The 51,793-nt window shown below is 61.0% G+C and carries 47 protein-coding genes, 2 pseudogenes and 1 other annotated feature; of the genes and pseudogenes, 23 read left to right on the forward strand and 26 right to left on the reverse strand.

Going from position 1 to position 51,793, the window contains the following annotated elements; all coding sequences use genetic code 11:
- Positions 1-807 precede the first annotated feature (807 nt).
- On the reverse strand, positions 808-984 hold the full coding sequence (locus tag I6F28_RS34710) for a hypothetical protein (protein WP_346656762.1): 177 nt from the start codon (positions 982-984) through the stop codon (positions 808-810).
- A gap of 150 nt (positions 985-1,134) precedes the next feature.
- On the reverse strand, positions 1,135-1,311 hold the full coding sequence (locus I6F28_RS34715) for a hypothetical protein (RefSeq protein ID WP_225143369.1): 177 nt from the start codon (positions 1,309-1,311) through the stop codon (positions 1,135-1,137).
- A gap of 279 nt (positions 1,312-1,590) precedes the next feature.
- On the opposite strand from I6F28_RS34715, the gene I6F28_RS34720 reads away from it, so the two are divergent.
- From I6F28_RS34720 to I6F28_RS34735, 4 genes are all read left to right on the forward strand, one after another.
- Positions 1,591-1,815, forward strand: coding sequence for a hypothetical protein (locus tag I6F28_RS34720; protein WP_225143371.1), 225 nt, complete (start codon positions 1,591-1,593; stop codon positions 1,813-1,815).
- 705 nt (positions 1,816-2,520) lie between these two features.
- Positions 2,521-3,150: a hypothetical protein gene (locus I6F28_RS34725; RefSeq protein ID WP_225143374.1), complete on the forward strand. Its 630-nt coding sequence runs from the start codon at positions 2,521-2,523 to the stop codon at positions 3,148-3,150.
- Between the two features lie 79 nt (positions 3,151-3,229).
- Positions 3,230-3,409, forward strand: coding sequence for a hypothetical protein (locus I6F28_RS34730; RefSeq protein ID WP_109143084.1), 180 nt, complete (start codon positions 3,230-3,232; stop codon positions 3,407-3,409).
- A gap of 445 nt (positions 3,410-3,854) precedes the next feature.
- A complete protein-coding gene (locus I6F28_RS34735) occupies positions 3,855-4,061 on the forward strand; it encodes a hypothetical protein (RefSeq protein WP_109143083.1) in 207 nt (68 codons plus the stop codon).
- 547 nt (positions 4,062-4,608) lie between these two features.
- Here the strand turns inward: I6F28_RS34735 and I6F28_RS34740 are convergent.
- Together I6F28_RS34740 and I6F28_RS37680 are read right to left on the reverse strand one after the other, a co-directional pair.
- Positions 4,609-5,216, reverse strand: a pseudogene (locus I6F28_RS34740) (IS3 family transposase); the annotation flags it as partial.
- Positions 4,874-4,990: a sequence feature (AL1L pseudoknot), on the reverse strand. (Overlaps the previous pseudogene by 117 nt.)
- Before the next feature lie 144 nt (positions 5,217-5,360).
- Positions 5,361-5,723, reverse strand: coding sequence for an HAD-IIIA family hydrolase (locus I6F28_RS37680; RefSeq protein ID WP_346656763.1), 363 nt, complete (start codon positions 5,721-5,723; stop codon positions 5,361-5,363).
- 821 nt (positions 5,724-6,544) lie between these two features.
- Here I6F28_RS37680 and I6F28_RS34750 point away from each other — a divergent pair.
- Complete coding sequence (locus I6F28_RS34750) at positions 6,545-7,144, forward strand: TVP38/TMEM64 family protein (RefSeq protein WP_225143375.1); 600 nt, start codon at positions 6,545-6,547, stop codon at positions 7,142-7,144.
- A 248-nt stretch (positions 7,145-7,392) separates the two neighbouring features.
- On the opposite strand, the gene I6F28_RS34755 is transcribed toward I6F28_RS34750, so the two are convergent.
- The 10 genes from I6F28_RS34755 to I6F28_RS34800 all read right to left on the reverse strand — a co-directional run bounded on the left by I6F28_RS34755 (position 7,393) and on the right by I6F28_RS34800 (position 19,123).
- Positions 7,393-8,178, reverse strand: coding sequence for a class I SAM-dependent methyltransferase (locus I6F28_RS34755; RefSeq protein WP_225143376.1), 786 nt, complete (start codon positions 8,176-8,178; stop codon positions 7,393-7,395).
- On the reverse strand, positions 8,178-8,939 hold the full coding sequence (locus tag I6F28_RS34760) for a methyltransferase domain-containing protein (RefSeq protein WP_225143377.1): 762 nt from the start codon (positions 8,937-8,939) through the stop codon (positions 8,178-8,180). The genes I6F28_RS34755 and I6F28_RS34760 overlap by 1 nt, the downstream gene beginning before the upstream one ends.
- A complete protein-coding gene (locus I6F28_RS34765) occupies positions 8,936-9,538 on the reverse strand; it encodes a class I SAM-dependent methyltransferase (protein ID WP_225143378.1) in 603 nt (200 codons plus the stop codon). Before I6F28_RS34765 ends, I6F28_RS34760 begins: the two co-directional genes overlap by 4 nt.
- Positions 9,539-9,544: 6 nt before the next feature.
- A complete protein-coding gene (gene asnB / locus I6F28_RS34770) occupies positions 9,545-11,410 on the reverse strand; it encodes an asparagine synthase (glutamine-hydrolyzing) (protein WP_225143379.1) in 1,866 nt (621 codons plus the stop codon).
- 4 nt (positions 11,411-11,414) lie between these two features.
- Positions 11,415-12,410, reverse strand: a complete 996-nt coding sequence (locus I6F28_RS34775; RefSeq protein WP_225143380.1) for a glycosyltransferase family 2 protein — start codon at positions 12,408-12,410, stop codon at positions 11,415-11,417.
- A 57-nt stretch (positions 12,411-12,467) separates the two neighbouring features.
- A complete protein-coding gene (locus I6F28_RS34780; RefSeq protein WP_225143381.1) occupies positions 12,468-13,979 on the reverse strand; it encodes a hypothetical protein in 1,512 nt (503 codons plus the stop codon).
- Between the two features lie 688 nt (positions 13,980-14,667).
- Positions 14,668-15,900 carry a Gfo/Idh/MocA family oxidoreductase gene (locus I6F28_RS34785; protein WP_225143390.1) on the reverse strand — a complete coding sequence of 411 codons (1,233 nt, stop codon included), beginning with the start codon at positions 15,898-15,900 and terminating at the stop codon, positions 14,668-14,670.
- Positions 15,901-15,946: 46 nt separating this feature from the next.
- Positions 15,947-17,044 (reverse strand): CDP-glucose 4,6-dehydratase, encoded by a 1,098-nt coding sequence (rfbG, locus tag I6F28_RS34790; protein WP_225143392.1) that lies wholly within the window; start codon positions 17,042-17,044, stop codon positions 15,947-15,949.
- A complete protein-coding gene (rfbF, locus tag I6F28_RS34795) occupies positions 17,026-17,799 on the reverse strand; it encodes a glucose-1-phosphate cytidylyltransferase (RefSeq protein ID WP_225143394.1) in 774 nt (257 codons plus the stop codon). The genes rfbG and rfbF overlap by 19 nt, the downstream gene beginning before the upstream one ends.
- Before the next feature lie 58 nt (positions 17,800-17,857).
- Complete coding sequence (locus I6F28_RS34800; protein WP_225143396.1) at positions 17,858-19,123, reverse strand: class I SAM-dependent methyltransferase; 1,266 nt, start codon at positions 19,121-19,123, stop codon at positions 17,858-17,860.
- 261 nt (positions 19,124-19,384) lie between these two features.
- On the opposite strand from I6F28_RS34800, the gene I6F28_RS34805 reads away from it, so the two are divergent.
- The 5 genes from I6F28_RS34805 to I6F28_RS34825 all read left to right on the forward strand — a co-directional run bounded on the left by I6F28_RS34805 (position 19,385) and on the right by I6F28_RS34825 (position 23,436).
- Positions 19,385-20,449 (forward strand): glycosyltransferase family 2 protein, encoded by a 1,065-nt coding sequence (locus I6F28_RS34805; RefSeq protein WP_225143398.1) that lies wholly within the window; start codon positions 19,385-19,387, stop codon positions 20,447-20,449.
- Entirely contained in the window at positions 20,446-21,156 is a 711-nt protein-coding gene (locus tag I6F28_RS34810) for a class I SAM-dependent methyltransferase (protein WP_225143405.1), read from the forward strand. Before I6F28_RS34805 ends, I6F28_RS34810 begins: the two co-directional genes overlap by 4 nt.
- A gap of 72 nt (positions 21,157-21,228) precedes the next feature.
- Positions 21,229-22,242, forward strand: a complete 1,014-nt coding sequence (locus tag I6F28_RS34815; RefSeq protein WP_225143408.1) for a hypothetical protein — start codon at positions 21,229-21,231, stop codon at positions 22,240-22,242.
- Between the two features lie 41 nt (positions 22,243-22,283).
- Positions 22,284-23,066 (forward strand): hypothetical protein, encoded by a 783-nt coding sequence (locus I6F28_RS34820; RefSeq protein WP_225143410.1) that lies wholly within the window; start codon positions 22,284-22,286, stop codon positions 23,064-23,066.
- Positions 23,056-23,436, forward strand: coding sequence for a hypothetical protein (locus I6F28_RS34825; protein ID WP_225143412.1), 381 nt, complete (start codon positions 23,056-23,058; stop codon positions 23,434-23,436). The genes I6F28_RS34820 and I6F28_RS34825 overlap by 11 nt, the downstream gene beginning before the upstream one ends.
- 430 nt (positions 23,437-23,866) lie before the next feature.
- On the opposite strand, the gene I6F28_RS34830 is transcribed toward I6F28_RS34825, so the two are convergent.
- The gene (locus tag I6F28_RS34830) at positions 23,867-25,744 is read right to left on the reverse strand and encodes a hypothetical protein (RefSeq protein WP_225143415.1); all 1,878 of its coding nucleotides are present in this window, start codon (positions 25,742-25,744) and stop codon (positions 23,867-23,869) included.
- A 487-nt stretch (positions 25,745-26,231) separates the two neighbouring features.
- On the opposite strand from I6F28_RS34830, the gene I6F28_RS34835 reads away from it, so the two are divergent.
- The 10 genes from I6F28_RS34835 to pseF are packed head-to-tail and all read left to right on the forward strand — an operon-like array spanning position 26,232 to position 36,364.
- Positions 26,232-27,608, forward strand: coding sequence for a GHMP family kinase ATP-binding protein (locus I6F28_RS34835; protein WP_225143428.1), 1,377 nt, complete (start codon positions 26,232-26,234; stop codon positions 27,606-27,608).
- Between the two features lie 22 nt (positions 27,609-27,630).
- Complete coding sequence (locus I6F28_RS34840) at positions 27,631-29,550, forward strand: N-acetylneuraminate synthase family protein (RefSeq protein WP_225143429.1); 1,920 nt, start codon at positions 27,631-27,633, stop codon at positions 29,548-29,550.
- A complete protein-coding gene (locus tag I6F28_RS34845) occupies positions 29,550-30,239 on the forward strand; it encodes an acylneuraminate cytidylyltransferase family protein (RefSeq protein WP_036007390.1) in 690 nt (229 codons plus the stop codon). Before I6F28_RS34840 ends, I6F28_RS34845 begins: the two co-directional genes overlap by 1 nt.
- Complete coding sequence (locus I6F28_RS34850; protein ID WP_225143431.1) at positions 30,232-30,996, forward strand: SDR family oxidoreductase; 765 nt, start codon at positions 30,232-30,234, stop codon at positions 30,994-30,996. Before I6F28_RS34845 ends, I6F28_RS34850 begins: the two co-directional genes overlap by 8 nt.
- Positions 30,993-31,841, forward strand: a complete 849-nt coding sequence (locus I6F28_RS34855; protein ID WP_225143433.1) for a sugar phosphate isomerase/epimerase family protein — start codon at positions 30,993-30,995, stop codon at positions 31,839-31,841. The genes I6F28_RS34850 and I6F28_RS34855 overlap by 4 nt, the downstream gene beginning before the upstream one ends.
- Positions 31,838-32,599, forward strand: coding sequence for an SDR family NAD(P)-dependent oxidoreductase (locus I6F28_RS34860; protein ID WP_225143445.1), 762 nt, complete (start codon positions 31,838-31,840; stop codon positions 32,597-32,599). The genes I6F28_RS34855 and I6F28_RS34860 overlap by 4 nt, the downstream gene beginning before the upstream one ends.
- Positions 32,600-32,612: 13 nt before the next feature.
- Complete coding sequence (locus I6F28_RS34865) at positions 32,613-33,452, forward strand: SDR family oxidoreductase (protein WP_036029858.1); 840 nt, start codon at positions 32,613-32,615, stop codon at positions 33,450-33,452.
- Between the two features lie 49 nt (positions 33,453-33,501).
- The gene (pseB, locus tag I6F28_RS34870) at positions 33,502-34,503 is read left to right on the forward strand and encodes a UDP-N-acetylglucosamine 4,6-dehydratase (inverting) (RefSeq protein WP_225143458.1); all 1,002 of its coding nucleotides are present in this window, start codon (positions 33,502-33,504) and stop codon (positions 34,501-34,503) included.
- Positions 34,500-35,678: a UDP-4-amino-4,6-dideoxy-N-acetyl-beta-L-altrosamine transaminase gene (gene pseC, locus I6F28_RS34875; protein ID WP_225143461.1), complete on the forward strand. Its 1,179-nt coding sequence runs from the start codon at positions 34,500-34,502 to the stop codon at positions 35,676-35,678. The genes pseB and pseC overlap by 4 nt, the downstream gene beginning before the upstream one ends.
- On the forward strand, positions 35,675-36,364 hold the full coding sequence (gene pseF / locus I6F28_RS34880; RefSeq protein ID WP_225143463.1) for a pseudaminic acid cytidylyltransferase: 690 nt from the start codon (positions 35,675-35,677) through the stop codon (positions 36,362-36,364). Before pseC ends, pseF begins: the two co-directional genes overlap by 4 nt.
- A gap of 37 nt (positions 36,365-36,401) precedes the next feature.
- On the opposite strand, the gene I6F28_RS34885 is transcribed toward pseF, so the two are convergent.
- The 10 genes from I6F28_RS34885 to pseG form a co-directional block, all read right to left on the reverse strand.
- Positions 36,402-37,610: an HAD-IIIA family hydrolase gene (locus I6F28_RS34885; RefSeq protein WP_225143466.1), complete on the reverse strand. Its 1,209-nt coding sequence runs from the start codon at positions 37,608-37,610 to the stop codon at positions 36,402-36,404.
- A gap of 16 nt (positions 37,611-37,626) precedes the next feature.
- On the reverse strand, positions 37,627-38,475 hold the full coding sequence (locus I6F28_RS34890; protein WP_225143468.1) for a GumC domain-containing protein: 849 nt from the start codon (positions 38,473-38,475) through the stop codon (positions 37,627-37,629).
- Positions 38,476-38,494: 19 nt separating this feature from the next.
- Positions 38,495-39,982, reverse strand: coding sequence for a DUF6418 domain-containing protein (locus tag I6F28_RS34895; RefSeq protein ID WP_225143471.1), 1,488 nt, complete (start codon positions 39,980-39,982; stop codon positions 38,495-38,497).
- On the reverse strand, positions 39,955-40,521 hold the full coding sequence (locus I6F28_RS34900; protein ID WP_225143473.1) for a class I SAM-dependent methyltransferase: 567 nt from the start codon (positions 40,519-40,521) through the stop codon (positions 39,955-39,957). Before I6F28_RS34900 ends, I6F28_RS34895 begins: the two co-directional genes overlap by 28 nt.
- A 358-nt stretch (positions 40,522-40,879) precedes the next feature.
- Positions 40,880-41,755, reverse strand: coding sequence for a hypothetical protein (locus tag I6F28_RS34905; protein ID WP_225143474.1), 876 nt, complete (start codon positions 41,753-41,755; stop codon positions 40,880-40,882).
- A 153-nt stretch (positions 41,756-41,908) separates the two neighbouring features.
- Entirely contained in the window at positions 41,909-43,417 is a 1,509-nt protein-coding gene (locus I6F28_RS34910; RefSeq protein WP_225143476.1) for a lipopolysaccharide biosynthesis protein, read from the reverse strand.
- A 3-nt stretch (positions 43,418-43,420) separates the two neighbouring features.
- Complete coding sequence (locus I6F28_RS34915) at positions 43,421-44,815, reverse strand: surface carbohydrate biosynthesis protein (RefSeq protein ID WP_225143478.1); 1,395 nt, start codon at positions 44,813-44,815, stop codon at positions 43,421-43,423.
- Positions 44,808-45,917 carry a pseudaminic acid synthase gene (pseI, locus tag I6F28_RS34920; RefSeq protein WP_225143480.1) on the reverse strand — a complete coding sequence of 370 codons (1,110 nt, stop codon included), beginning with the start codon at positions 45,915-45,917 and terminating at the stop codon, positions 44,808-44,810. Before pseI ends, I6F28_RS34915 begins: the two co-directional genes overlap by 8 nt.
- The gene (locus I6F28_RS34925; protein WP_225143491.1) at positions 45,910-46,560 is read right to left on the reverse strand and encodes a formyltransferase family protein; all 651 of its coding nucleotides are present in this window, start codon (positions 46,558-46,560) and stop codon (positions 45,910-45,912) included. Before I6F28_RS34925 ends, pseI begins: the two co-directional genes overlap by 8 nt.
- Positions 46,561-46,698: 138 nt before the next feature.
- Positions 46,699-47,790: a UDP-2,4-diacetamido-2,4,6-trideoxy-beta-L-altropyranose hydrolase gene (pseG, locus tag I6F28_RS34930; RefSeq protein WP_225143482.1), complete on the reverse strand. Its 1,092-nt coding sequence runs from the start codon at positions 47,788-47,790 to the stop codon at positions 46,699-46,701.
- 159 nt (positions 47,791-47,949) lie between these two features.
- Between pseG and I6F28_RS34935 the strand changes: the two genes are divergently transcribed.
- The 3 genes from I6F28_RS34935 to I6F28_RS34945 all read left to right on the forward strand — a co-directional run bounded on the left by I6F28_RS34935 (position 47,950) and on the right by I6F28_RS34945 (position 51,230).
- The gene (locus I6F28_RS34935; protein ID WP_225143484.1) at positions 47,950-49,350 is read left to right on the forward strand and encodes a capsular polysaccharide export protein, LipB/KpsS family; all 1,401 of its coding nucleotides are present in this window, start codon (positions 47,950-47,952) and stop codon (positions 49,348-49,350) included.
- A gap of 11 nt (positions 49,351-49,361) precedes the next feature.
- Positions 49,362-50,111 carry a glycosyltransferase family 2 protein gene (locus I6F28_RS34940; RefSeq protein ID WP_225143487.1) on the forward strand — a complete coding sequence of 250 codons (750 nt, stop codon included), beginning with the start codon at positions 49,362-49,364 and terminating at the stop codon, positions 50,109-50,111.
- Positions 50,112-50,267: 156 nt separating this feature from the next.
- Positions 50,268-51,230, forward strand: a complete 963-nt coding sequence (locus I6F28_RS34945) for a UDP-glucuronic acid decarboxylase family protein (protein WP_036007439.1) — start codon at positions 50,268-50,270, stop codon at positions 51,228-51,230.
- A 132-nt stretch (positions 51,231-51,362) separates the two neighbouring features.
- On the opposite strand, the pseudogene I6F28_RS34950 reads toward I6F28_RS34945, so the two are convergent.
- A pseudogene (locus tag I6F28_RS34950) lies at positions 51,363-51,793 on the reverse strand (hypothetical protein); the annotation flags it as partial.

Below are 51,793 nucleotides of genomic sequence, written 5' to 3' on the forward strand. Positions count from 1 at the left end.
CGTTTGAGGAGCGCGGCCGCCACATTCTCAAAGGCGTGCCCGACAAATGGCGTCTGTTCCGTGCGGTAACGACCTAGCACGTCTTCACCCGCCATGCGGTCAACGCACCGATGACCGCTTTTGGCCCTTCGCTTCCGTTAGGTCGTTGCGGCGAGATGTCCGGGGTGGGCGTAAAGCGGAAGCTCCCCACCGCTGGTCAAATCGGCGCTGTTGACCCCCAGCGGACGTTATGCGGGTACGGTTCCTTTTACTCCCCACGCAGTCGCCGCGTATGATCGAGGTCCATCACGTTCGCCATCAAGATAGGCCGCGCGAACTACGTCCCGTAGACGTTCCTTTTGCCCGGTATCGAGACTTGCCATGTACTGAGCACCAGGACCGTCTTTGCCCTCATAGGGTGTCCGATAATCGTCAAACGATGCGAAATCCATTCTAATCGTCAGCATCGTGTCACGCACGTCCAGGAGGCCGGCCGCTCGCCATGCTTCCGCCAATTCGCCGGGCCGTGTCATCGGCCTCGTATTGCTGCGCGCTCGCATGTGATTGCCGCTCGGATAAAGTGCCGCAGCCGAATCCATGAAGATGCGAGCGGCTACAAAGCCACCGCGAGCATCCCAAACGGCAGCCCCGACGGTCGCACCAGGACGAGCAACGCGACGCAACTCGGCAACAGCCTTGGAAGTACAGGGCCACCAGCTCCCCCCTTTTGCAGCATCTCGTGCCACGATAACAGTCCGGCCTAGCAGGACAAGTGGGGCGGCGCCCAACCCCGCTTTCCCAGCTCAATTGCTGAATTCAGACGGCTCTTCACTTAGCCAATGCGTTTGTTTGCCCCGGTAGCCGCAAATACGTGCCGCTCTCATGCAGCTCCAGCCAGCCGCGCTCCTGCGCCAACGCAACTGCGACGCTGAATTGTTCGCCCGTGCCGCCCTGTTTCAGGAAAGGCACATTGATCAGCTCGATGAAGACGCGTCCGTCCTGCACGGGTTGAATGCCGCTGGCGATCTCGACCAGCTTGCGGGCGGCGGTCTCAGGGTCGACTAGGGGCGAGCAGATGTGTATTTCATAGTGGCGAGAGATACATTGAGTCGCCGTAGGTGACCAACGAATGGGTGCCTTGGCTTCATTATGAGGCTACTTCGGCTCTTGCCTGCCATCCAATTCGCGAGCGGCCAAGCTAAGCTCCAACTCTCTGAGCTGTCCGACCAATTGTTCTACGATCTCGTCGTAGTCAGATGGTGTCAGTGAATGCACGCCGCGCAACGCCAGCTGTTTCTGAAGGATCGTGGCCATCATGGCTTTAACGCTCATGAACCCTCGTCTGAAAAGCTAATCGTCATAAAAAACAATCTGGAGGAGATGCCAAACACTCGTATGTACAATGACCGTAGAATTACGGGCACTAGCCCGATCATTGAGGGCGAATGAAAGGCATCGGGTGGCGCCTACTATGATTGAAGCGCGACTGAAGCCACAACGAAAGCCGAATCGCGCCTTGGAAGTAAAATTTGGTTCTGCGTTATAACTATAATGACTCCGACGCAAAAATAGAAAATAGGGTGTGAAAAACAAAAATAATGGGAGGAGTAGATGGATACTGTGAGTCGCTTGCGCGCGGTGGCATCGCTGTGCCGCCAGACTGCCGCGCATCATCCCGATAGAAGTTGGAAACTGCTCGCCGAAGCTGAGTATTGGGATCATCTAGCCAACGATGCGCTGCGCGATCATTTCAAACCGTGCACATCTGGCTTCTCTCTCCCAGCAATCGGGGATGATGCGGATACCACGCAATCGGCCGACAGTATGGCGGCATGAGAGCTTTCGGTACCAAAGTCCCCTCGACGGCCAGAGGCAGCTCTCATTCTTTGCGGAGCGTTCTGTTCTGGGCGAAGGACGTCTCGAATTTCCTCACGGGGTACGAGCGAGTCAGGGGCTGGAATAGCGGTACATCACGAAAAAGCTGAACTAAAGTTTCTTAGCAGGGGTTGCGTTCATGGATAGCGTAGAGCGGTGCTTCGCCGCAGTGACGGCAATCGGTTTTTTTGTGACCGTCGTCGGAATGATATTGTTGCAAACGATCTAAGTTCCAGCTCTGCGCGAATTGCAGGCCCGCTCGCGGCGGGAGGCCGGGGGCTTTGGGCTGCAGGTCTGCCGCGCTGCGCTTAAGATTGCTCGGGGGCTACTTCTTCAACAGCAGTCCCAACGTTCGCGCCATGCGCCTCACCGATCCGGCGTGGCGACCGAGTTCGGCGGCTATCCTCGATGCGCCAACTCCCTGCCGAGCCAGCGTGATCAATCGTCGGACCTCCTGCGCGGCCCACTGCTTCGGCTTCGGTGTTTTCATAATGCGGCGCTCGATCCGCACCAGTTAACCAGCGAGCGAAAATGCCGACACTTGGGAAATTTACGGCTGGGCTTCCTGCCTGCGGCCCGCCCTCGCCGTAGAACGGCAATTCCGATGCTTGTCGGCTATTGCCTGTAACCGGGCGGTTGCGCAAAACTCTTCTCGAGGAAGGCCGCTTGACACCGACCATTATCGATCGAACGCCGGGATTGCCCTGCGCTGCGACCTGCCAGACTCATTTTGGCAATTTTCGGAATCTGTATCGGCTGCTCGGCTACACCCCAAAGCGGAATTACGAATTTCTCGACGCCCGTCCTTTCTGGTCCGAGCTCAGGGCAAAGCTCATCGAACAGGCCGCGGCTGCGATCAAGGCGGCCGGCGGACGCGTCAGTTCAGGCGGCTGGAGTCATTGCCTGCGCGTGAGCGGGTCGGTCTGTGTTTCCGTTAGGGCTGCTCGTTGGTCCCCTGGCCAAAAGCCGACCCATGCACCGTACTGGAGCATCGAGCGCGAGGCGTGCCTCCCCGATGGCTGGATCGCAGCTATCCGCCTCGCCGAGCACAATCAGACGGTGCTCGACTACGTATTGTTGCCGACCGATGGCAAAGTGAAACGCACGATCCGCTTTTCGGAGGCAGCGCGAGCGCGCCGAGGAATTGCGCGCTTCAAGACGGCCAATGGCCTCGTTCAAGCCATCACGAGGCGATTGACAAAAGCTGATCCTACTACCCACACGCTCCGAACGCGGGGGCGCCGGCGACCGAAAGCGATGCAATCTAGAACTAGAAAGATTCACCGACGACGCTGATACCCGACAGACCGTTATTTTGAGACCTTGTGCTCACCCCCGGCGTGAGCTTTGATGCGCGCATTTAGGATGTGCTATTATGAGCGTTAAGGCGATTGTCGCGAAAATCCTAAGAGACGAACTCACGTCCCTGGGCATCCGGTCTCTGACGGTCCAGGAGTCTGAGAGGATCGCGGCTCACATCTTCGAGCGGATCATTGACCTTGAATTGGAGCTTGAAGCTCGTGACTTCGCCTCCATGAGCCGCGATCGCGACTAGCCTTCTCGTGCTTTCGCGAGGTGCTACTGCCAGCCTGGCAAGAGCCACGAGCAGCCTGGCAAGAATTGAGGCGACTTGAGCCGGCCCGACCCCTCGTTGGTCAGTCGGCATGGAGATCACGCCAGAGACCAAAGAACGGCGTTGCAGGGGCTGGCTGCTGCTGGTCTCGAGCCGTAGACGGGGCACGGGCAAGCTAAAAAACGGGCAAGTACTCCCGTTAACGTCGGCTATCGCTGTGCTATGCTGAGGGGCGACTACGAATGTGGTCGCAATCTCAGTTAACTCCCGTCGGCTCCCTAGCCGGCGGGGGTTTTTCTATGGGCCTTAAGGGCGACGAGAGACGCCAGTTCAGATTGCGACATTAACCTGGTTTTAATACCCGTTGTACAGGGGCGCCGGGTCATGTAGACACGGCCTGTGTCCGCGTCAGTTGCGTTTGAGAGTCATGATTACGTACAAGCAGTACCACATCCAGCGATTTGAGCACGGCAACGCGCGTTGGATTGCCCGCGTTAGCCGGGCAGATGGTCAGAACATCCGCACCATCTTACCGGCCGCTGAGCACCCGTACCTTGATACGAAGCCGACCGCCTCCGCCGAGGAAGCCGAGGAACTTGCCAAGGAGGGCATCGACTTTGGCGGTATGGTTTAGGCACTCCTTGAAGGTTTAAGCCTCTGCTATCGCAGCGAGATACCGCCACAACGCGCGAAGAAATGTCGCATCAGCATCCATTCGCTATCCGCAGCCCGGAGCAGTGAGAGCCCCTCGCTTCCGGCGGGCACCAGGCTTGTGTAGGAAGCATGTTAGCTTACAGCAGCAATCCCCTCTTCCCGAGCCACGCCAGAGCCGTCGAGCAAGCGGCCGAAAGCAACGCGGTCCAAAACCAGGAACGCCCACGGGCAGCGCTGACTGAGCGCAGGTACAGAAAGGCTCCGAGGACCTTTCCATAATTTTCTCGGAATTCTCCATTAAGTTTGGCTACTTCCGGCAGATCGGATCGAACTTTGCATTCGTTGGCCATAGGGCTGGGGCTCCATGTCTGGGCTGGACCAGCACTTTATGAACCACTGTTTTGCCCGACGACGCAAGCTCTATTTCGGATTTTCAATAGGCGCTGGGAGGACAAAAGTCCGCGACTTCAATTGGAACAGGTCGCCCTGTGCCCGACAAATCGGCCGTGGAGCCGCTACCGACTTGGCGCAGCCTTGTCGCTGATCGTGGTATTTGACGGGCTTACCGCGGATAACCCTTTCAAACCCATCTCCAGCATCAATCGCGATACCGTGCAGCGGGCAACATCGAAGCCTTCGCGCTTAAACTGTCGTCAGACCTTCCGTACGCCGTAGGCCGAGGTTCTCGTCGAACACGCGCCGAACCTCGATCTTCAAGGCAGCATCCTGCCTGGCGCGCGCCGACAGCTTGGCCGGATCGCGCCGCTTGGCGACATGGGCGTGGTAGGTCGAGGGGGCGATCGGCAAGACCTTGCAGATCGGCTCGACCCCATGCGCCCCACGATGATCGTCGATGAAGGCGATCATGGCTTGGACCGGCGGTCGAGTTCCGCCGTCGCAAAATAGGCGCTTGCCTTGCGCAGGATCTCGTTGGCTTGCCGAAGCTCCCGGTTCTCCCGCTCGAGCGCCTTCAGCTTCTCCGCCATGTCGGTCGGAACACCAGCCCGCTGCCCGCTGTCGATCTGGCCTTCTTGACCCAGTCATGCAACGTCTGCGGCGTGCAGCCGATCTTGGCCGCGATCGAGGTCACTGTCGCCCAGCGCGAGGGATGCTCGCTGGCGTGATCCAGAACCATCCGAACCGCTCGGGCCCGGACCTCGGGTGAAAACTAGTTCGTCGTCTTGCTCATCATGGCTCCACCTTCTCAATAGTTGGAGCCTCCGGCAATCCCGGGGCGGTTCACTTTGACGCCGTTTTCCCTTCTCCTTACTTTGCACAGCTAGTGTCGATCACAATCATCCTCCGTTCCCCCGTTTCCGGGATGCGACATTGGTTGACGCTGAGGATCATCGGGCGAAGCTGTTAACATCAGCGCAATAAAGGTATGTAGATTAGACCCATTGAACATATAGGCGGCGATGCCGGCCGCCCGCGCCGCAGCAAGGTCGCTCTGCTTGTCCCCGACCATGAAGCTTGAATCGAGATCCACTGGGTACCGCTTGAGCAGGGCTGTGATCATTCCCGGCTGCGGCTTACGACAGTTGCACAGGATCCGGTACCGCTCAATTGAGCCCTCGGGATGATGAGGGCAGAACTCAAACGCGTCGATATGCGCACCTAAGATCGCAAGTTCACGCGACATCCACTCGTGCAAATGGCGAACTGCCGCTCCTCATAAAAGCCCCTCGCAACTCCTGATTGGTTTGTCACGACAAACGCCAAATACCCGGCGTCATTGACCGCTTTTACGGCCTATTGGGCTCCTTTCACCCATCGGATCTTATCGGGATCAAAAGCATAGCCATCATCCTCATTAGGGACGCCATCACGATCAAAGAAAACTGCCGGACGCGTCGAATCTTACGGGCCCAAGTTGCATCGAGAACAGCCAATCTTCCGACAATCTCTGCTCAAATGTCGCACGATTAGGCAGGATCGTGCTCTGTCAGCGTGCCTTGCGTCTTTCTCTGTGCTCCACATGCATCGTTTGACTTCACGTACATGCTGCAGAACGCGTTGAGCTGGCGGATTGATCCCATTGTTGCGACCGCCATCGACGCGCGCCTTGCGTCCTATGGCATCTTTCGGTTCTCGGGTCCCTGCGGCCAGTTGGTCCGGCGCCCCGGGACATTTCCAACCGGGGCGCTTTGGGGGTCGGCGGGGGCCCTGCGGTCCTGCATCTCCCTTCCGCTCAGGATCGCTGCTACGAGTACAAGCGGTAACCAATACAGTCACCGCCATCCTTTTCTTGCATATGGAGGGCCGCACAGGATCCGAAGATGCGCATTGACCCATCGACCGATCACGTTCAAATACCTAAAGCGGCATGGACGCTCCGTCGCACCAGCTGGCTCTGTCCAGCTTCCAGCCCAATTCCGATGCCGCACAAGCCTTTTTCGGGGTGGCCGCACGTGTTAAGGAGAACCGGCGGGCCTCTGACCCTAAGCACGCAGTTTTAAAAGAATGAACTCGCCCCTTTTAGACACGATCAGTGCTTGGTTTCAAAATCTCGGCGATCTCACACCGAGTTCGGTAATGGCGGTCTGCTTCGTATTTTTGATAATGGCTTTTATCGTGGTTCCCCGCACGCCTTTCATTTGCGCCGCCGGTGCCGCCTTTGGCTGGAAAGTCGCGGCAATCATCTTGTTGAGCGGTACCGTCGGAGCTATCCTCGCTTTCCTCACTTCCCGCTACGTCGCGTCGAGCTGGTTTCGAAAAAGGCTCGAAAACAAGCCTAACTTCGGCGTCATTGCACAAGCAGTAGACGAGGAAGGCTGGCGCATCATCGCGCTGATGCGTCTGGGCGTGCCCCTTCCCGGAGCAGTTCAAAACTACCTGTTCGGTCTGACGAGGATTGACATCTCAACGTACTCGATCTCGACTTTTATTTTCACTGCGCCGCAAGTGTTCCTGTATTCGTTTCTGGGCGCGACCGGCCGAGCCTCGCTTCTGAACGAAAATCTAGGCATCTCGCTGATCACAATGGCGCTGATCATCGCGATTGTTGCCCTTATAGGATGGCGGGTAAGAGTCCTACTGTCGCGGCGAGCGCCACTAGCATAGACGCGCGAGCTCGCTCACCTCAAATTCAACGGCCGTCGAGCGCGCAGCGACGGCGCCATTGCCAAAGGCTTCTCATGCTCGATCCCAGCGGCACGGGTCTGAACGGCGGGTCTTGGATTTCGCCGCGTATCGCAAGGTGAACCTGGCAGGAACTCTCAACTTAGCCCGTGGGGCGGGTTAGCGAAGACTTAGATTGTGGTGTGATGCAATGTGATCGCCGAAGAACGACGCAATCAAACACGAAGTGGCTACTTCGTGCCGATAGCCGCCCATGACATCTGGTTGACCCATTCGATCCGCACGTTTTTCAGCCCGGCCGATTCCATCAAGTCCTGAACCCTTTCGCGACGCCAGTAATGCGCGATGCGCGGCAGCATCTGGTCGAACACAATCGATCGAACGTGGCGGAACGAGAACGTCCGCAGCTGTTCAAAATACGCCAGCCGCCCAACCCGGAGGCGAAGCAACACCCACAATACCACGCTCGGATAGAGCGATAGATGGTGCACGAGAGTGATCGGCAGACGCGAGAACAGCGCCATGCGCAACGGATCGGCGAAGCGGACGATCCACTCGTTGTTCTCGTATCCGTAGACCCAGATCAAGACACGCCCGCCGGGCTTCGCCGCCTTCACCATCTGCCGCAGCGCAAGCTCCGGATTCTCGAGGTGATGAATGACGCCGATCGAGAACGCAAGGTCAAAACGATCTTCGAAGCCAATGTCGAACGCACTCCGCTTCAACACGGTGGCATTCGGATACTGCGCAAGGTTGTGCCGCGCAACCTCGAGCGAGCTATCATCTATGTCGATCGCGGTAGCCTCGCGCACGCCGTATTTCAGCGGCCACAGCGAATTGCGCCCGGTGCCACAGCCGACGTCGAGCACACTTAATCCCTCCCAGTCGTCCGGCCCGAGGAATGGCGTCCATTTGCGGAATTGCGTTTCGTAGTCGGCCCGGATCTCGTTGTAACGGCTCCATTCGTACCCGAAACGCTCGGACGAGCCGGCCGGCCTATCCATGTTCTCCCTCATCAGAATCTTCCAGTTGGAGCGACGTGTGCCTTGAGCCGCGCGAGGCCATCCCTAAGCGCAAGTGGCAGCGCCCTGACGACGCGCTTGCGCAGGCGGAACCAAGACGGCGACACATCGGCGATCGCCACACCATCCGGTACGCGTGTGGCGCGGATCACCGGATCCAGCGCAACTTGATGTTCGCGACGGACATAGAGGACAAGGTTGTAGCGATACCAGAACGAGATGCGCTGATCACTCCTGATCCTTGGCCGGACAAAGTCGTAGGCATCAAAGCCGTGCCGAGCCAGTTGCCCCCGCCAGAATTCTAGCGGCTGTTCGTTGACATGATATTCGCCGCCCTGCCCGGGCACCGCCGCGGAGAAAAGCAAATACTTCTCCGCGTGCGCCACCAGATTCTGCACGAACTGATCAGCGAATTGCAATTCGATGTGTTCAGCGACTTCCAGCGATTGAACCAGATCAAAGCGGCGGGATAAATTAAGCGGACGCGACAGGTCCGCGGGCGTGAACAGCTCGCGCGGAATCTCCAAGACGCTCTGATTGACGTAGTCTCCATCGACGCCCCTGATATCGTTAATGCCGGACGCGCGCCAGACGCTCAGCCAGCTCCCGCCAGCGCAGCCGACGTCTGCCACGCTTGCAATCGGCAAGGCGCGCAATAGCAGCGGGATGATTTCGGAGGCGGCGTAACGAGACGAGAGGGAAGCGTAGTCCATGAACTTCTCGTCGTACTGGCGCTGAGTGGCTTTCTCCGTCATTTCCCGACCACCTTCAGATAGGCGACATCGTGCATCGGGCCCCTCAACACTCGAGTCCGCGCGACGTCGGCCGCAAGAGACACGGTCGCCACCAGATGCTCAAGTTTTCGCGGAAATCGGCCCCTATCCATCCGAAAGAACATCTCCTTGGCGCGGTCGCGCGGACTAATCGGCAGGATGGCATCGATAATGTGAAACGCACCTCCCCGCCGCACCACACGCAGCGCCTCCAGAACCATCGACTTGAGCTGCTCTTCGTCGAGATGATGCGTGGTCGCGATCGACATCACCTGATCGAACGAAGCGTCAGGAAAAGAGAGCTTCGTCGCATCCATCGCAATGAAATCGCCGCCGGAGCCAATGCGCTTTGCAGACGCGATGTAATCGGGATTGACGTCGATACCGACATAGCGCCCAGGAATGAGCCTGCTTGTCGCGCCTGTCCCGCAACCGAGGTCAAGCACGAGACTTCCCTCGCCCAAGGGCACTTCCTCAGTCAGCAACTGCGTATAACGCCGCACAGTTGGTTGTCCGACGATCTGGTTGAGATCGTACACAACGGGCAGTTCTAAAAGGCGCTCCAGCACTTTCCGCAACATCTGGTTCTATTCCGTCGCTGCACGACGATGAAAGGCCTGGAGGCAGAGCCAGACCCACAGCGCGATGGCATCGTTCGAACGCCTGTTGCGGTGTTGTTGCCACATTTTGTCGACCTCGGCGAGGTCTATGCCGGCGATCGCCTCCAGCGGAATGCGCTCGGGAATCTCCCGGAGCCACGCAGCGAGCGGGATACCAAACCCCTTCTTGGGTCGGGATACGAGATCGGTCGGCACTTTTCGCATCAGCACTTTCTTCAACAGGTATTTCCCTGTGCCATTGCGATATTTGAACGCGGTGGGCAGCCGCGAGCTGAAATAGACGAGATCGTTGTCGAGGAAGATCGCGCGGGCTTCTAGCGAATTCATCATCGCAGCCCGGTCGACCTTGGTCAAAATGCCGTCCTGGAGGTAGAACTGCGTATAAAATTCCAGCGTCTTGTCGACGAGACCGAGTCTCGGGGACCCATTCCACAGAGCCAGCGCTTCCTCATAAAGTTCCTCAGTGTGGATTCTCTCGTCGAACAGTTGCTCGATCCTGACCGACGCCAGCGGAGCGAGCCAAGTCGGATTCCACAACTCCGGACCATAGGACAGCCCGGCGAGTGTGCGCTTGAGCTTGAACTCTAGGCTCATGTTACGCGTCGACACAGGCAACCTCCCGACGAAGCTGCGAATGATGCCATGCAACACGTTGGGTACACCGCTTTTGTAGATAGACGCGGTGCGCAGTGCATGGAAAGGATCGTAACCGGCAAAAAGTTCGTCGGCGCCGTCACCCGACAGCGCTACCGTCACTTTGCGTCGTGCGAACTCGCACAAGAGATAAGTCGGCAGCAGCGAGGAATCTCCAAGCGGTTCGCCGACCTTGTCCAGCAGCGTCGGGATGAGATTGCGGGCCTGCGCCAAGTCGAGCTTCTGCTCGTTATGAAGAGACTGGAAAATTTTCGCCACCCGGCTGGCATACACAGACTCGTCGAAGGAGCGCTCATTAAAGCCAATCGTGAAGGTCTCGAGTCGCCCCTTGCCGACGATGTCGGTTGCTGCGGCCAGCACCGTGCTCGAATCGACGCCGCCGCTCAGGAAGACGCCAATGGGCACGTCACTGATCAGTCGGCGGCGCACCGACTGCGTGACGAGGTGATCGAGTTCATCGACGAGATCATCCTCCTTCCGCGAGAACATCGCCTCGTCGGGCACGAGCGAGAACTGCCAATATCGATGCGTAGTGACGGTATCTGAGCGAAGATCGAAACGTAGCCAAGAGCCGCCGGGCAGCTTCGCGGCGTGACGATATGGCGTCCGTGGCGCCGGGAAAAAGCCGTAGGCGAACAGCTTTTGTAACGAACGAACGTCGAGCGAGGCGTCGAAGCCACGATGAGCCGCAAGCGAACGCAGTTCGCTCGAGAATGCAAAGAAACCTTTCCCGCTGGAGTAAAACAGCGGCTTCTCGCCGAAACGGTCTCGAGCCAGGAAGAGCTGAGCTTTCTCGCTGTCCCACACCGCGAACGCGAACATGCCGTTCAGACGAAGCGGCAGGTCCTCGCCCCATTCCTCGTAGCCATGTACGAGAACTTCGGTGTCAGAGTGATCGGACGCGAAACGATGGCCGCGTCGCTCTAACTCGGCGCGAAGCTCGACGTGATTGTAGATCTCGCCGTTGAAGATAACCGCGATCGACGTGGTCTCGTTCCACATCGGCTGAGTGCCACCACGGATATCGAGGATGGCGAGACGCCGGTGTCCGAGAAACAGGCGATGTGCCTTGTCGGCATGATAGCCGAATCCGTCCGGACCACGATGAGCGAGCGCATCCGTCATCGTACGGATGTCGCTATAGTCCCCTGCGCCGCAGAATCCGGCTATGCCGCACATCCTGTTAGATATCCTCTTGGACGGTGCTGCCCGGATCGGCCTGAAAATTGATCAACTCGCGGACGAGATAGGCACGGGCTCCTTGCGATTCGTAATAGGTGCGCACCAACATCTCTGCGACGAGGCCGAGCAGAATGCTGATCACGCCCACCAAGAACAACAGGGCGGCCAGCAACGGCAGGGGAGTCTGGATCAACGAGATATGGGCGAAGAGGCGCAGCAAGATGGAAAGCGCGATTGTCGCGAAGGCGGCGATGATCGAGATCAGCCCGAAACCACCAAACAGATAGATCGGCTTGGCGAAATAGCGCCGCAGAAACATCACGACAAGAAGGTCAAGCACGACCTTGAAGATGCGCTCCATGCCGTAATTCGAGGCGCCGAACTGCCTCGCATGGTGGGTGACGGGGAGTTCGGTGATGCGTGCGCCCTGCCATTCCGCATAGATCGGAATGAAGCGGTGCATCTCGCCGTAGAGACGAATACCGCTCACCACGCTGCGGCGATAGACTTTCAGCGTGCAGCCATAATCATGCAGCTTCACGCCCGACACGCGCGAGATGAAGCGGTTGGCGATCCGGCTGACCCAGTTGCGCTTCAGCTCGGAATCCTTGCGCTCCCTGCGCCAGCCGGAGACGACGTCATAGCCTTCCTCTAGCTTTGCCAGCAGACGTGGGATGTCGGCAGGATCGTTCTGGAGGTCGGCGTCGATCATCACAACGATATCATTTGTCGCGTGGTCAATACCTGCCATCAGCGCAGCGGTCTGGCCGTAATTCCTGCGGAAGTCGACGACCTTAACCTCGCGGTTCGCTCGGGACAGCGAACGCAGAAGCGCGAGGGAACCATCCTGGCTGCCGTCATTGACGAGCAGGATCTCGAAACGGTTCGGCAGCTCGCGCAGAACGGCGATTAGCTTTTCCACCAAAATGGAAAGCGACCGCTCCTCGTTGTAGACGGGTACAACAACGGAAATTCCCGAGAGAGTTCCATCCATCATGGCGTGTCGTACTCAAGGAGTTCTGCTCCGCCGCGGCAAGACGGCGCATCGATGTCCTCAACGGAAATACTCGTCAAGACCGCTACCTCCGAGATACGCGCGCCTAAGCATCAAGTAATACCACGGGGTCTCTGTTTTGGAGAAAGAACCCTCGATCGGTTTATAATGCTGACCGAGGGCATTCTCGAGGGTGCGGGCATGGGCGATGAACCCAGCGGTCGAATTCCACGGCCTCTTCCATTCCGTCACAGCAATAATGAGCATCAGGCAGGAGACGACCGCGAGCGCCTCGCGCGTCGCGGTCTTGCGCTTCGCCAGGACCCAGAGCCAAGCTGCATATATCAAGCCAGCGAACACAGGCAGCTGAAATAGTCCGATGTAGCGCGGATAGAGTTCCGACCAGAGATAGATCACCCGGAATACATGGTCGTTCCGCGAAACTACGTAGCAGAGAAGCACCAGCACGAACGATCCGAGCAGGATGAGGACGGCATCCGCCACAGGAAGAGGCACGCGCTCGAAGCAATTCGCTCTAAAGCGGTTTACGACCGATCCGAGCGAGATGCTTGCAGCGCGCAGCTTCGGCACCGCAAAGATCAGAAGCGCAAGCCCGATGGGCACGCCGAGAACGATGACTATCTGCACCGCAGAAAGTCCCATGATCGACAGCATGCGCTCGCGCATCGCGGTGAGTACGAGCGTGAGTAAGATCGGGACCATGCAAGCCGGGCGCAGGAGTTCCTTGGGTCGCGCGACGAGATCGCAGGCTATCATCACGGCTAGCAGGATCGGCGCTTCACTCTGGTGCACGAAGCTCACGGCGATTGGCGCCCAATAGGCCAGTCCGCCGCGTCCGGACCAACGCAACGCAAATGCAGCGAAGGCGATCATGGCACTTAGGCAACGGGGAAAAACGGAGAATGGCGAGTACGCCCCCGTCGGGTTCAACCAAGCATGGAGACTGAGCCAGAAGGTATGATGTAGGGTGACCAGTGGCGCGGGTGGTGTCGGTGTCGACTGGTACAGTGACCAGGATAGGCTGGGCGGCGGGATCGTGACATAGAACAGCGCTGCAAGCGCAATGGCGCCAAACAATGGAATCACCAACGGACCTCTTGCCGCCCAGAACACGATGAGCAGGCACAGGATGCCGAGAATCGCGCCCGACAGGGCCATGCCCCACCACATTGCCAGGAAGAGAAACTCGGGAAAATCTCTCTCGGGAGCAGTCATGCCAAGCGACTGCTGCACCTTCCCAGTGAAATACATCGAGAGCGAGGTGAATGGATAATTGTTGCAATAGGCCGCGCGCATTTTCGCGCGATAAATGAAGTGTTCGCCCGCCCTAACCGCGGTAAGGTGTTCGACGAGCTTGTCTTGCTGATCATGCGAGACTTGCCCGGCCTGCTCGACCCCGCACAAGAAAAGATACAAGAGATCCTTGTCAATGCCGATGTTGGTCGCGGCCATGCGCGCGTTGATGCCGGACCAGACCACGAAGGACAACAACACCGCGATGAGAGAGACAAGCGTGAAGCGTCGCGATGAAATCACAACATCTGCAATCATTGTCCGCGCGGCCCCCTCTCGCCGTAGTTGCGTGCGGGACGATATCGACACTCGTCCGCACATTCAACCGCGATTCTTTTCGGCGCAAACAACGCTCGAGAGCCGATGCAGAGCCGCGCGTCAGCGCTGCACGACCGGCGGGAGACCCGACATAGCGGTCTAACTAGGATAGAAGCGATCGCACCTCAATAGCGTCGGTAGTAATAATTCTCTGGCCGGTTCTGGAATTGGCGCGGAACCGTCCCGTTCGGGTAGCAGCGGCCGTCGCGAATGTCGAGGTCGGCGCCGTGACCACAAGGCACCGGTCGTCTCCGCACCCCGTAGGAACGGTACGGAGTTTCATCGTAGTATTCCGGCCCGTCGTATCGCGGGCGATAGTATCGCTGGCGCGCCTCCTGCTCTTGAGGAGGCAGGTAACCGTTCGGATAACAATAGCCGTCTCGCGCACTCAAGTCCCAGCCATGCCCGCAAGGGGGCGGACGCCTCGGCACGCCATATTGTACCTCGACGGCCAGGTTGGGACTTTCGGCCAGCAGAGCTGGAGCTCCATGGAGAGTAAGGAGTGTCGCAATCGTGGTCATCAGCATCTTATTCTCTCCTGCGCAGCCGAGCATCGCCGGTTGGCGGCTGAATGCACCATGAACGCCGACACAATGGGCGAATTGTCGCGCCCGGTGTGACGCCGCCGCTAAATCGGCCGCTCTTTCGTTAGACACCCGAAGAAGTCAGATTGCCGAATTGCCGTAATGATCGAATGCAACTTAGGGTCGTTAACATGGGCTGATGTTGTCGCAGCCTCGAGCGCGTCGACAATGATGTCCGCAAGCTCCGCCCTCGCGCTCTCGCTTCGTGGTTCGCGAACGTCCAGGAGAGGTGCGATGTTGTCAACAACCCAAGCCAAGACATCGGGATCTCTCATCCCGCCGCCACGCGCGAGCCGGTCCGCTACGGCTCCCGCCTCCTGAAGAAGCAGCTGCGCACGCACCGCTTCAGCCAGTTCGACAGAACCGATACAGCGGGATGCTGTTTGCGGAAAGGACGAAACGTCCGGTCGCAGCCGCACCATGTCCAGAAAGCCGGCAAGTTCGACGGCCAGCGGGCCGAACTTGCCATCCGATTCGAAGCTCGCTTGCTGAACACCGTCGAGGATGATCGAGCCGGGCTCAATGGTGAAGTCGAGCTCCGCATAGCCGCCATCGCGAAACTCGAGCCGCATCCACCGCCGGCGTCCGGGAGCTCTGCGTCCGAACCGCAGGGTTCCGCGAGCACAGCTCATTGCGACTTCCACTTCGACTGCGCCTCGCGCCAGCGGCTTCACCTTGTCGGCTTGCAGCTTGCCGCAATCATCGACAAGTTGCAGCATCGACCACAGATGCGGCATGATCTCGTCAACTTTGTGCGTCGTGAGGTTGGCTGTTTTGTCGACGCCATGCCGGATCTCCTGCTCGGGATCCAGCCACTCCAGTTCGACGGCGGCCAAGGGGCGCCCGGTCGAGAGAGCAAGGAAATGGTGCAGGAACGGCGCCGTAAGCAGATGCAGCCCGATGAAAAGCGGAACGTTGCGGATGGCTGCGAGCTCTACCAAGCCTCTTGCGGTCCCTGCGCTTAGTGCGAGCGGCTTCTCGACCAGCGTCGGCACGGATGCACGAAGCAGGGCGCCGGCGGTCTCCGCATGATCGCTGGCGCGCGTCACGACGATCGCGGCATCAAGGCGCAGGGCCAACGCTGCCTCCAGGCTTTCGACCAGCGTGAATCGATCGCGTGCTCCTGGAAGGTTGCCGACAAAGGCGTCTACGGCCTCCCTCTCGTGGCGCGAGACCCACAGCACGCGCCCGACGCGGTCCGACAGCTGTGCAAGGATGGAGCCGTGCGTCCGCCCCCACCTTCCACCCCCGATCAAGGCTACCGTGAGTCCGCCCATGTCACTCCTCTGGTACCCGTCTGGAGCGAGCTGACCGCTTTCGCGGTCACACCGCGCGGCAATAGTCGTGGATCTGGCCGAGCGTGAAGTCGTGCATCGAGGATGCCGGCCGCGCCAAATCCGCTTTGTACCAATCGGCAGTGAGCTTCAGCGCCTCGTCGAATCCGAGCCGAGGTCGCCAGCCGAGGGTCATACGCGCCTTTGACGAATCGAGCTTCAGGAACGTCGCCTCGTGCAATTCGTCACCGCCCACATGCAGCCACCGGGCGCCGTTGCCCCAGATCGCCGCGAGCGTATCCACAAGGTGCATCACCGGCTGCTCACTTTCCGGTCCGGGGCCGAAGTTCCAGCCCTGTGCAACGGCCGTGCCCTTGTTCGCAAGGGCTTCCGCCAGGAGCAGATAGCCCGAGAGCGGCTCAAGCACGTGCTGCCACGGACGAATGGCCCGCGGACGCCGTATCTCGAGAGAACGTCGAGCCGCAAAGGCACGGACCGCATCCGGGACCAGGCGGTCCTTGGCCCAATCGCCGCCCCCGATGACATTGCCGGCGCGGCCCGAGGCTGCGGGTGGCTCGGCGAAGCTGCGATTGTAGGAAGTCAGTAGCAGCTCGGCACAACCCTTGCTGGTGCTATAGGGGTCGTGCCCCCCCATCGCCTCGTCTTCGCGATAACCCCATACCCATTCCCGATTCTCGTAGCACTTGTCGCTGGTGACGACGACGAGCGAACGGACGCCATCACCCGATCGTTCCGCCTTTGCCTTGAGATTGTGCTGGCGCACCGCCTCCAGCACATTCAGCGTCCCCATCACGTTGGTTGCAACGGTGCCGACCGGATCAACATAGGATTCCCGAAGGACCGATTGTGCCGCCAGGTGAAACACGACGTCGGGCCTGCTCCTCGCGAGCAGATGGGAGAACGCTTGGATGTCCCTGACATCGCCCCTTGTATCGTCTACGATGGCCCCGACCTCGGCTCGCTCGAATAAGGAGGGCGAAGTCGGCGGTGCCAGAGCGAAGCCGAAAACGCGCGCACTCATGGTGGACAGCCACAGGCTTAGCCAGGAGCCCTTGAAACCGGTGTGACCGGTCACGAGGACACGCCGCTCCCGCCAGAAGTCCGGGTTTACGTCCACACGCGCCACGGCGGATTGTGCCCCTTCCAAAGCCCTTCGAGCAGGTTGCGCTCTCGTAACGTGTCCATGGATTGCCAGAATCCTTCGTGGCGAAATACGCGAAGCTCTCCGCTCGTGGCCAATCGCTCGAGCGGCTGGCGCTCCCAAATCGTGGAATCGCCGGCGATCAACCCCGCGATTTGCGGACTGAGCACGAAGAATCCGCCATTGATCCATCCACCGTCACCAAGCGGCTTCTCGGTAAATCCCTTCACGACGGTGTCCTCCAATTGGAGGCTGCCAAACCTCCCCGGCGGACGAATGCCGGTAACCGTCGCAAGCTTGCCGTGCGAGCGATGAAACGCAATCAATTTTGCGATGTCGATGTCGGCGACGCCGTCGCCGTAAGTCAGGCAGAACGCCTCGTCATCGCGAACATAAGACAGCGCCCGTTTGATACGACCGCCCGTCTCGGTTTCCGCTCCGGTGTCGACCAGCGTCACGCGCCATGGCTCCGATCGGCTGGCGTGAAAGTCGATCTGATTGTTCTTGAGATCGATCGTGACGTCCGAGGTGTGCAGCAGGTAATGCGAAAAGTACTCCTTGATGAGGTATCCCTTGTACCCAAGGCAGACCACGAAGTCGTTGATGCCGAATGACGAGTAGATCTTCATGATATGCCAGAGAATGGGATGGCCGCCGATTTCCACCATCGGCTTCGGTCGCACGGACGTCTCCTCGCTGAGGCGACTGCCGAGTCCTCCGGCCAGGATCATCGCTTTCATGACACCATTCCTAACAGAGGAGGCCCCGCGCAGACCGGCTTGATCTCCGGCGCAGCGCTCAATCCGGGAATATGCGGACCTCGGGCAACGGCATGACCAATTTCGACTTCAGTCCCCTCGCCCGCAATTGCTCGGCGATCGGCTGACCGTAGTGCCAGGCCAGCAGTACCACATAGTCCGGCTGCTCTCGGATAAGGCGCTCGTTGTCGACGATCGGGATTTGCTTACCGGGCAAATGCAGGCCGAGCTTGAGCGAAGTGGGCTGCTCGCAGATGTAAGGCATCAGCATGCGATCGATACCCACGTAGTTCAGCAGCGTGCTGCAGCGGCCAGGGCACGAATTGCCAACGAAGCTGAGCCCCTTCTTCTTGCAGTCGAGCGCAAGCTCGAGCAGATCCAGCTTGACCTTCTCGGCGCGCGCGCGAAAGGCCTCGTAGCATTCCGGCCGCGAGAGGCCGAAATCATCCTCGGCCTTCAAAAGCTCGGCGATGGCAGGCTTGATGGGGCGTCCGCGCCCTTTCGCCACGTAGACGCGGATGTTGCCGCCATAGCGACTGACCCGACGGGCATCGACGCAGGTGAAATCGAAAAATTCGAACAGCTTCACAATCGATTTCAGCGAGTAGGTGCGCAGATGCTCGTGGTAGATCGTGTCGAACTGGCCGCCCTCGATGACGTCGAGTAGATAGTGGTTTTCAAGAATGAAGACGCCATCGGGCGCAAGCAGCCGTTCCAGGCCGCGAATGAAGCCACCGAGCTGCGCCACATGCGCGAAGACATTGGTCGCGGTCGCCACTTTGGCTTGGCCGTGCGTTTCCACGACCTTGCGCGCGGTTTCCTCGTCGAAGAAGGCCTGCAGCGTGTCGACGCCCTGCTCCCGCGCGATGCGCGCTATGTTGGTCGGCTCGATGCCGAGAACCCGCATGCCGCGCCGCTTGAAACCGGATAGCAGAGTCCCGTCGTTGGATCCGATGTCAACGACGAGCTGGTCCGGCTTGAGCCCGAGGTCGGCAACCGCATCCTGAACGAACGCATCCTGATAGACCGCAAGCTCTTTAGTGATGCCAGAGCGGTAGGGGTACTCGGGATGAAATACGACTTCCGGCGGAACGACGTAGTCGATCTGCGACAGCGAACAATCCCGGCACCAGACTTGGCGCAGCGGATAGCTGGTCTCGGGGCCGTCGAGCTGCGCCTTCGAGGGAAGAGAATCGCACAGAGGCTGATGACCGAGGTCGATCACGAGCTCGAGCCGTTCGGAGCCGCAAACCTGGCAGCGCGTCAGCTTTCCGGTCGGGATGTCATGATGTGAAGCGTTGGGCATTCGGAACTTTAGACGCGACATCGGATTACTGCAAATTTCCGGAAGACGGCAGCCGCAAGTACTGGGCTAACATCGCGCGGGCCGGGCGACCCTTACTGGAAACCGCCCCATGAATCAAGCATATGCCCTTCGCTTAATTGGATAATTTGCCCCGGGGAGTCCGGACGGCTTTGCGCGATGCGTAGCATCTGGTACTAGCATTTCCTGCCGAAATCGCCCCTCGAACGAAGCTCTTCAGACGCGAACCGGACAAAGCAAGCAATGCGCAGGACGCCTGCCGAAAGCGACCGCAAGCTCATCTCCATCCTGATTCCCGTCTTCAACGAGGAAGGGAACATCCGCAGGGCCTATGAAGCCGTTCGCGATGTCTTCGAGCAGTTGAAGGATCGCTACACGTTCGAGATCATCTTCACCGACAATCACAGCACCGACGCATCGATCGCGATCATCTCCGAATTGGCCGCGGTGGACCCGCGCGTTCGCGCAGTCCGCTTTGCCAGGAACTTCGGTTTCCAGAGATCCGTGCTTACGGCCTACCGCCTGGCTTCCGGAGACGCCGCCATCCAGATCGACTGTGATCTCCAGGATCCGCCCTCGGTATTTCCCCGATTCCTGGAGCTGTGGGAGCAGGGTCACGACGTCGTCGTAGGCATCAGGCGCTTTCGGCAAGAGAGCAAGCTGCTGCAATGGGCACGTCGATTCTACTACCGGCTGCTCAAACGTTTGTCCGACGACAACCTGATGCTCGACAGCGGCGATTTCCGGCTGATCGACCGCTCCGTGTTGGATCAACTGCATCTGATCAACGACGTCGCGCCCTATACGCGCGGCCTGACCTCGCTGCTCGCCACCAAGCAGGTCGGCGTCGCCTACGACCGGCAAGCCCGGCAGGCGGGCGTCAGCAAATTCCCACTCGGGAAGCTGATGGCGCTCGCGGTCGACGGGCTGATCACCCATTCGATTTTCCCGCTTCGTCTTGCGGCCTTTGTCGGACTGGGAATCTCGTTGCTGACCTGTCTTGCCAGCTTCTTCTACATCTTCTCTCGGCTGCTCTTCGGCATCAACTGGCCGGCGGGATTTGCCACGACGACCGTGCTGCTGCTGTTCGGCATCAGCCTAAACGCCATCTTTCTCGGCATCATCGGCGAATATGTCGGGCGCATTTATAATCAGGTGCGGTCGCGGCCGACGACGGTGATCGAGTACAGCGTCAACGTGCCGGGCTTATCCCTCGGCCGCCTGTCGCAAAAAACCAGATCTTCCGCTGACACCAGCGACCCGGATGACATACTCCCTCGCCGGAGCGAGACAAGGCAAGCACGATGACAGAGTTCGACCAATATCGCGAGGGCTACAGCCAACAGATCGACAATGCAGTCGCTTTCAGCGGTCAGCCTCAGGATTTCTTCACACGGGCGAAGGCACGCTACCTGCTGGACGTGTTCGCCACCTTCCGCTCGCAGCGCAAGATGGCTCCATCGCAGTCGCTCGACGTGCTGGACATCGGCTGCGGACAAGGTCTCATCCATCCGCATCTACGGCCCGCGCAGTCCGGCATCAAACTCACGGGCATCGACGTCGCCGGTACGGTGATCGAGGAGGCGCGAGCCGCCAACCCGGACGTTCACTACGACGTTTATGACGGTGTGCATCTTCCCTACCCTGACCGCAGCTTTGACGTGGCATACGCCATTGCCGTGATGCACCATGTGCCGCCGGACGACTGGGAAGCGTTTCTTGTGGAGGCGGCCCGTATCGTCCGACCGGGCGGGCTTGTCGTAATTATCGAGCACAATCCGGTCAATCCTCTGACGCAGAAGATCGTCAAGAGTTGTCCATTTGACCAGAACGCGGTGCTGCTCCGCTCGGGACGCCTCGCCAAGCTGTGCCGTGCCGCCGGCTTGGTGGACCCGAAGCGGCAATTCATCATCTTCACTCCGTTCGATACCCCCTTCTTCCACAAGCTGGAGGCGAGCCTCGGTTGGCTGCCATTAGGCGCACAGTACTGCATGGCGGCTCATGTTCCCTCGTGAGGCGCGGGACGGCTTGGCAGGTTCCCGAACGGACTGGCTCGACGAACTGGCGCGCTGCTGTCGGCGGCCGCGATGTCCGTCATCTGCTTTGTTGGATTGATCGTACTGGCGAACTTGTTGCGGATCGAACCACGCCTTCAAAACGCGGAGATCTTCGTCGCCAGCATCTCCATCGTGCCGATTTTGGCTGCCTCTCTTCAATCCTGGAGCGATCGCTGCTACTCCGGCGCCGGTCGCATTTTCGAAGCGATAAACGTCTGGTGCGCCACGGCAACTCTGCTCTCTCTGGCTGCCGTTCGAATCTCGCGGCTTGACGCCTGGCGGGCCCACTCGCTGTTCGTCGCAACTTGCGCCTTCCTTATGTATCTAGGCCTTTCTATAGCGCGCTGCTGTCCAGCCACTTGCGACCATCCATGGTGCGGGACGCGAGCGACCGCATCACGCAGCGTAGCACGAGAGCCTCGCAAATCACAGCATTTGCTTCGCGCTTGCGATTGCGATTGCGATCATCATCCTGTTTCGGGTCGACGAAGGCTCGAAATTTGGCGGGCGTCATCCTATCTTGTTCCGACCTCGAAAGGCGGATACCCGGAACCGACGATCGTTGTTCTCGCCCTGTTGCTCGCCAGCGTAGTCGTTGCCGTCGGCATTTGCATTTTGCAGCTCGAACTCCGAACTCCGTCGCAGACACTGGCGAAACGCCCTGTATCGAAGCTCATCGTCCTCATCCTCGGGCTGATGTCGATCATTGCACTCTTCATCGATTTTTCACTGGCGGCAGACCCGTTCCACTACATGACGATTCTGGGACCCGCGCTGCATCTGATGCATGGCGGAACGTTGATGGTCGACACGTTCTCCCAGTACGGTCCCGGTCCGGTCCTCCTGGCATACCTGGCCTTTCAATTTGGACCGCCATCGTTCTCCGTTCCCGCAGTGGCGATCCAAATGTGCAATCTGGCCTTCTACGGGCTCTTTCTGATCGCACTTTGCCAACGCACGCGGTTTCCCACGGCAGCCGCCTGGTTCGGCATTATCCTCGTGCTGATCTGGATGGCGGGATGGGGCAACGGCGAGGCAATGTGAACGCTGCCCCATCCGTACTCGGAGCTCGGTACCTGCCGGCCATGCTGATGGTAGTGGCCATCGGCATGCTGGGAAAACGCCGACACTCGACGCCGACCTTTGCCAGTTCCATGCTGGCGGCGATCTGGAGCTTCGAGGCCGTGGTCGGCGTCCTCGCAATTCATGCCGGTTTCGTCGCTCTGGCCAATCTGCGCGACCGGACCTACTGCCGACCGCTTCGTTGCACTGGTTGCTCTACCAATCGTCACGGGGCTGCTGCTCGTCGGGTTAGTAATCTTCCTCGTTTCGGGCAAGGGGCCTCGCTCGATACCTATCTTGGCTTTCTGTCCAGCTACAATCCGGTCGCGCAATTTTGGTCGGTGCCGTTCGCGGGCACATTCTGGAGCAGGTCCCCGTTCCTGTTCGGAGTCGTTCTCGCCGTCGGAGGCCTATGGCTTCTCGTGATCAACAAGGCGCGCAACAGTCTTATCGCCGCTGCCGATGACTGGCTCCGCTTGGGCACTCCTGCGACTTTGCTGACGGCCATCACAGGCGCCTATTTTGCGGGGCGCTCGGTGGATTTCACCATCCTCATTGCGCTGCTTCCGTTGGCGCTTATGGTGGTGCCACCGAGCCTGAAGCTCGCCGACATCGGATTGAGTGGATATCGCAGTTCGCCCGGCCTCGCCGTGCTGGCGGCCGGCGTGATCCTCTGGGGAACGACGTTCTCGCTGCTCTACCTGTTTCGCGCGAATGCACCGTATTCGCTGGGGAAGAGTGCAGGGATATGGGCGGTGCAATCCCTCCGCACTGACCCGCGGCGTGGCAGAGACGATGCGCAGTAAGCTCATACTTGCGCCGGGCAACAATCTCTGGGCATTGGCGGATTATGACCGCGCAATCATCTCGCAGGCCCGCGGCTTGATCGATCGCTTCTCGCCGGCCGCGCCGAAGGTCACCCTGCTACTGGGTGCAGGAGCCGGGGGACATGACATGCTCAGCGATATCGTTCTCATGTATGACGGGAAGTGGCACACCTGGCCACGGTCCTTCACGTTCTCCGACCAGCTGGTCCCGACGCTTGCCAATCAAATCCTTGCTGCGCCGATCGAGCTCGCGACGGGTGATCTTGTCCTGCTGCGGCGCGACACGTCTGAGCTCGGCCCGATCGAGAGCGGTATCCTGAAGCCGCCTCCCCTCGCCGCTTGCGGATGATCCTGGCGTCTCCAACGCCGAGCGCAGGGGAATGGCGGCTCTTAGCGAGCTGATCGGAAGAATCGCGGATGTGGCGGGCCCGTTGCCTGAAGGCCGGCTTGACGGACCAGCTCTGGCGCGCGCCGGAGTTCAACTTCCTAGGTCCATGCTTCGTAACCAGCATCTGGTCTCGTTCTGGGGGCCGGCGGCAATCATGAAGTCGGGAGACCAGCTCGTCATCGATCTCAACGGCATCCATCGCTCGACCTGCAGTCGGCTGCTCGTGGAGGCAGGCCAACTTCCCGGTGTTACCCGCGGTGCAAATTCTGGCGCGCTCGCCGATGAGCAGAGCACACCGGTCCCGGAGGCTCGCGCGACGCAGCTCTGCGCCAGAAATACCGGCAGGGCACGCATTATCGTGGAGCGAAGACGCTAGCTGGCGTCTCGGTATTCAGCGTTTCGGCACCGCGCAGCTCAATCGCCGCCCCTCATCCGGTCCCGCGAGGATCAAAACCTCATCCAGGCCGAGGCCCGACGCCCTTGCGCAAAGCTGATCGTCGCTCGTAACGGCCGAAAACGCATCCTCTCTGTAGAGGCTGGTGGTGTAGTAAAGGTCCCTGGCACACTTGAACTCCGGAGGATTGAGCCCCTTCAACATCGGCACGCCAAGGACTGCCGGAACGAAAAGAGGATCGCCTCGACAGTCGACAAAATTAGTCCAGAACGGACGATTGTCAGGCGAAACGAACACCGCAACTTTGCGCATTTGCCCTGCGCCCAGCGAGCGCAGGATCTCGATCGATCGTGCTCCAGGCCCACGACTGACGTCCGCCGCAATCTCCTGCCGAAGACGGCCGCCGGGCGCCAGCAGCGCCGTGATGGCAGGAACCGTCGAAAGCGGCGAGACCTCGCCTCGACCGGCGAGCGAATGAGCCCGTGCACGCAGCTCCTCGAATTGCAGCGCCAGCCTGACCGGGCTGCTTCTCTTTTCATTGGTGGCGAGGCCCACGAGGACAAGAAGGGCGAGAACGACACTGGGACGTGCTAGCCAGGGCTTCCGCCGTTCAATAGTCGGGGCATGGTAGGCGGTCAGGAAGACGATGCAGGCAAAGGTGCCGACATTGGCAAAATAGAACGCCGAGCCTCCTGCAATGTCGAGCAGGAGAGCCGGAACGAGACTCCCGATCGCCACAAGCGCAAACCACTCGGCCAGCCGCCGTTCGGCAAGCGAACCAGATAACCAAAAGCGTCCGGCGCCGTACAGCAGCACAAAGTTGGCGACGATGTTCGGCAACGCGCCCTGCGGATACTCGCGCACGAAACTGAGCGGACGCAGCGTACGAACATAGGTGCCGGCATCCGGCGAGCTGATCATGCTGGCAAGCCCCACCAGCAGCCCGATCGGCACCGCAAGCATAATGAGGTTGGGAACGGTCAAGCCAAGTCGTCGCCATAGCAGGAATCCTGTGGCCCCCCAAAAGATCACGCCGACCGAAATCTTAGCGAAGAGAACCGGCGTTCCAGCGATCACCAGCGCAAACACAGGAAGCCGGAGTGGCGCGTCCTGATCTGCAAGCTCCCCCAGCAACGGCATCGCGAACAAGAATAGAAGCAGCGAGACGAAATAGCTCTCCGAAACGAGATAGGACGTCCACCCCCAGACGTCGGCAACCATCAAGAGCAGGAGCGGAACGAGCGTGACGAGAGCGCAATCAGCCAGCCCACGCCCTTGTCGCCGAAGTAACGCCCCCGCCGTGATCAAGCTGAACAGCAACAGCGGGATGGCGATGATTTGCGCTACGAGATAGTAGCTGTCGAGCGTTGCGACGCCGAGCCATCGCCCCATGCCTCCGATCCAAATGTGGGAAAGGACGTGGTATTTGATCGGCAGGAAACCATCCAAGCCGGTGCTCGGGTGCCCCGACTGCACGAGCATGTTGGCGATGGTCGCGTGAAACAGAGTGTCGAGGTGCTGCAGGCCCGTCAGCGTCTGTTCCGGCGTGAGGACGGTCGCATAACCTCGCGAGTTCACGACGAAGAAGTAGCCGATTCCGGCACCGCAGCCGCAGATGACGGCCAACATCAACCTGGGCCGCGCCAGCGCTACTGCACGCAAAGCCCCTGCAGCTATTGCCGCGAGCAAGATCGGGTAGACAAGGATATCGGCAATGGTGTGGTTCACCAACGCCAGGCACGGCATGAACATCACCGCGATGATCGCGAGAACCATGCTGCCATGGCTTGCGCGCTGTTGCGGTCCGTTCCCGCGGGCCAACACCACGACGCACGAGACGAGCGCTGCCAGCAGCAGGAACGCCTTCACGATCACGAACCAGTGCGGACTCCCCAAAGGACTTCGCACGATCGCGCATAATGCGCCTGACGTTGCCGACATTGCGCACGCGAAACTCGCAGCGAAGCAAACGGCGTTGGCATCGGACGAGGCCTGCTCCGCTCCCTGAGATCGACCCAATTCATCCAGCGAGAATTGAAGAGAATGCACGCAGGCAACGTCCTTCTACAACCCGATATCGGAGGATGCCCCAACCATTCGCGGCACGACACGGGACCGTTGCAATAGCCAATTCCGGGCTTTCCGACCAGTGCACAACCGCTACCGCGGTAAGATCGGCTTGCATTTCGACCCTACTCGCCGGATGGGCTGATCCGGGCCAAGAGCCCCGGTCAGGATGGTCGGTTCGCTGGACCCGCAGAAGCCTTGCATCATCGCCCCCCCTGCCGTATCAACGGCCTCAACCGCTCGCCGTCCCCGGGGATAAGGGCTGGAATTGCCTGCACTTTTTGGACCTGATAGCTTGGCAGACAAGAGCCACGTCACCATCGCCGAGACTGAGACCATTGAGGAAGCCTTCCGGCGCCTCAATGCGAACATGCTCGGCATTTTGTTCGCACAGGATGCGAGCGGACGAATCCTCGGCGCGGTCACCGACGGCGACATCCGCAGGCGCATGCTGACGGGCCTCACCATCCACGATCGGGTAGCGACCTGCGTCAATCGCAACTTCGTCTGGGCACGCTCCGGCGGACCCCGCGAGCAAATTCTCAAACTGCTCGACCAGCGCGTTCATGTGGTGCCGATCCTCGATGGCGAGGGGCGGCTGGTCGACGTGTTCAGCCGCGAGCTGTTCAACCTCTCGGAAGAAAGCGAGGTATTCGCGCGCGCCCGCTCGCCGGTTCGGATCAGCTTCTCCGGCGGCGGCACCGACCTGACGCACTACTTCGTGGCGAATGACGGAGGCGCGGTCATCAGCGCCACGATCAAGATGTACGCTCATGCGGCGCTGCGGCGCCGGAGCGATCCCAGCATCCGGATCTATTCGCACGACTTTCGCCGCACGGTCGAGGCCGACAATCTCGCAGAGCTCGGAACCGGCGAAGATCTCGCGCTGATCAAGTCGGTGGTGCGCCTGATCAAGCCGACCTACGGCTTCGAGCTCGAAGTCTCCGCCGACTTTCCGGTCGGATCGGGCCTCGGCGGCTCCGCGGTGGTCTCGTCGGCGATCATCGGCTGCTTCAACGAATTTCGCAGCGACCAGTGGGACCGCCACGAGATCGCGGAGATGGCTTTCCAGGCCGAGCGGCTGATGCTCAACATCCCCGGCGGCTGGCAGGATCAGTACGCCACCGTGTTCGGCGGCTTCAATCACATGGAGTTCTTCTCCGACCAGAACACCATCGTGCCGCTTCGCCTCGATCCCAGCATCATCGCCGAGCTCGAGGAGAGCCTGGTGCTCTGTTACGTCGGCTCGGGGCGAGATTCCGGTGCCATTCACCGCGACCAGAAGGCTCGGCACGAGACCAGCGACGCGGTGGCCGCAGCTGCCAAGCAGAAGGAAGTGACACGCGACATCAGGCGGCATCTGCTGCGCGGTCAACTGCTGGAATGCGGCCGGCTGATCGACGAGGCCTGGCACGCCAAGCGGAAGCTGAGCTCCAAGATCTCGTCGGACGCGATCGACGCGATCTATGATTTTGCCAAGCAGCATGGCGCGGTCGGCGGCAAGTTGCTTGGCGCGGGCGGCGGCGGTTACTTCATGTTCTTCGTCCGCCCGTTCGAGCGCTATCAGCTGATCGCGGCGCTGGAACAGCAGGGGCACAGCTGTTCGCGCATCATGTTCGAGGAGAACGGGCTGCGGACGTGGAAGTCCCGTGTTCCCGCCCAGCTAGCATGACGCATATGAGACGAGAATGTTGATGACATCGCCCAAACAGCCTGCTCCGGTCCGCATCGGCAACCGTCTTCTGGGCGATGGCGAACCCTGCTACGTCATCGCCGAGATCGGCAACAACCATAATGGCGACTTCGACCGCGCCATTGCGCTGGTCGATGCCGCGGTCGCCGCCGGAGCTGATTGCGCCAAATTCCAGATGCGCAAGCTCGACGAGGTCTATCGCGCCTCGAGCCTGTCCGGGAAAGACGACGACCTCGCCGTCGAATATACGCTCGATCTTCTGCGCCGCTTCGAGCTGCCGACCGCACAGCAGAAGAAGATCGCCGAATATTGCGCAGCCAAGGGCATCGAGTACCTCTGCACGCCCTGGGACGCCAAGAGCGTCGCCGTGCTCGAAGGCTTCGGCGTGGAGGCCTACAAGGTCGCGTCCGCCGACCTCACCAATCTGCCGCTGCTCGCCCGCCTCACCGCCACCGGCAAGACGTTGATCGTCTCGACCGGCATGAGCACGACGGACGAGATCAAGGCCGCGGCGAAGTTCCTCGACGACCGGAATGCCAGCTACGTGCTGCTGCATTGCCAGAGCACCTACCCGGCCGCGCTCCACAACATTCATTTGCGTTTCATGGAAACGCTGCGCGAGATCCATCCGGTCGTCGGCTATTCCGGCCACGAGCGCGGCATTGCCGTTTCGACGGCCGCCGTCGCGCTCGGCGCCGTCGTCATCGAACGCCACATCACGCTCGATCGCGAGATGGAAGGTCCGGACCATGCCGCAAGTCTTGAGCCGGAGGAATTCAAGGCACTCGTCTCCGGCATTCGCGAGGTGGAAGCGGCCCGCGGCGAGAAGCTCGCCGAGCGCGCGCTGAGCCAGGGTGAGCTGATCAACCGCGAAAACCTCGCCAAGAGCCTGGTGGCCGCGCGCGACCTGTCGGCCGGCACCGTGATCTCCGAAAGCGACATCGCCGTGAAGAGCCCGGGACAGGGCCTGTCGCCGCTGAAGATGCCGGCGCTGCTCGGCCGCAAGCTGACGCGAACGATGGCGGCCGACGACTATTTCTTCCAGAGCGACCTCAATGAAGGCGCCGCGAAGGCCCGGCGCTACCGCTTCGACCGCCCCTGGGGCGTGCCGGTACGCTATCACGATACCGAACGCTTCTTGGAAATCTGCGAGCCCGACATCATCGAATTCCATCTCAGCTACAGCGACATGGAGCGCGATCCGGCGGCCTATCTGTCGGGCACCTATGAACTCGGTTTCGTGGTGCATGCGCCGGAGCTGTTTGCCGGCTCCAAGCTGATGGACCTCGCAACGCCCGACGAGGCGCTGCGGCGCTACTCGCTGGAGCAGACCCAGGCGGTGATCGACATCACCCGCGGCCTGAAGAAGTTCTTCCCCAGGACCAAGCGCCCGCCCATCGTCGCCAATATCGGCGGCTTCACCATGGACGAGCCGCTGCCGCCGGAGGAGAAAGCCGAGCGCTACCGCATCTTTGCGCAGAGCTTGACCGAGCTCGACATGGAGGGTGTCGAGCTGACGCCGCAGACCATGGCGCCGTTTCCCTGGCATTTCGGCGGCCAGCGCCACCAGAACATCTTCATCTTCCCGGAGGAATCGGCCGCGTTCTGCGCCAAGCATGATTTGCGCATGTGCGTCGATATCTCCCACACCAAGCTCGCCGCCAATCATTTCGGCTTCGACTTCGCGCAGGGCCTCGCCCAGCTCGGGCCGCACACCGCGCATCTGCATTTCGGCGACGCCAAGGGCCTCGACGGCGAAGGTCTTCAGATCGGCGAAGGCGAGATCGATTTCGACGAGATCGGACAGGTGTTGCGCAAGCATGCACCGACGGCATCGTTCATTCCCGAAATATGGCAGGGTCACAAGAACATGGGCGAAGGCTTCTGGACCGCGCTCGAGCGTCTGGAGGGACACATCTGATGGCGCGCAAGACGCTGGCCGTGATCGCCGCGCGCGGCGGCTCCAAGGGCATCCCGCACAAGAACCTGCTCGATCTCTGCGGCAAGCCCCTGATCGCCTGGACGGTCGAACAGGCCCGCGCGGCGCGCGGCGTCGACGTCGTGGCGGTCTCGTCGGACAGCGAGGCGATCCTCGCCGCGGCCGAGGCCGCCGGCGCCGTCGGCGTGCGGCGTCCGGACGACATTTCGGGCGACCTCGCCTCCTCCGAATCCGCCTGGCTGCATGCCCTCGATGCGACCGAGGCGCGACTGGGCCGGTTCGAGCGCGTGGTCGCGCTTCAGGCCACATCGCCGATCCGCGAGCCCGGCGACATCGAGAACGCACTTGAGACCTTCGATCGCGACCATCTCGACAGCCTGCTGTCGGTTTGCGAGGTCGAGGACTACTTCAACTGGCGGATCGGCGCGAACGGCCCGGAGCCGATCAATTACGACTATCGCAACCGCCGCATGCGCCAGCAGATCGAGAAGCGCTACCTTGAGAACGGCTCGTTCTACGTCCTGATCCCATCCCTCCTGCGCGAGCAGAACAATCGTCTCGGCGGCAAGATCGGCTTCCACGTCATGGATCGTCACAAGATGTTCCAGATCGACCGCCCCGAGGACGTCAAGCTTTGCGCCGCCATCATGCGCAGTTACGGCTATGCCTGATCTCAGCGCCTTCTCGCTCGCAGGCAAGATCGCGGTGGTCACCGGCGCCTCGCGCGGCATTGGCGCGGCGATCGCGAGCGGCCTCAAGGATGCCGGAGCCACCGTGTTCGGCCTCAGCCGGTCCGGAACCGCGCCGCAGGGCGTCACCGCCATGGCCTGCGACCTCTCCGACGACGGCGCGATCGAAGGCGCATTCCGCGCCATTGCGGCAAAAGGCAATCGGATCGACGCACTCGTGAACGCCGCCGGCATCAGTCTTCCGGCCCAAGGCGGCGAAAGCGAGCTCGCACGCTTCCGTGCCACGGTCGCAACCGATCTCACCGGCGTCTACGCCACCATCCTCGCCGCCTATCCGCTCCTGAAGAACGCGGGCTCGGCGGCGATCGTCAACGTCACCAGCATCAATTCGGTGCGCGGCTTCCCCGGCAATCCCGGCTACGTCGCGGCAAAGGCGGGGCTTGCCGGGCTGACGCGGGCACTCGCCGCCGACTACGCACCGGACGGCATCCGCGTCAACGCACTTGCGCCGGGCTACGTCGCGACCGAGATGACCGCGAAGAGCTATGCCGACCCCGTCATGCACGAGGATCGGCGCCGCCACACCATGCTCGGCCGCTGGGGGCAACCCGCCGACATGGTGGGTGCCGCCGTCTTTCTCGCGTCGGAAGCCTCCGCCTATGTGACCGGCCAGGAGATCTTTGTCGACGGCGGCTGGATCGCCAAGGGCCTCGCCATCAGTTCGGATAGCACATCGTGACCGCAACGCTCGAACGCATCGGCTTCATGCAGGGACGCCTGTCGGCCCTGGTCGACGGCAAGATCCAGGCGTTCCCGTGGAACGAATGGCGCGAGGAATTTCCCCGCGCCAAGGCGCTCGGCCTGACGCGGATGGAATGGACCATCGACCAGGAGCGGCTGCGCGAGAACCCGCTGATGACCGAGCCGGGACAACAGGAGATTCTGACGCTGGCACGCGAAAATGGCGTGCGCATCCCGAGCCTGACCGGCGATTGCTTCATGCAAGCGCCGTTCTGGAAGGTCGATGCGGTCGTGCGCGATGCCCTCGTCAACGATCTCGATCTCCTGATTGCCGCCTGCAGCCGCATCGGCATCGCGTTCATCGTGGTCCCGCTGGTCGACAACGGCAAGATCGAGCGCGAGAGCGAGAGCGACACGCTCAAGCGGGTGCTGATCGCCCGCCGCGAGCAGCTCGTGAGACAGAACGTCAAGATCGTCTTCGAGTCCGATCTGCCGCCGCGCGACCTCGCCCGCTTCATGGAAGCGTTTCCGGCGGAGGTCTTCGGCATCAACTACGACAGCGGCAACAGCGCCTCGCTGGGCTACGATAGCGCCGAGGAGATCGAGGCCTACGCGCCCCGCATTCTCAACGTCCATGTCAAGGACCGCGTGCGCGGCGGCACCACCGTGCCGCTCGGCACCGGCAACGCTGATCTCGCGAAGACGATCCGGCTGATCGAGCGCTCCGGCTATAGGGGACAATACATCCTGCAAACCGCGCGGGCCGGCGACGGCGATCACGCCGGCGCGCTGGCGACATATCGCGACATGACGGTTCGCTGGATCGAGGATGCCGCGCGATGAAGCTCGAGCTGGATGATCGCGTCGCGCTCGTCACCGGCGCCAGCCGCGGCATCGGGCTCGCGATCGCGACGACGCTCGCCGCAGAAGGCGCCAGAGTCGCGCTCGCGGCGCGCGGCGCAGATGCGCTCGATGCCGCGCGGGCTACGGTCGGCGGCAGCACATCGGTTCACGTGGCCGATGTCACCGATCCGGCTGCGGCAGCGAGGCTGCTGAACGAGGTCGAACGGCAGTGGGGGCGCCTCGACATCCTCGTCTGCAACGTCGGCAGCGGCGCTTCCGTGCCGCCCGGGCAGGAGAATGCGGCGGAATGGTCGCGGGTGATGGATCTCAATTTCTTCGCCGCGACCAACATGATCGAGGCCGCACGGCCGCTGATGGCGCGCGGCAGCGGCGACCGGTCGATTGTCTGCATCTCCTCGATCGCCGGCATGGCGGCGCTGGGCGCGCCCGTCACCTACTATGCCGCGAAGGCGGCGCTGAACGCCACCGTGCGCGGGCTGGCGCGCCCGCTGGCGCTCGAGGGCATCCGCATCAATGCGGTCGCGCCCGGCAACATCCTCGCCGCCGACGGCACCTGGGCGCGCAAGCTCGCCGAGAACAGGGCCGCGGTCGAGGACATGCTTGTGCGCGAGGTGGCGCTGCGCCGGCTCGGCAAGCCGGAAGAGGTCGCCGACCTCGTCGCATTCCTCGCCTCGCCGCGCGCGGCGTTCATTACCGGCAGCGTCATGGTCGCCGACGGCGGCCAATTGCGCGGCTGAACAGGAGCTCCCGATGCCAAGCCCGTCCTCACGCTATGACCTGACCGGCCGCACCGCTCTCGTGACCGGTGCAGGCGGCCTGCTCGGCCGGCAGCATGTTGCCGCGCTCTCCGAGGCCGGCGCGCGCGTCGTCGTCACCGACGTCGGACTTGCGCAGGCCGAAGCCGCCGTTGCCGCACTCAAGCAGAATGCGCCGTCCGCCGACCTGATCGCGCTTGCGATCGACGTCACCACACTCGATTCGGTGCGTGCTGCGCACGAGCAGCTTTCCGGCCGCGGCGTCTCCGTCGACATCCTCGTCAACAACGCGGCCATCGATCCCAAGGTGACCTCCGCACCCGGCGTGATGCATTCCTCCCGCTTCGAGGCGTTTCCGGTGCCGCAATGGCAGACCGAGATCGCCGTGGGCCTGACCGGCGCGATGCTATGCGCTCAGGTGTTCGGCGGTGCAATGGCATCGCGTGGCCGCGGTGTGATCCTCAACATCGCCTCCGATCTCGGCGTGATCGCGCCGGACCAGCGGCTCTATCGCCAACCGCAGGTGACGCGCGAGGAGGAGCAGCCGGTGAAGCCGGTGACCTACTCCGTGATCAAGCACGGCTTGATCGGGCTGACGAAATATCTGGCGACGTATTGGGCCGATCACGGCGTCCGCGTCAACGCGATCTCGCCGGGCGGGGTCTTCAACAACCAGGATCCGGCCTTCGTCGAGCGACTGACGCGCCTGATCCCGATGGGCCGCATGGCCGAGGTCGACGAGTACCGCGCCGCGGTGCAGTTCCTGTGCTCGGATGCATCGAGCTATATGACCGGGCAGAACCTGGTGATGGACGGCGGCAGGAGCGTATGGTAACCAGCGGCATTCTCCCCACTCCAGACAATGATCCGGCGCAAGAGCGAGCATGTTCAATCAAAAGGCCATTCTGATTACTGGGGGCACCGGATCGTTCGGGAAGAAGTTCGTCGGTTGCCTGCTGAAGAACTTCAAGCCCCGTCGCGTCGTCGTCTATTCGCGTGACGAGCTGAAGCAATACGAGATGCAGCAGGAGTTCGATCAGCCCGCGATGCGCTATTTCATTGGCGACGTCCGGGACGGTGAACGCCTTCGCACGGCCATGGAAGGGATTGACTTCGTCATTCACGCCGCTGCGTTGAAGCAGGTGCCGGCAGCTGAATACAATCCCATGGAGTGCATCAAGACCAACGTTCATGGCGCGGAGAACGTGATTCAGGCGGCGCTCGCGGCAGACGTCGAGAAGGTGATTGCACTCTCGACGGACAAGGCTGCGCAGCCGATCAATCTCTACGGCGCGACCAAGCTGGCGTCCGACAAGCTATTCATTGCAGCCAACAACATGGCTGGCGGGCATCGCACGGCTTTTGCCGTCGTGCGTTACGGCAATGTGGTCGGTTCGCGCGGCTCGATCGTGCCACTGTTCAACAAGCTGATCGCTGCAGGTACGGATCATCTGCCGATCACTGATCCGCGGATGACGCGGTTCTGGATCTCGTTGCAGCAGGGCGTCGACTTTGTGATCAAGAGCTTCGAGCGCATGTCGGGCGGCGAGATCTTCGTTCCGATGATCCCGTCGGTTCGCATTCCCGATCTGGCTGCGGCAATGGCCCCAACGCTGCCGACCCGGGTGATCGGTATCCGTCCGGGCGAAAAACTCCACGAGGTCATGTGCCCGACCGACGATTCGCATCTGACCGTGAAGTTTCACGATCACTTCGTGATCAAGCCGACCATCAAATTCTTTCGCCGCGATGTGGACTATCTCACGAACCAGATCGGCGAAAGCGGTGAGCCGGTTCCTGATGGCTTCGAGTACAATTCCGGTCGAAACGATCACTTCCTCGATCCCGCCGAGATCCGGGACTTCAACAAGATTGCTCTCCTATGATCCCGTATGGGCGCCAGGATATTTCCCCTGAGGACATCGACGCAGTCACGCAGGTGCTGCAGTCGGACTGGCTCACCCAAGGACAGGCCGGCCCCCGCTTCGAACAGGCAATGGCCGGATATTGCGGTGTCCGCAACGCAATCGCGGTGTCAAACGCAACGGCAGCGCTTCATATCGCCTGTCTCGCGCTCGATCTCGGTCCAGGCGACCTCCTTTGGACCGTACCGAACACCTTCGTAGCTTCGGCCAACTGTGCGCTCTATTGCGGCGCCAGCGTCGACTTCGTCGACATCGATCCACGCACCTACAATATAAGTGTGGCCGCACTCTCGGAGAAGCTGGCGCAGGCAAGCACCCAGGGAAGATTGCCGAAGGTGGTCATTCCCGTCCACTTCGCCGGCCAGTCCTGCGAAATGGCGGAAATCCGCGCGCTCGCCGATCGCTACGGCTTCCGCATCATCGAGGATGCGTCGCACGCGGTCGGCGGCGAATATCTGGGGCGCAAGATCGGAGCTGCGCAGCTCAGCGACGTCGTGGTCTTCAGCTTCCATCCGGTGAAGATCATCACGACCGGCGAAGGAGGCATGGCGCTCACCAATGACCGGGCGCTCGGGGAGCGACTTGCCTATCTGCGCACCCACGGCATTGTACGCCCCGTGCAGACCGATCCCGTTGAAGCGGATCGTTCCAACGAGGACCGGCATGGTCCTTGGACCTACGAGCAAATCGAGCTCGGCCTGAACTATCGCATGACCGACATTCAGGCTGCGCTCGGAGCCAGCCAGCTTGGCCGGCTTGATGCCTTTGTCGCGCGACGGCGCGAGCTTGCGGCACGTTACGATAAGTTGCTCGCCGGGCTGCCGGTGACCTGTCCATGGCAGCACCCCGACACGAATTCTGCCTGGCACCTCTACGTGATCCGGCTCCGGCGAAACGAGATCAAGCTCACCCGGCGCGAGGTCTTCGATGCGTTGCGCTCCGCGGGCATCGGCGTCAACGTGCACTACATCCCGGTGCACACCCAGCCCTATTATCAGCGCCTCGGCTTCCGCGCCGGCATGTTTCCCGAAGCCGAAAGCTACTATCAGGATGCCATCACGTTACCGCTGTTTTCGAAGATGACGGATGCAGAGCAGGACACCGTCGTCGGCGCGCTCACGAAGATCATCTCGTGAAGATCGCGGTCATTCCGGCGCGCGGTGGAAGCAAGCGGATCCCGCGCAAGAACATCCGTCCGTTCTGTGGTAAACCCATCATCTCATACTCGATCGATGCGGCCCGCCAGAGCGGCCTGTTCGACGAGATTATCGTGTCCACGGATGACGAGGAGATCGCAGCCGTCTCGCGCCAACTGGGCGCGACGACGCCGTTCGTTCGACCGAGAGAGATTGCCGACGATTTCACCGGCACCAATGCAGTCGTCAAACACGCCGTCGCGTGGTTTCTCGAACGAGGCAATCAGATCAGCCACGCCTGCTGCATCTACGCCACCGCTCCGTTGATTCAGCCGCGTTATCTGCGCGAGGGGCACGACGCCCTGACCTGCTCGGACGCGGCCTTTGCCTTTTCCGTCACCAGCTACGCCTTTCCGATCCAGCGGGCCGTGCGCATCACGACGTCAGGACGGGTCGACGCCTTCTATCCTGAGCACCGTCTGACCCGCTCTCAGGATCTCGAGCCGGCCTATCACGATGCGGGCCAGTTCTATTGGGGAACGGGGGACGCCTTTCGTGACGATGTGCCGCTATTCTCCGAGCGATCGATCGGCATCGTTCTTCCGCGAAAATATGTGCAGGACATCGACACGCTGGAGGACTGGGAGCAGGCGGAATACATGTTTCGCGCCATCAGTCGAGGCTAGGCTGTCCGCGATATGCCGGCTCTGACCGGCTGCAAGCCTAAGGCGCCGCGGTGGCCTTGAGCAGCGGGCGAAGAAATGTCGCCAAGTCGCCCTCCCTGAACAAGTACCCGGGCAGCCCGGCAGCGCGAGCCGCTTCGACGTCGCGATCATTGTCACCGACCAGCAGGCTTCCTTCCGTCCGGATGGGCCATCCGTTCATGCAGTCGATGATCATGCCCGGAGCAGGCTTGCGCCGGTCGCTGACGCGCCGAAACGCGTCAATCGTGCCCTCCTCATGGTACGGGCAATACTGATAGTCGTCGATGTGTGCGCCCACCGCAGCGAGTTCTCCGCTCATCCAGTCATGAAGGCGGTGAACGTCCTCGACCCCGTAATAGCCGCGCGCAACTCCCGACTGATTGGTGGCGACGAAGGCGTAATAACCCAGATCGTTGCAGAGCTTGATCGCTTCTCGTGCGCCGTCGATCCATTCGAAATCCTCGATCCGGTGCACATAGGCCTTGTCGACGTTGAGCACGCCGTCCCGGTCGAAGAACACCGCAGGGCGGCGTAGCCGCTCCGGGAGTTCGAGCTGGACCCGCTCGAAATCAGAGGGGATACCGATGTCGATAAAGAAGCCGTCGTAGAGACCCGCCTCGAGCCGTCCCTCGGCGACCAACCTCGGAAACACCTGTTGCTCAAGCGAGCATGGCAATTCATCAATATACCGGAGAATTGCTCGGTCGATGCAATAGACGCCTGTATTGATGGGCCCGTTCGGTTGGGAACCGGCTCCGAGAAAACTCCTGACGCGGCTCCCTTCGAGCACAACACGACCGTAGCGATCTCCCGCCTGGACACACTTGAGCGCCATGTGGACAAGGGCGGACGAATTGCGTGCGCGTAGGGCGAGATCCAGCAAGTTGAAATCGAACCAGGAGTCGCCGTTCAGAAGAAGGAAGCGATCCTGCAGCTTTCCAGCGGCATGCTTCAACGCACCGCCGGTACCGCAAGGCGACGGCTCGCAAACCACCTTCAGCGAGGCGCGACGCCAGCTCTTGCCGTGGTAGGCCTCGACGACGACGTCGGCACGGTGGCCGGCGAGGAGCACGATCTCCTCGATCGTCGGGTAGCGCGTCAACTCGTCGAGCAGGTAGTCGAGAAACGGTCTACCGGCGACCTCCAGCAATGGTTTAGGAACGAGCCGGGTTCGCTCCCCCAGCCGTGTCCCGAGACCACCGACCAGGATGACGGCCTGTCTCAACATATTTTGCGCGGCGTCCCTACTGTGCGCGGGCGGAGCCCGGCATGCGGATCATGGCGTACACGAGCAAAGCCAGCAATGCAATTGCTCCAGCAAAGATCGCGTGCCGGACAGGTCGAGGCGATGACTGGATAATGATCACGTCCTCGCTCAGGGATGCCGGATACGTCTTCATCGGTCCCATCCTGCTCACCATTTTACGACGCTCTGCGTTCGCGGCAGCCAACCTTTCTTCGTTCTTCGTCGTCAGATCCAGCAGCCACACGCGACGCAGCACCAACGCCGAAGCGTCGCCAGCTGCGGAGGGCGAGATCGAATCGCCCGTCGCCAGGGATTCTCGGATTCGAGTCAGGCTTGCGATATTTTCGTCTTGCAGGGCAAGTTGAGCGCTGAGCTCCGAGACCAAGGGAGCGCGCAGCTTCTCCTGCTCTTTGTTCAACGCGTTGACCGCGGCCTCCAATACATCGCGTGCCTGCTTCTCGCTGGCAGCCGTCACGACGAGCGTCAGTGAATCGGCCAGGTTCGGACGTGCGTTGAAACTATCCAGGATGAGTTTCCGACCGCGATCCTCGCGATCAGCTGCCGCATCCGAGGAGTCCAGCGCGCGAACCAGGAACGCGCGCTGATTGATCTGAGCGGCCGTCGCCTGTGGCGTCATCAGCTCCGTGCCATCGACACGGGCCAGGCGAACACTTGCCGTCGCGGTGTAGGTCGCGGGCGCCATTTGACTGACGAGGAATACGATGAACATCACCGCCAGCGTTCCTAACGCAATCGTGCTCAACCGCTTCCGGACCGAGCGATCGAGAAACGTCGACAGTCCGCCGAAATACTCGAGAATAGATATCTGCGGCTGTGCCTCACTCATACTGCTATTCCTTCTGGTCTCACACGACGGGCTTGCCTGCAACCGAAGGCGTAGCCGTGATCAAACTCCAGCGCCACCTGTCTTCCAGAACATACGCGAAAACAGCAGCCGCAATCTTTATCATGAATGTGAGCTGGATGAACGAATTAACCATTCCGGAGACGAGGAAGATCGAAAGCGCATAGAATATCGGAGTCAGGAAAAAGCAGGTAACGTAACGCTCCTCCACGAGGCAGCGCGTCAACAGAAACATGAATTCGGAGAACAGTATGGCCGATATGGCGACGAGACAGAAGCCCCCGGCCGGACCTCCGAGCTCGAAAAGGACCTCGGGCCACCCCCCGGTGTAAGCTGATCCCTGCGCAATGATGAACTGGGCGCGCTCGAGCGGCAGTCCCATTTCCATCAGGAACTGCATGGTCGAGTTGCGGTTCGGACTGAAAGGGTCCACGAACAGCTTGAAAAAAGCATAATCGCCATTCCAGTCGTTGCGCAGGAAGACGCGCTCATACGTCATCCACCACATCTCGCCCTGCTGGACCAGGATGCGCTGGACGAGCTTGGTCTGGATGGCAACCGTTTCACTGCCGCGAACGACCGCGTAAGAATAAATCAGCGCGACGCCAACCAGAAGAACAAAGCCAAGCGCCGGCAACCAGACGCGGCGCATCAGCTTCCCCAGAGAGATGGCGCCGGTCCATTGCTTTCCGAGCAGCACGGCTCCCATCGGAATCATCAGGAATGAGAGGTAGAGATAAAACGACGAAAAGCGATGCCCAACCGCAAACAGGTAGAGCATCAAGGCTGCAAACAGTGCTCCGAAGCGCCGGTCCAGAGGCTTGCCGCAGAGTGCGGGCAGTGACAAGAGAACGCCGATCTGAAATGCCAGCATCGGCCCCCATTCCAACAGCTGCTGATGCAAGGGGCCGCCGTATAGCCGCGCATAGTCGAAGCGCTCGAGTCCCGCGAACAGCGGAATATGGCCGCGGATCAGCAACTCCAGCCAGAGCGCAAGCACAAACAAGCCGACAACGCAAAAGGCCAAGTCAGCCAGGCTCCAAGCGCCGGCCTTCAGCACAGCAGAGTTCCGGATGACCGAATTGTCCGAAAGCGCACGCAGGCGTTGCGGGCGAAAGGAGAAGAGCAATGCCGCTATGATGAGCGCCTGGGACGCCGCTAGCGGCAGCACGGCCAATCCTGGGCCGAGTTGGCGTTCCAGCTGCTCGGAGTAGACTGGCCCGAACACGTCGATGTAGAGAACGGAGAGGAGCCGCCAGGCAAAAGCAAAGAAGAAAAAGAAAAGGATCAGCAAGAGGCCGGGTCGGCTTATCGCGATACGACCCATGGCTGCGAGCATGGCCCCGACGGCGGTGATGCAAAGCACCGCTGGAAACAAGCTCTCCATGCTCCACCAAGAGACCTGCATCTCATCCCCATCGACAGCCGGATCGCCGACCACTGATGTGGGCAGGTTCCGAATCAGTCCGAATCGCCCAGCGGCGTCCAAGCATAGAGCAATCCGTCATTGTGCAGGGTCGGCGCAAAGTTCATCCGCTCCCTCGCGCTTACGCGGATCCGGCCAGCGCGATCCAGTTCGTCGAGCAGCGTCCACAGCCTGGTCTGATAGTCCATCGATCGAATGTAGATCCGGCTGGCAATATCCCGCGGATCGGAAAGGTCCAACATGTCAACAGCAGGCTCGATGTTGATGACCCGCGCAGGGCGCGCTTTCAGGATGTGGTTCACGACGGCCTCGACGGCATGGGGAATCTGCTCGATGCAGAAATAGGTCAGGATCGTCGCGCCCTTGAGTTCCTGGAAGGCGGGATCGGCCGGATCGGTCAGGTCGATACGTCCGAAGCTGATCCGGTCGCCCAGCCCGAAATGCCCGGCGATCTGCCGGCCGGCCTCGATCCCGTTCGGGGCGATGTCGAGACCACGCAGCTTGCTCCATCGCGGATCGATCGACAGCGAGAACAGATTGTATCCAAAGCCGGCACCCAGTTCGAGGAGCGCCGTCTCTTCGCCCGCGTGCCGCGCGACCAATTGCGATAGCGCGCCGAGCCGGTACCGATAGTATTCTCTGGTCGAAATCCGGACGATTTGGCCGTCGACCTTAGCGAGACGCGACGCCTCGTTATGGCCGACCAGAAAATCCTCAAGTGAGCGTTCGCGCAGCCAGGCACGCTCGGACAGAATGCGGCCCCATTCCCCCGAATTGTATTCGGCGTCAACGATGTCGTGCGTCCGCCTAACGTTCTTGAATGCGATCCGACGAAGGCTGCGCGCGATATCGACGGCATAGGCTCTAGACAGCTCCAGCCGTGAAGCAGGCTTCAAATCAGGCGTAAACGTCACCAAACGCCCTTTCAGAGATCGGTCATGAGATCGGAGTGCCTATCCATCACAGGCCCAGCAGAAGCTTTTCGAAGCCCGTCGTATTCTGCGTGGCAAAGAATGGTCGGTTCTTGGCACCGGGGAACATCCGCGGAAAGGAGAAGAATGTCGCGGTGTACAGCAGCCGTCCATGCCCCGGCCCCATTCGGCTCCCCATGTGCAGGCATCTCGTCGTGTCGACCATGAAGGATGAAAGCCGCGGCGCCCTCATCACCTTGATGTCCTCGCGCGGTACCTTGTTGAACACCTGCTCGTCAGGGAAGTGGCTCCCCAGAAGCGGATAGCCGAACTTGTCCGTCGACTGCTTTGGAAGGAAGGTGAACGGACCGTCGGCATCGTCTTCGACGTCGGTCAGATAGCTGAAGAACTTGATCACCCTCACGTCGTCATGATCACGATGCCAAAGCTGCGAGGAGGCCAGGCTCTCACCGGTGTAACGGGAGTAAGACAACAGCACGTAGTCGAGCCAGGGGACCTCACCGAGCGCCGTCGAGACAACGTTGACGATCGACTTCTGCATGGCATAGCGGACGAAGATGTTGTCCGCGCTGAGCTGACCGTTCTGCATCTCGGCATCGAGCAGGCGTACCCAGAATTTCTTCCAGGTCGAACTCTGCTTGGCCTCCAGCCCCTCGATGTCCTTGAGCCTCACCTTGCCTGCGTCGGCGAACGCCTGCTGGATCGAGGGGTCCATCAGCTCGGTGACCACCGCATAACCGTCCCGGTTCAAGTCCTCGGCCTTGGCTTTCTCCTGTGCCGACACGGTCAGGAGCTCGGCCTGGCGACGCCGCTCCTGTTTCTCGCTTAGGTGCCATGTGCTGACGCCCGTCTTGACCGCCCAACGGAGCGGCGAACGGTTCACGTGCCAAAGCGCCCTGGACATCAATCCCATTTTTGCCGCCCCTGCCCCTGCCGGATCTCGAACTCGCGCTGTTCCCAATGGGCTCAGTCAGCCATTTTGGCCTTAGCAAATCCGCCAAACGCGAGCAACCGCAGAGTGTCGACCGGGAACTTCACGCCAGGGGCTCCGGACGCATCAGCGCGGCGTCAACGCCCGGGCAAATTTGCCGACCATTGCCCGATCGCTGCGGGACAGTATCAGGCCGATGCTCAACGCCCATGCGGCAATGCACGCGAGCCCCCCTACAAGGGTCAGAGCCAGCAAGGTCGGCGGTGCGGCGTACATCTTGTAGCCGACTGCCATCGCCGCCAGGATCGCCGCCACCAACACGTGTCTGCCTAGTTGCTGCCAGAACAGCGAGTTCGGCAGACTCATGAACGACAGCATGCGATGGGCTACGATCGGCGCAAATAGGACGTAAGATATTGCCCAACCGAGAAGAAATGCGCGCTCGCGCAACCAAGCCGCGGCGAGCGCCGTGACGATGTATTGAGTTAGCACCTGCAAGTAGAGGAGATGCGTATTGGTGCGGAGAAAATCCGACCGCACCATCAGCGCTGTCTGGCCCGCCCCCAACATGACGGTTACGGCAGGAACGAACAGCGCCAAGGCAAGCCATGGCCATTGATCCGCATGCTGCGGGCCGACCCACACCCTCAATATGTCCTCGGAGAATAGCGCAATGACAACGAGGATCGGGACAATGATCGCGGCCGGCAGAACCAGACCATTCCGCCCCAGCAATTGCAGCCGCCGAACGTCCGTTTTCTCGTCCAGATGGGTGGAGATCGGAAGAATCGCCGAGTAAAGAGGGCTCATCGTCGTCTTCAGAAACCGCGGAAGCCGCGTAAGCAGGTCAAAGGTCCCGACCTCGACGGGGCCATACAGCGCGCCAATCATCAGCGGAATGAGGGTTTGCTGTAGTGCGCCCGCTATCCTGTTATTGAACATGAGCCAACAGCGATAAACGACATCGCGCCGGCTCGCAGGCGTCCAGAAACGGAAGCGCAATGGAGTGCCGCGTGCCGCAAGGTAGACCACAAACGCCAGCACGAAGTATTTTGCGGCCAGGGCGCCGAGATACGCATAGGCAATCCACTCGAACGCAGCCTTTTGCCAGAAGGCGAGATAGATCGAGCCAACGTAGAGAACGCTGCTTCCGACTTCCGTCAGTCGAAGCCAGCTGTATTCCTCGAAGCCTTTGAGCGCCCCCTCGACGATCAATCCGACGAAGGCGATCGGCAGGACGAGCGCGGTGATCCGGAGGATCGAGACGAACGCCTGAGCCTGTTCGGGAGCCACCCTGAACAGGAGAGCAAGGCCGGGTGCGGCAAGCCAGAGCACGATACTCGAGACGAGGCCGGCGAACACCGCGATTGCAGTCAGGAGCGATATCTTTTCGCCGGCCGCCGCCCAATCCCCGAGCCGCCCGCGAGCGATTGCCTGGGTCGCGATCTCCGATACACCGAAATCGATCAGAACGAGAAATCCGCTCGGAAGAAATCCGCGCACCAGGACGATCAGACCGAGCACGGCCAAACCGTAGGACTTCGCGATCAATCCGACCGCAAACAGGCCCAGCACGCCAGCGAGACCGTAGGCGACGGCGGAGATCGCTGTGTTATGCACAAAGCGGCGCAGCACGGGTCAGTTCAATTCCGCGAGCTGCACGCTCGCTCCGCTCATCATGCGCTTCACATGGACGTTCGCGGCCGGCCGCCCAACAAAGCGCCTGCCGTCGACAGAGGCTTCATCGAGACGCCTCAATATCGAATTCACGGTCTCGATGCCGAACGCCTTGCCATTTCGGCGACGCTCGTTCTCGGCGGAGCTGTAAGCACGACGCAGCAACGAACTTGTCTTGTGGCCCAGACTTCGACGAACCGCAGCAGCGGCCATTCCGCGCACGGAAGGCCGCACCGACGCAGGCGTCGACGCCTCCTCGCGCCGGGCGGAAATTGTCGCGAGCACCACCTCGGACACGCGAGCAGAACTCGCGCCATCCACGGCGGTATAGAGCTCGCTGAGAATTTCGCGGCGAAAAGTCGCGGTCTCGGCGGGCAGCGGCGGCATCCGGTCTTCGAGACCCTGCCGGACCAGCTCGATCATTTCGGCCTCCCCGGCCGCACCTCGACTGACCCGGGTCGCCGCATCGAGACGCAGAGCCGGAGTGTTGAACCACTCCATGCTCAAGGGCTCGACGTTCAGCATGGTGGCCTCGATCGCGGTGGAGCAATTCTGATGAACCAGCAGGCGCGCACCGCTGATCCATTCGAGCGACGTTCCGCTCTGAATGACCTTTGCGTTCGGCAGAGCCGCGAACGCATCATACGAGCCGATGTTCTCGAATGGGTGCGGCCGCAGCACGAACTGTACGTCGGAAAAATGCTGCGCGAGCTTGATCGCCATTTCCAGAGTGCTGCGATAGGCATGAGCGCCATCGGCGATGAACTGCCGGGCGAATTCGCGCTCGAAGCCCGCCTTGACCATCGACTCCTCCTCATGAGAGGTGCTGCCGGAGAAGCGCGGATTCACGGTCGGGAAGTTCGTATTGATCAGAACGTAGCCCGAGCCAATGGACGGCTTCGGCAACGCCGCGCGCCAGGGAGGCGCGCAGAAATCATATCGCGGACAACCGGTGGCGTGCAGGCGATCGGCCGCGACCGTATCCTGCCGGAGGAACGCCGCGTACTGCGCGTGCCCCCAGACGCAGTAGAGATCGACCAGCTCGGGGCAGCCCGCACTCTTCACCATACTTGCAAACTGGTCCGCGTTCTTGCCGCCAATTCCCTCCGTATCGAGAACCCCGACGAGGATTCCGGCGCTCTTGTAGGACTTGATCAGGTCAGCATTGTTGGGACGCGTGTAGTTCACCAGCACGAGATCAGGCCGCAAGGCCGGGACGTCAAATCCCTGCTCGTACATGGGCACCAGCGTGGCCTGCACGCCGCGTGCCGACAGCTGCCGCGCGAGCAGCACCAGTCCCTCGAGATCGCGAAGCGGGTTGTCGACGACCAGACAGACATGCGGCTGATCAGCCACGGGCGCCCCTCGCCACGCCTTGTGGCGTCGGGACCGGATCGTTTGCAGACGAGAGCAGATCCCAACTCATCGGGGTTCCTCGCCGAACCGCGCGCCCTACGCGCTTGCCAAGCAACGTCTCGAAATATTTCGGCGGCAAGCCAAGTCCGGGCCGGATGATGCGGAGGTTCTGCTCGCTGAGCACGTCGCCGGGGGCGAGATCCTCCGCCACATACAGCGACCGGCGGAACACCAGTGACTTGCTCTCCTTTTCGGTCAAGCCATAGTAGACTTGGCCGAGGGCGAGCCAGGCGCGCTTGGTCTCGACCACGAGGGCCGCCATCTCCTCCGGCTCCATCGAAAAGGTCGAATCGACGCCGCCGTCGGCGCGGGCAAGCGTGAAATGCTTCTCGATCACGGTCGCACCGAGCCCAACACTTGCGACCGACGCGCCGATGCCGAACGTGTGGTCCGACAGCCCGACTTCGCAGCCGAACAGCGAGCGCATATGGGGGATCGTCAGCAGATTGGTGTCAGAGGGCGTCGCCGGATAGGTGCTGGTGCATTTCAGCAGGACGAGTTGCTTGCAGCCCGCCGCCCTGGCCGCCCTCACCGTCTCGTCGATATCGGCCACCGTGGCCATGCCCGTCGAGATGATCATGGGTTTGCCAGTGGCTGCAACCCTGCGAATGAGCGGCAGATCGGTGTTCTCGAACGAGGCGATCTTGTAACAGGCGACATCGAGGCCTTCGAGAAAATCGACCGCGCTCGCATCGAACGGGGTCGAGAACGGAATCATGCCGAGTGAGCGCGCACGCTCGAAGATGGGTCCATGCCATTCCCAGGGCGTGTAGGCCTGTTGATAAAGCTCGTGCAGGGAACGACCTTTCCACAGGCTATCGGGATCATCGATGAAAAATTCGTCGCGCGCGAGCGCAAGCGTCATCGTGTCCGCCGTATAGGTCTGTAGCTTGAGCGCGTGAGCGCCTGCCTTGGCCGCGGCCTCGACGATCGCCAACGCGCGCTCGAGCGACTGATTGTGGTTGCCCGACATCTCCGCAATGATGAACGGCTCGTGCGACTGGCCGATCGCGCGCCCGGAGATGGTTATCGTGTCAGCCATCGTTTGCTCCAACCTTTTCAAGGCGCACCAGATAACGGTGACCGCGGAAATCGAAGAACGCTGGAAAACGCTCAGGATCCGCCACCCGCAGAAGCTCGAATTGCTGAGCCAATGGCCGGGCCGGGTCCAGCCTCGAATCCTCCGGCGAACGCCGTGGATAATAGGTCGGCGCGCGCCCATCCTGAGCAACCGGCGCCTTTCGCCCGATGCTCGCCACAGCCTCGTTCATGAGATCGATCTCGATCGCAAACAGCTTCGCATTGATCTCGTCGAACAATTCATGGCCTTCGAGGATCAGGTGACGTTGGGCCCAGATAGCGCCTGTGTCCACCTGGTCCTCCGCCTCAAGCAATGAAACAACGATGTCATTCTTCCCCTCGAGGATCTGCCAGATGTGGGGCGACCATCCGCGCCCCTGCGGAAGGTCGCTCGCATGAATTACGAGGCTCTTGCCGTAGCGTGCGCGATCGCCCGCCGAAATGATCTCGTGGCACGAGATCAGGAACAGAATGTCCCCGCCCGAGAGTTCAACCTTTCTTCGCACGAGTTCGACCTCGTGCGTTGCACCGGTAACCTGCGCCCAATGCTGCAGGTGCGGGTAGACCGGATGCGACGCGCTGGAGCAGAGGATTGAAATCTTCATCTTCAACCGACGGACCGAACAGCGGGATTCCCAAGTTTCGCCTTGCGTTTAGCACGAAAGTCCGGCTTGGCCACCAGCTGGCCGCACCCGCTCCGGAATTTTTGGAGACGTGGCAGGATTTGGACCCAAATCAACGGCCTAGTCGCACATCCGGGCCACGACCCGGTTCCTCCCTTCGCCGTCCACCAGCCCAAAGGCGGCCTCGCCCATGGTCCTGACCCGAGGTGCACTATCGAATAGCGAAAGAAGGCCTTCCGCGACCATCTCAACCGTGACCTCAGTCGCGGAACCGAGATACAGCGCAGCTCCCGCATCGGCCAGGGCCGTCAGCGCGCCGACCTGGTTGTCGGCGATATCGACCACCACGGCAGGCAGGCCCAGGCAACAGCGCTCCCAGCTCATCACGCCGCCGGCCCCAATCGAAAGATCGGCCCTCCGCATCAGCTCGGCGATATTGTTAGCCCCCCGATAGACCCGCATGCCCGACAACCCGCTGCACAAGCGCTCGATCGAGTCCGTATGGGGATTGCTCAGCCCCAAGACGACATCGACCTCTACTGAAGGTATCTGAAGGCTCGCAATTGCTCGCACGGCTTTTGCCGTTTCATTGGTAGGATCGGAGCCGCCATAGCAGACCAGAATGCGGCCAATCTGTCCGCTGCGGCTTGGCAACATGCGACGCTGTTGCGCGAAATCGGGGCGAAGCAGGGCGTATCGCGGTCCAAGCAGTTTCACACAGGATTTAGGCACTTGGTCGCGATAGCGCGCGTGCATCTCTCGAACGAGATTCTGGTCGAGGAGAATGTCGCAATCGTGCTGGCGATCGGCCAGATCGTCGATCGCAAGAATTCTCAGACCGTCGCGCCGACATGCGTTTTCCCAGTGAGAATCGAGAGCATAGTGGTCGACAATGAGCCAATCAGCCGCGCCGATCTGGTCCATGGCCTCAGAGGTCTGCCTCGCGTCCTGTCGCCATGTTATCGGCAGCCAATGCGCATACATGCCCGCTCCGGTCATCTCGAGAGGGTTCCCGGCCGGCGGATCCGGCAATAGCCGTATATCGTGTCCGTTTTCTTCGACCAAAGCCATGACACCCGCGGCGTTGCTGCGCAGGAGAAAGCACGACTTCGCTCCCCTTTCGGCAAGCGCATTCGCCAACGTGAGGCATCGGGTGAGGTGCCCCAAACCCATCTGGACCGATGCATCAACGCGAAAGACGACTCGCTGCATGCTGTTCGTGAACCCGACCAACGACGTTGTTCTGCCCGCGATCGTAGCTGATGAGACCGTCGGCTACCACAATCAGGGACCGGAACTCACTTCAATCCATCCTTGAGCTATCGCGCAAGCTTCTATATGCGGAAACTTCAATCAAGCGTACTGCAGACCATGAGCTCCTCCAAGACGATCCTGATCACGACGCTCGCCGAATACCAGACCCGGTTCTGGATTCCGGTCGCGCAGCGTCTGCGCGCGACAGGCCATGACGTGGAGCTGCTTGCCTTCGACGATCGCAGCGCCGAGATGTCGGCGGCGGCGGGCGTGCCGGTCACAAACATGTATCGCGAAGGCCTCGAGGCCGGCCCCTCGCCCGACGATCGCGGCGCCTTCGATACGCGCGTCGCATCTTACGGGTTGGACGGAACGAACTTCCTGTTCAGCCATGAGCGCTTCACCTTCGGGATCCGCGATAGCGCCGCCTTGCGCCGCCGCTTCATGATCTACGCCAACGCGATGGAGACGGTGCTCGACCGGCTGGAGCGGCAAGGCAAGCACGCGGAGCTGGTGCAGGAGCTCGGCGGCTTTCTCTCGGTGATCGCGAGCTTCTACGCCGCAAGGCGCCGCAACATCCGCAACTGGTTCATCGAGCCGTCGTTCTTTCGCGGCCGCATGTATTTCACGCCCGACACGCTCGGCGCGCCCGACGTGATGCCGACGCCGGCGGACACGGTGTCATCCGAGGTCCGCGCCTATCTCGACGACACGCTGACGCAGCGCGCGATCGTCATTCCCAAGAAGGACCAGCATCATTATTCGGCGGCCTTCAAGAAGGTCGTCAATTTGCGCAACGCCAATCGTCTCGTCGAAAAGCTCTGGGACCAGTTCGCGCTCGGCAAGCACCAGGAATTCGGGCACAATCTGCGTCACGCTCAGGTGCATGCCGCGATGGCGCTTAACGCGACGCGGTTGCGCAAGCTCTACCAGCCGCTTCCCGAAACGCCCTTCGTCTACTATCCGTTCCACGTTCCGGCAGATATGGCGCTGACGCTTCGCTCGCCGGACTATCTCGACCAGGTTGCGACCGTCGACTTCCTGCTGCGCACGATCCCGGATTCGCATGTGCTGGTGGTGAAGGAGCATCCTGCCCAGATCGGGGCAATCTCGGCCGCCCGCCTGTTCGAGCTCGCGCGCCGGTTCGACAATTTCGTGCTGTTGCCGCCGCAGACCAACAATTACACGGTGCTCGATCGCGCCGCTGCCGTCGTCTCCGTCAACAGCAAGTCGGGCGCCGAAGCGCTGCTGCTCGGCAAGCCGGTGGTGGTGATGGGCGACGCATTCTACCGCTCCTGTCCGCTGGTCTATGCGGTCGATCGTCTGGCCGACGTACCCGCGCGGTTGCGCGCGGCGCTCGCCGCCGGGCCGTTCGATCCCGCCAAGGGCGCGCCCTATTTCGAGTCGGCCTGGCGACGGTCTTATCCGGGCGAGCTCTATGTCAGCGACACCAAGCTGCTCGACACCTTTGCGGCCTCCTTGCGTGCCGCAATCGCCGCGCCTGACCGCGCGAACTGAACGGACCCGTCATGCCGCTCGTTTCGATCATCACTCCATCCTGGAACGTCGAAGGCCTGATCGAGGAGACGATCCGCTCGGTGCAGAGCCAGACATTCACAGATTGGGAGCTCTTGATCGCCGACGACTGCTCGACGGACAAGACCCCGCAAATCATCGCCGGCATCGGCGAGCGCGATCCGCGCGTCAAGCTGATCCGGCAGGCGAAGAATGGCGGCCCGGCGCTGGCGCGACAGGCCGCGATCGACCAGGCGAAGGGCCGCTATCTCGCCTTCCTCGACAGCGACGATCTGTGGCTGCCCGAGAAGCTCGAGCGGCAGCTCGCCTTCGCAAAGGCAAAGCAGGCCGCACTCAGCTACACCGCCTTTCGCCGCATCAACGACACCAACACGGTGACTGGCCGGCTGATCGAGGTGCCGGCCTCGCTCGCCTATGGGCAGCTCCTGAAGAACACTGCGATCGCGACGCTGACCGCGATGGTCGACCGCGAGATCGCAGGTCCCGTCGCTATGAACAACGAGGGCTACGACGATTTCTGCCTGTGGCTCTCGATCCTCAAGCGCGGCCATACCGCACACGGCCTCAACGAGGATCTGGCCCGTTACCGGGTCAGAGGCTCCTCGGTCTCCAGTCGTCCGCTGCGCTCGGCCAAATGGGTCTGGCAGATCTATCGCAACGTCGAGCAGCTCTCCTTGCCCCGGTCCGCCTGGTGCTTTGCCCATTGGGGGGCGCGGGCCTGGCTGAAACGGCGGGAATTCTAGAGGTATGGCGGGACCCGGCTGGAAAGAAATGCCAAAACAACCCCATGCACAGTAGAGGTACTATAACACCTCCATCCCAACCCATTTGGCTATTGGCGAGTCCGGCCGTTGCCGATACCACTCAGCCTGCTCCCCGCGGACAATCTGGAACCGATCATGCCGTTTGAAAACTACAGGAACAGCCGCATCCTCGTGACCGGGGGCGCCGGGTTCATCGGTTCGCACCTCTGCGAGCGGCTGCTGGATGCCGGCGCCGAGGTGGTGTCCGCGGACAATTATTTCACCGGCAGCCGACGCAACATCGCCCATCTGATCGCAAATCCGCTGTTCGAGGCGGTCCGGCACGACGTCACCTTCCCGCTCTACATCGAGGTCGATGCGATCTTCAACCTGGCCTGTCCGGCCTCACCGATCCACTATCAGCGCGATCCCGTGCAGACCACCAAGACCTCGGTGCACGGCGCCATCAACATGCTGGGACTCGCCAAGCGCCTCAAGGCGCGCATCTTCCAGGCTTCGACCAGCGAGGTCTATGGCGATCCGCTGATCCACCCGCAGACCGAGGATTACTGGGGCAACGTCAACCCGATCGGCATCCGTTCCTGCTACGACGAGGGCAAGCGCTGCGCCGAAACGCTGTTCTTCGACTACTGGCGCCAGCACAGCCTGCCGATCAAGGTCGCGCGCATCTTCAACACCTACGGCCCGCGCATGCAGCCAAATGACGGTCGCGTGGTCTCGTCCTTCATCGTCCAGGCGCTGAAGGGCGAGCCGATCAGCGTGTTCGGCGACGGCGGCCAGACCCGCTCGTTCTGCTATGTCGACGATCTCGTCGAGGCCATCATGCGGTTGATGGTGACTGGGGAAGACGTCACCGGCCCGATCAATCTCGGCAACAATTCCGAGTTCACGATCCGCGAGCTCGCCGAAAAGGTCATCGAGCTCACCGGCTCGCGCTCCAAGCTCGAGTTCAAGCCGCTGCCGCAGGACGACCCGCGTCAGCGCCAGCCCGACCTCGCCAAGGCGAAGGCCGTGCTGAACTGGGAGCCGAAGGTTGCGCTCGAAGACGGGCTGAAGGAGACGATCGCCTACTTCAAGCACTCGCTGGAAATCGCCTGATTGGATGCACGGCTAGACGATGGCTTACCGTTGGAAGCCGGGATGCCACCGGCTAAGCAACGCATTTTCCCAGTTATGATTCCTCGCCAACTGCCTCGAATCGAGCAGCGCTCGGCAGTTGCACTGTTCAGCCTAGTGAAACAGGAAGGCTCGCGACAGAAGCTCGGTAATGTGGGATAGGCCTGAAGAATCAATAGGCGAGAAGGCCGAATCAGTGCGCTGGTCTTCCCCGAATCCATAATCGAACGAGAACGCTTGCGTATCCAACAGAAATTCAGTCCGCAGGAGGTGGCTCCAAATATCCGGCAAGCCGCCGTTGATTGAACCAGTGGGCTCGAACTCAGGTTGGAAAACGAAACCTTCGTTGCGCCGCAGGAGAGACTCTGTTGCAGATGACGCGTCGGCGCTAGCAGCCGACGAAGGAACTCCAACGGAGCCATCGCCATTGAGATCCTGTTGGAAGGTGGTCTCGAGCGACCGAAATGATGCATTCGTCCCCGTCACCTCGGGAACGATACTGCCCGTATAGTTGCCGTTGCTGTCCGTGCTCCAGACCGTGTAAT

Origin of the sequence: Bradyrhizobium sp. NBAIM14 (assembly GCF_020193895.1) — a bacterium.
Classification (GTDB): domain Bacteria; phylum Pseudomonadota; class Alphaproteobacteria; order Rhizobiales; family Xanthobacteraceae; genus Bradyrhizobium; species Bradyrhizobium yuanmingense.

Excerpts from the sequence above, each read along its gene's own strand:
- I6F28_RS34805 (WP_225143398.1), top strand. The coding sequence starts at position 19,385 with ATGCGCAGGACGCCTGCCGAAAGCGACCGCAAGCTCATCTCCATCCTG.
- I6F28_RS34940 (WP_225143487.1), top strand. The coding sequence starts at position 49,362 with ATGCCGCTCGTTTCGATCATCACTCCATCCTGGAACGTCGAAGGCCTG.
- pseB (WP_225143458.1), top strand. The coding sequence starts at position 33,502 with ATGTTCAATCAAAAGGCCATTCTGATTACTGGGGGCACCGGATCGTTC.
- I6F28_RS34825 (WP_225143412.1), top strand. The coding sequence starts at position 23,056 with ATGCGCAGTAAGCTCATACTTGCGCCGGGCAACAATCTCTGGGCATTG.
- I6F28_RS34890 (WP_225143468.1), bottom strand. The coding sequence starts at position 38,475 with ATGAGTGAGGCACAGCCGCAGATATCTATTCTCGAGTATTTCGGCGGA.
- I6F28_RS34765 (WP_225143378.1), bottom strand. The coding sequence starts at position 9,538 with ATGTTGCGGAAAGTGCTGGAGCGCCTTTTAGAACTGCCCGTTGTGTAC.
- I6F28_RS34840 (WP_225143429.1), top strand. The coding sequence starts at position 27,631 with ATGACATCGCCCAAACAGCCTGCTCCGGTCCGCATCGGCAACCGTCTT.
- I6F28_RS34720 (WP_225143371.1), top strand. The coding sequence starts at position 1,591 with ATGGATACTGTGAGTCGCTTGCGCGCGGTGGCATCGCTGTGCCGCCAG.
- I6F28_RS34735 (WP_109143083.1), top strand. The coding sequence starts at position 3,855 with ATGATTACGTACAAGCAGTACCACATCCAGCGATTTGAGCACGGCAAC.
- I6F28_RS34760 (WP_225143377.1), bottom strand. The coding sequence starts at position 8,939 with ATGACGGAGAAAGCCACTCAGCGCCAGTACGACGAGAAGTTCATGGAC.
- I6F28_RS34925 (WP_225143491.1), bottom strand. The coding sequence starts at position 46,560 with ATGAAGATTTCAATCCTCTGCTCCAGCGCGTCGCATCCGGTCTACCCG.
- I6F28_RS34820 (WP_225143410.1), top strand. The coding sequence starts at position 22,284 with ATGCTGATGGTAGTGGCCATCGGCATGCTGGGAAAACGCCGACACTCG.
- pseC (WP_225143461.1), top strand. The coding sequence starts at position 34,500 with ATGATCCCGTATGGGCGCCAGGATATTTCCCCTGAGGACATCGACGCA.
- I6F28_RS34780 (WP_225143381.1), bottom strand. The coding sequence starts at position 13,979 with ATGATTGCAGATGTTGTGATTTCATCGCGACGCTTCACGCTTGTCTCT.
- I6F28_RS34800 (WP_225143396.1), bottom strand. The coding sequence starts at position 19,123 with ATGCCCAACGCTTCACATCATGACATCCCGACCGGAAAGCTGACGCGC.
- I6F28_RS34905 (WP_225143474.1), bottom strand. The coding sequence starts at position 41,755 with ATGTCCAGGGCGCTTTGGCACGTGAACCGTTCGCCGCTCCGTTGGGCG.
- I6F28_RS34850 (WP_225143431.1), top strand. The coding sequence starts at position 30,232 with ATGCCTGATCTCAGCGCCTTCTCGCTCGCAGGCAAGATCGCGGTGGTC.
- I6F28_RS34860 (WP_225143445.1), top strand. The coding sequence starts at position 31,838 with ATGAAGCTCGAGCTGGATGATCGCGTCGCGCTCGTCACCGGCGCCAGC.
- I6F28_RS34865 (WP_036029858.1), top strand. The coding sequence starts at position 32,613 with ATGCCAAGCCCGTCCTCACGCTATGACCTGACCGGCCGCACCGCTCTC.
- I6F28_RS34885 (WP_225143466.1), bottom strand. The coding sequence starts at position 37,610 with ATGTTGAGACAGGCCGTCATCCTGGTCGGTGGTCTCGGGACACGGCTG.
- I6F28_RS34785 (WP_225143390.1), bottom strand. The coding sequence starts at position 15,900 with ATGGGCGGACTCACGGTAGCCTTGATCGGGGGTGGAAGGTGGGGGCGG.
- I6F28_RS34775 (WP_225143380.1), bottom strand. The coding sequence starts at position 12,410 with ATGATGGATGGAACTCTCTCGGGAATTTCCGTTGTTGTACCCGTCTAC.
- I6F28_RS34845 (WP_036007390.1), top strand. The coding sequence starts at position 29,550 with ATGGCGCGCAAGACGCTGGCCGTGATCGCCGCGCGCGGCGGCTCCAAG.
- I6F28_RS34945 (WP_036007439.1), top strand. The coding sequence starts at position 50,268 with ATGCCGTTTGAAAACTACAGGAACAGCCGCATCCTCGTGACCGGGGGC.
- I6F28_RS34715 (WP_225143369.1), bottom strand. The coding sequence starts at position 1,311 with ATGAGCGTTAAAGCCATGATGGCCACGATCCTTCAGAAACAGCTGGCG.
- I6F28_RS37680 (WP_346656763.1), bottom strand. The coding sequence starts at position 5,723 with ATGTCGCGTGAACTTGCGATCTTAGGTGCGCATATCGACGCGTTTGAG.
- asnB (WP_225143379.1), bottom strand. The coding sequence starts at position 11,410 with ATGTGCGGCATAGCCGGATTCTGCGGCGCAGGGGACTATAGCGACATC.
- I6F28_RS34810 (WP_225143405.1), top strand. The coding sequence starts at position 20,446 with ATGACAGAGTTCGACCAATATCGCGAGGGCTACAGCCAACAGATCGAC.
- pseG (WP_225143482.1), bottom strand. The coding sequence starts at position 47,790 with ATGCAGCGAGTCGTCTTTCGCGTTGATGCATCGGTCCAGATGGGTTTG.
- rfbF (WP_225143394.1), bottom strand. The coding sequence starts at position 17,799 with ATGAAAGCGATGATCCTGGCCGGAGGACTCGGCAGTCGCCTCAGCGAG.
- I6F28_RS34815 (WP_225143408.1), top strand. The coding sequence starts at position 21,229 with ATGTCCGTCATCTGCTTTGTTGGATTGATCGTACTGGCGAACTTGTTG.
- I6F28_RS34750 (WP_225143375.1), top strand. The coding sequence starts at position 6,545 with ATGAACTCGCCCCTTTTAGACACGATCAGTGCTTGGTTTCAAAATCTC.
- pseI (WP_225143480.1), bottom strand. The coding sequence starts at position 45,917 with ATGGCTGACACGATAACCATCTCCGGGCGCGCGATCGGCCAGTCGCAC.
- I6F28_RS34935 (WP_225143484.1), top strand. The coding sequence starts at position 47,950 with ATGAGCTCCTCCAAGACGATCCTGATCACGACGCTCGCCGAATACCAG.
- I6F28_RS34755 (WP_225143376.1), bottom strand. The coding sequence starts at position 8,178 with ATGAGGGAGAACATGGATAGGCCGGCCGGCTCGTCCGAGCGTTTCGGG.
- I6F28_RS34730 (WP_109143084.1), top strand. The coding sequence starts at position 3,230 with ATGAGCGTTAAGGCGATTGTCGCGAAAATCCTAAGAGACGAACTCACG.